The sequence below is a fragment of the Rhodoferax ferrireducens genome, assembly GCF_031458075.1.
Lineage (GTDB): Bacteria > Pseudomonadota > Gammaproteobacteria > Burkholderiales > Burkholderiaceae_C > Rhodoferax_B > Rhodoferax_B ferrireducens_A.
Window position 1 is genome coordinate 111,521 of record NZ_JAVDXT010000005.1, and the last position, 57,275, is coordinate 168,795.

Annotated in this window: 49 protein-coding genes (2 of these 49 running past the window's edge); 29 read left to right on the forward strand and 20 right to left on the reverse strand. The window is 63.3% G+C overall.

What is annotated here, in order from left to right:
* Positions 1–53, forward strand: the 3' end of a protein-coding gene (locus tag J2X19_RS21545) for a FadR/GntR family transcriptional regulator (protein ID WP_116606879.1). Its footprint begins 658 nt before the window's first position; 53 of the gene's 711 nt are visible here — the last part of the coding sequence; the start codon falls outside the window, past its left edge; its stop codon occupies positions 51–53.
* Between the two features lie 28 nt (positions 54–81).
* Here the strand turns inward: J2X19_RS21545 and argG are convergent, their stop codons facing one another.
* Both argG and J2X19_RS21555 read right to left on the reverse strand, forming a co-directional pair.
* The gene (argG, locus tag J2X19_RS21550; protein ID WP_116606878.1) at positions 82–1,428 is read right to left on the reverse strand and encodes an argininosuccinate synthase; all 1,347 of its coding nucleotides are present in this window, start codon (positions 1,426–1,428) and stop codon (positions 82–84) included.
* Between the two features lie 180 nt (positions 1,429–1,608).
* Positions 1,609–2,535 carry a LysR family transcriptional regulator gene (locus J2X19_RS21555; RefSeq protein WP_310376391.1) on the reverse strand — a complete coding sequence of 309 codons (927 nt, stop codon included), beginning with the start codon at positions 2,533–2,535 and terminating at the stop codon, positions 1,609–1,611.
* A 143-nt stretch (positions 2,536–2,678) separates the two neighbouring features.
* On the opposite strand from J2X19_RS21555, the gene J2X19_RS21560 reads away from it, so the two are divergent.
* From J2X19_RS21560 to iolG, 6 genes are all read left to right on the forward strand, one after another.
* Positions 2,679–3,083, forward strand: coding sequence for a RidA family protein (locus J2X19_RS21560; protein WP_310376393.1), 405 nt, complete (start codon positions 2,679–2,681; stop codon positions 3,081–3,083).
* 548 nt (positions 3,084–3,631) lie between these two features.
* Positions 3,632–4,564, forward strand: a complete 933-nt coding sequence (locus tag J2X19_RS21565) for a sugar ABC transporter substrate-binding protein (RefSeq protein WP_310376395.1) — start codon at positions 3,632–3,634, stop codon at positions 4,562–4,564.
* A gap of 80 nt (positions 4,565–4,644) precedes the next feature.
* Positions 4,645–5,751 carry an ABC transporter permease gene (locus J2X19_RS21570; RefSeq protein WP_310376397.1) on the forward strand — a complete coding sequence of 369 codons (1,107 nt, stop codon included), beginning with the start codon at positions 4,645–4,647 and terminating at the stop codon, positions 5,749–5,751.
* Position 5,752: 1 nt separating this feature from the next.
* Positions 5,753–6,541: an ATP-binding cassette domain-containing protein gene (locus J2X19_RS21575; RefSeq protein ID WP_310376399.1), complete on the forward strand. Its 789-nt coding sequence runs from the start codon at positions 5,753–5,755 to the stop codon at positions 6,539–6,541.
* Positions 6,542–6,610: 69 nt separating this feature from the next.
* A complete protein-coding gene (locus J2X19_RS21580; RefSeq protein WP_310376401.1) occupies positions 6,611–7,393 on the forward strand; it encodes a TIM barrel protein in 783 nt (260 codons plus the stop codon).
* Between the two features lie 56 nt (positions 7,394–7,449).
* On the forward strand, positions 7,450–8,460 hold the full coding sequence (gene iolG, locus J2X19_RS21585) for an inositol 2-dehydrogenase (protein WP_310376402.1): 1,011 nt from the start codon (positions 7,450–7,452) through the stop codon (positions 8,458–8,460).
* 33 nt (positions 8,461–8,493) lie between these two features.
* Here iolG and J2X19_RS21590 read toward each other — a convergent pair whose 3' ends face one another.
* Positions 8,494–9,546 (reverse strand): LacI family DNA-binding transcriptional regulator, encoded by a 1,053-nt coding sequence (locus tag J2X19_RS21590; protein WP_310376404.1) that lies wholly within the window; start codon positions 9,544–9,546, stop codon positions 8,494–8,496.
* Positions 9,547–9,575: 29 nt separating this feature from the next.
* Here J2X19_RS21590 and J2X19_RS21595 point away from each other — a divergent pair, with 29 nt between their 5' ends.
* Complete coding sequence (locus tag J2X19_RS21595; RefSeq protein ID WP_310376408.1) at positions 9,576–10,448, forward strand: MurR/RpiR family transcriptional regulator; 873 nt, start codon at positions 9,576–9,578, stop codon at positions 10,446–10,448.
* Positions 10,449–10,590: 142 nt separating this feature from the next.
* Here J2X19_RS21595 and J2X19_RS21600 read toward each other — a convergent pair whose 3' ends face one another.
* On the reverse strand, positions 10,591–11,184 hold the full coding sequence (locus tag J2X19_RS21600) for a CBS domain-containing protein (RefSeq protein WP_165830840.1): 594 nt from the start codon (positions 11,182–11,184) through the stop codon (positions 10,591–10,593).
* 253 nt (positions 11,185–11,437) lie between these two features.
* Here J2X19_RS21600 and J2X19_RS21605 point away from each other — a divergent pair, with 253 nt between their 5' ends.
* From J2X19_RS21605 to J2X19_RS21655, 11 genes are all read left to right on the forward strand, one after another.
* Positions 11,438–12,076 carry a LysE family translocator gene (locus J2X19_RS21605; RefSeq protein WP_116606862.1) on the forward strand — a complete coding sequence of 213 codons (639 nt, stop codon included), beginning with the start codon at positions 11,438–11,440 and terminating at the stop codon, positions 12,074–12,076.
* A 19-nt stretch (positions 12,077–12,095) separates the two neighbouring features.
* A complete protein-coding gene (locus J2X19_RS21610; protein WP_116606861.1) occupies positions 12,096–12,407 on the forward strand; it encodes a DUF167 domain-containing protein in 312 nt (103 codons plus the stop codon).
* 54 nt (positions 12,408–12,461) lie between these two features.
* Positions 12,462–14,606 (forward strand): protein-disulfide reductase DsbD family protein, encoded by a 2,145-nt coding sequence (locus J2X19_RS21615; RefSeq protein ID WP_310376413.1) that lies wholly within the window; start codon positions 12,462–12,464, stop codon positions 14,604–14,606.
* Positions 14,607–14,683: 77 nt separating this feature from the next.
* Complete coding sequence (acnA, locus tag J2X19_RS21620; protein WP_116606860.1) at positions 14,684–17,431, forward strand: aconitate hydratase AcnA; 2,748 nt, start codon at positions 14,684–14,686, stop codon at positions 17,429–17,431.
* A gap of 149 nt (positions 17,432–17,580) precedes the next feature.
* Positions 17,581–20,088 carry a PAS domain S-box protein gene (locus J2X19_RS21625; protein ID WP_310376416.1) on the forward strand — a complete coding sequence of 836 codons (2,508 nt, stop codon included), beginning with the start codon at positions 17,581–17,583 and terminating at the stop codon, positions 20,086–20,088.
* Positions 20,085–21,146, forward strand: a complete 1,062-nt coding sequence (locus tag J2X19_RS21630; protein ID WP_310376418.1) for an HD domain-containing phosphohydrolase — start codon at positions 20,085–20,087, stop codon at positions 21,144–21,146. The genes J2X19_RS21625 and J2X19_RS21630 overlap by 4 nt, the downstream gene beginning before the upstream one ends.
* 66 nt (positions 21,147–21,212) lie before the next feature.
* Positions 21,213–21,734 (forward strand): superoxide dismutase family protein, encoded by a 522-nt coding sequence (locus J2X19_RS21635; protein ID WP_310376420.1) that lies wholly within the window; start codon positions 21,213–21,215, stop codon positions 21,732–21,734.
* Positions 21,735–21,908: 174 nt separating this feature from the next.
* Complete coding sequence (locus tag J2X19_RS21640; protein ID WP_310376422.1) at positions 21,909–22,595, forward strand: response regulator; 687 nt, start codon at positions 21,909–21,911, stop codon at positions 22,593–22,595.
* Positions 22,576–24,123, forward strand: coding sequence for a sensor histidine kinase (locus J2X19_RS21645; RefSeq protein ID WP_310376423.1), 1,548 nt, complete (start codon positions 22,576–22,578; stop codon positions 24,121–24,123). Before J2X19_RS21640 ends, J2X19_RS21645 begins: the two co-directional genes overlap by 20 nt.
* 256 nt (positions 24,124–24,379) lie before the next feature.
* A complete protein-coding gene (locus tag J2X19_RS21650; protein ID WP_176955118.1) occupies positions 24,380–24,808 on the forward strand; it encodes a tripartite tricarboxylate transporter TctB family protein in 429 nt (142 codons plus the stop codon).
* Entirely contained in the window at positions 24,808–26,328 is a 1,521-nt protein-coding gene (locus J2X19_RS21655; RefSeq protein ID WP_310376426.1) for a tripartite tricarboxylate transporter permease, read from the forward strand. The genes J2X19_RS21650 and J2X19_RS21655 overlap by 1 nt, the downstream gene beginning before the upstream one ends.
* A 117-nt stretch (positions 26,329–26,445) precedes the next feature.
* Here J2X19_RS21655 and J2X19_RS21660 read toward each other — a convergent pair whose 3' ends face one another.
* A complete protein-coding gene (locus J2X19_RS21660; RefSeq protein WP_310376428.1) occupies positions 26,446–26,868 on the reverse strand; it encodes an Lrp/AsnC family transcriptional regulator in 423 nt (140 codons plus the stop codon).
* A 140-nt stretch (positions 26,869–27,008) separates the two neighbouring features.
* Between J2X19_RS21660 and ctlX the strand changes: the two genes are divergently transcribed.
* Entirely contained in the window at positions 27,009–27,950 is a 942-nt protein-coding gene (gene ctlX, locus J2X19_RS21665; RefSeq protein WP_310376430.1) for a citrulline utilization hydrolase CtlX, read from the forward strand.
* Between the two features lie 18 nt (positions 27,951–27,968).
* Here ctlX and J2X19_RS21670 read toward each other — a convergent pair whose 3' ends face one another.
* Positions 27,969–29,987 (reverse strand): sensor domain-containing diguanylate cyclase, encoded by a 2,019-nt coding sequence (locus tag J2X19_RS21670; RefSeq protein ID WP_310376432.1) that lies wholly within the window; start codon positions 29,985–29,987, stop codon positions 27,969–27,971.
* A 183-nt stretch (positions 29,988–30,170) separates the two neighbouring features.
* Here J2X19_RS21670 and gph point away from each other — a divergent pair, with 183 nt between their 5' ends.
* Positions 30,171–30,809, forward strand: coding sequence for a phosphoglycolate phosphatase (gene gph / locus J2X19_RS21675; RefSeq protein WP_405048729.1), 639 nt, complete (start codon positions 30,171–30,173; stop codon positions 30,807–30,809).
* 10 nt (positions 30,810–30,819) lie between these two features.
* Here the strand turns inward: gph and J2X19_RS21680 are convergent, their stop codons facing one another.
* The 9 genes from J2X19_RS21680 to J2X19_RS21720 all read right to left on the reverse strand — a co-directional run bounded on the left by J2X19_RS21680 (position 30,820) and on the right by J2X19_RS21720 (position 41,965).
* A complete protein-coding gene (locus J2X19_RS21680; protein WP_116606849.1) occupies positions 30,820–31,842 on the reverse strand; it encodes a Bug family tripartite tricarboxylate transporter substrate binding protein in 1,023 nt (340 codons plus the stop codon).
* 160 nt (positions 31,843–32,002) lie between these two features.
* Positions 32,003–32,767, reverse strand: a complete 765-nt coding sequence (locus J2X19_RS21685; protein WP_310376436.1) for an enoyl-CoA hydratase — start codon at positions 32,765–32,767, stop codon at positions 32,003–32,005.
* 14 nt (positions 32,768–32,781) lie between these two features.
* Positions 32,782–33,663, reverse strand: a complete 882-nt coding sequence (locus tag J2X19_RS21690) for an alpha/beta hydrolase family protein (protein ID WP_310376438.1) — start codon at positions 33,661–33,663, stop codon at positions 32,782–32,784.
* 3 nt (positions 33,664–33,666) lie between these two features.
* Positions 33,667–34,875 carry an acetyl-CoA C-acyltransferase gene (locus J2X19_RS21695; protein WP_310376440.1) on the reverse strand — a complete coding sequence of 403 codons (1,209 nt, stop codon included), beginning with the start codon at positions 34,873–34,875 and terminating at the stop codon, positions 33,667–33,669.
* A 9-nt stretch (positions 34,876–34,884) separates the two neighbouring features.
* Positions 34,885–37,299: a 3-hydroxyacyl-CoA dehydrogenase/enoyl-CoA hydratase family protein gene (locus tag J2X19_RS21700; RefSeq protein WP_310376442.1), complete on the reverse strand. Its 2,415-nt coding sequence runs from the start codon at positions 37,297–37,299 to the stop codon at positions 34,885–34,887.
* A gap of 14 nt (positions 37,300–37,313) precedes the next feature.
* Entirely contained in the window at positions 37,314–37,745 is a 432-nt protein-coding gene (locus tag J2X19_RS21705; RefSeq protein ID WP_310376444.1) for a DUF2147 domain-containing protein, read from the reverse strand.
* 167 nt (positions 37,746–37,912) lie between these two features.
* Complete coding sequence (locus tag J2X19_RS21710; RefSeq protein ID WP_116606843.1) at positions 37,913–39,709, reverse strand: acyl-CoA dehydrogenase C-terminal domain-containing protein; 1,797 nt, start codon at positions 39,707–39,709, stop codon at positions 37,913–37,915.
* A 2-nt stretch (positions 39,710–39,711) separates the two neighbouring features.
* On the reverse strand, positions 39,712–40,413 hold the full coding sequence (locus J2X19_RS21715; RefSeq protein WP_310376448.1) for a TetR/AcrR family transcriptional regulator: 702 nt from the start codon (positions 40,411–40,413) through the stop codon (positions 39,712–39,714).
* Positions 40,414–40,549: 136 nt separating this feature from the next.
* Positions 40,550–41,965, reverse strand: a complete 1,416-nt coding sequence (locus J2X19_RS21720) for an aminotransferase-like domain-containing protein (protein WP_116606841.1) — start codon at positions 41,963–41,965, stop codon at positions 40,550–40,552.
* 165 nt (positions 41,966–42,130) lie between these two features.
* Between J2X19_RS21720 and J2X19_RS21725 the strand changes: the two genes are divergently transcribed.
* The 4 genes from J2X19_RS21725 to J2X19_RS21740 all read left to right on the forward strand — a co-directional run bounded on the left by J2X19_RS21725 (position 42,131) and on the right by J2X19_RS21740 (position 46,469).
* On the forward strand, positions 42,131–43,237 hold the full coding sequence (locus tag J2X19_RS21725) for an ABC transporter ATP-binding protein (RefSeq protein WP_310376451.1): 1,107 nt from the start codon (positions 42,131–42,133) through the stop codon (positions 43,235–43,237).
* A 50-nt stretch (positions 43,238–43,287) separates the two neighbouring features.
* Positions 43,288–44,316: an ABC transporter substrate-binding protein gene (locus tag J2X19_RS21730; RefSeq protein WP_116606839.1), complete on the forward strand. Its 1,029-nt coding sequence runs from the start codon at positions 43,288–43,290 to the stop codon at positions 44,314–44,316.
* A gap of 64 nt (positions 44,317–44,380) precedes the next feature.
* Positions 44,381–45,646 (forward strand): ABC transporter permease, encoded by a 1,266-nt coding sequence (locus tag J2X19_RS21735; protein ID WP_405048718.1) that lies wholly within the window; start codon positions 44,381–44,383, stop codon positions 45,644–45,646.
* A 1-nt stretch (position 45,647) separates the two neighbouring features.
* Positions 45,648–46,469, forward strand: a complete 822-nt coding sequence (locus J2X19_RS21740; protein WP_310376453.1) for an ABC transporter permease — start codon at positions 45,648–45,650, stop codon at positions 46,467–46,469.
* 183 nt (positions 46,470–46,652) lie between these two features.
* On the opposite strand, the gene J2X19_RS21745 is transcribed toward J2X19_RS21740, so the two are convergent.
* A complete protein-coding gene (locus J2X19_RS21745) occupies positions 46,653–47,501 on the reverse strand; it encodes a fumarylacetoacetate hydrolase family protein (RefSeq protein WP_310376454.1) in 849 nt (282 codons plus the stop codon).
* Positions 47,502–47,530: 29 nt separating this feature from the next.
* Positions 47,531–48,265 carry an SDR family oxidoreductase gene (locus J2X19_RS21750; RefSeq protein WP_310376456.1) on the reverse strand — a complete coding sequence of 245 codons (735 nt, stop codon included), beginning with the start codon at positions 48,263–48,265 and terminating at the stop codon, positions 47,531–47,533.
* Positions 48,266–48,390: 125 nt separating this feature from the next.
* On the opposite strand from J2X19_RS21750, the gene J2X19_RS21755 reads away from it, so the two are divergent.
* Positions 48,391–49,128, forward strand: coding sequence for a FadR/GntR family transcriptional regulator (locus J2X19_RS21755; protein ID WP_310376458.1), 738 nt, complete (start codon positions 48,391–48,393; stop codon positions 49,126–49,128).
* Positions 49,125–50,672 carry a UxaA family hydrolase gene (locus J2X19_RS21760; protein WP_310376460.1) on the forward strand — a complete coding sequence of 516 codons (1,548 nt, stop codon included), beginning with the start codon at positions 49,125–49,127 and terminating at the stop codon, positions 50,670–50,672. Before J2X19_RS21755 ends, J2X19_RS21760 begins: the two co-directional genes overlap by 4 nt.
* Here the strand turns inward: J2X19_RS21760 and cfa are convergent, their stop codons facing one another.
* The gene (gene cfa, locus J2X19_RS21765; RefSeq protein WP_310376883.1) at positions 50,673–51,860 is read right to left on the reverse strand and encodes a cyclopropane fatty acyl phospholipid synthase; all 1,188 of its coding nucleotides are present in this window, start codon (positions 51,858–51,860) and stop codon (positions 50,673–50,675) included.
* Positions 51,861–52,146: 286 nt separating this feature from the next.
* Positions 52,147–54,570 carry a bifunctional diguanylate cyclase/phosphodiesterase gene (locus tag J2X19_RS21770; RefSeq protein ID WP_310376462.1) on the reverse strand — a complete coding sequence of 808 codons (2,424 nt, stop codon included), beginning with the start codon at positions 54,568–54,570 and terminating at the stop codon, positions 52,147–52,149.
* Positions 54,571–54,909: 339 nt separating this feature from the next.
* Between J2X19_RS21770 and J2X19_RS21775 the strand changes: the two genes are divergently transcribed.
* Positions 54,910–55,899, forward strand: a complete 990-nt coding sequence (locus J2X19_RS21775; protein ID WP_310376464.1) for a substrate-binding periplasmic protein — start codon at positions 54,910–54,912, stop codon at positions 55,897–55,899.
* Between the two features lie 265 nt (positions 55,900–56,164).
* Positions 56,165–56,944: a substrate-binding periplasmic protein gene (locus tag J2X19_RS21780; RefSeq protein ID WP_310376466.1), complete on the forward strand. Its 780-nt coding sequence runs from the start codon at positions 56,165–56,167 to the stop codon at positions 56,942–56,944.
* A 14-nt stretch (positions 56,945–56,958) separates the two neighbouring features.
* Here J2X19_RS21780 and slmA read toward each other — a convergent pair whose 3' ends face one another.
* On the reverse strand, positions 56,959–57,275 hold the 3' portion of the coding sequence (slmA, locus tag J2X19_RS21785) for a nucleoid occlusion factor SlmA (protein ID WP_116606831.1). The gene runs 310 nt beyond the window's last position; the window shows 317 of its 627 coding nt (coding positions 311–627); its start codon lies off the right edge, out of view; it ends in the stop codon at positions 56,959–56,961.

Here is a 57,275-nt window from a genome sequence, read left to right on the forward strand (position 1 = left end):
TCAAGGCATCGCAGCAGCGCTGGGTGGAAAACAGCCGGCGGGAATGGGCTTGAATACCCCTCAGCCCACCGGCACCGGGGCTTAGACGCCGCCGGGATTCGCGATCAACGCCACGCCAGCCGCGTCCTTGCCGCTGCCCAACAGGCCGGCACGGGTGTAGACGCCCAGCTTTTCGCGGGTGTCGGCGATGTCCAGATTGCGCATGGTCAGCTGGCCGATACGGTCGGCTGGCGTGAAGGCCGCGTCTTCCACCTTTTCCATCGACAGGCGCTCGGGCGCGTAGGTCAGGTTCGGGCTGCTGGTGTCCATGATGGAATAGTCGTTGCCGCGGCGCAGTTCCAAGGTCACTTCGCCGGTGATGGCGCGGGCGATCCAGCGCTGGGCGGTTTCGCGCAGCATCAGGGCTTGCGAGTCGAACCAGCGGCCTTGGTACAGCAGGCGGCCCAGGCGGCGGCCATTGCTGCGGTACTGCTCTATGGTGTCTTCGTTGTGGATGCCGGTGACCAGGCGCTCGTAGGCGATGTGCAGCAGCGCCATGCCGGGGGCTTCGTAGATGCCGCGGCTCTTGGCTTCGATGATGCGGTTCTCGATCTGGTCGCACATGCCCAGGCCGTGGCGGCCACCGATTTCATTGGCGGCATACATCAGGGCTACAGCGTCGGGGTAGGTCTGGCCGTTCAGGGCGACCGGCTGGCCTTCTTCAAAGCGCACGGTGACCGATTCGGCCTTGACCACGCAATCTTCGCGCCAGAACGGCACGCCCATGATGGGCTTGACGATGTGCATGCCGGCGTTCAGGAACTCCAGGTCCTTGGCTTCGTGGGTCGCGCCCAGGATGTTGGAGTCGGTCGAATAGGCCTTCTCGACGCTCATCTTGTAGTCGAAACCGTTGGCCACCAGGTACTCGCTCATCTCCTTGCGGCCGCCGAGTTCGTCGATGAACAGCTGGTCCAGCCAGGGCTTGTAGATGCGCAGCTCGGGGTTGCACAGCAGGCCGTAGCGGTAGAAGCGCTCGATGTCGTTGCCCTTGTAGGTGCTGCCGTCGCCCCAAATGTTCACGCCGTCGTCGCGCATCGCCACCACCAGCGCGGTGCCGGTGACAGCACGGCCCAGCGGCGTGGTGTTGAAGTAGGTGGCGCCACCGGTGCTGATGTGGAAGGCGCCGGACTGGATGGCGGCAATGCCCTCGGCCACCAGCTGCGGGCGGCAATCGACCAGGCGGGCCATTTCGGCGCCGTAGGCCAGGGCCTTGCGGGGAATTTCGTCGTAATCGGACTCGTCGGGCTGGCCCAGATTCGCGGTGTAGGCGCAGGGAATGGCGCCCTTGGCGCGCATCCAGTGCACGGCGGCGCTGGTGTCCAGCCCCCCCGAAAACGCGATGCCGACACGTTCGCCAGCGGGGAGTTTTTGCAAAATATTGGCAGCCATGGTGTTCTCTGTGTCAGTGCGAAACCTTCGATGTTAATTGACGCGGGGAAATCGCCTTGGGCGGGGCCCTCTTGCGGAATGGTCGCCGCGGGCATGAAGCACTACATAATTAATAGCTACCAGCGCTGATGCTTGTTGCACCAACTGCCAATTTAATGCCTAAACCATCGCGTGCTGGGGTTACGCACCCGGCCGCTCGGCAATGGGCGCATGCTGCTCCATCAGCCCCACGATCCAGTCGATGAACACCCGCAGCTTGCTGCTGACATGCCGATTCGGCGGAAACGCCAGGTACAGCGGCATAGGCTCCAGCTGCCAGCCCGCGAACAGCGGCAGCAGCTCGCCGCGCGCCAAATGCGGCTTGGCCATGTAGTCCGGCAGCCACAGCACGCCGACGCCGGCCAGTCCAGCCGCCAGGTAGGCATTGCCGTCGTCCACCGAGAACACGTAGCGGCCTTGCACCGTGAGGCTCTCGCCGTCGCGCTGCATGGCGTAGGGAAAGGTCTTGCCGCTGCGCACCCACAGGAAGCCGACCACACGGTGCTGCGTGTCCTCCAGCTCCCGCGGGTGCAGCGGTGTACCAGCCTGCGCCAGGTAGCTGGGTGCGGCGTACACGCCGAGCTGCAGGTCGCCAACGTGGCGGGCCACCAGCGACTGGTCGGTGAGTTCGCCGCCGCGCACCACGCAGTCCACGTTCTCGTCGATCATGTCCACCATGCGGTCGCTCACGCCCATGTCGATCTGGATGTCGGGGTACTGGGCGTGGAAGGCCGGCAATGCCGGCACCAACACCATGCGGGCCAGGGGGCTGGGCACATCCACCCGCAGCCGGCCCCGCGGCAAGGCGGTGGCGCTGGACAGGCTGGTCTCGGCATCGTCCACATCGGCCAGGATACGCAGCACACGCTCGTAATAAGCCGCACCATCGGCGGTGACGTTGACCTTGCGCGTGGTGCGGTTCAGCAGCCGCACGCGCAGCCGCGCCTCCAGCTGCTGCACCAGCTGCGTCACGCTGGTCTTGCCCATGTGCAGGGTCTCGGCCGCCTTGGTGAAGCTGCCGGTTTCCACCACCCGGGCGAAGGCCTGCATGGCATCGAAACGGTCCATCGCTGCTCCCCATACGTTGCCGATTGTTTGGATTTTACAAACAGTGATGGGTGGACTTGCCGGTTTATCCGCCAGCCGTGGCGCCCTAAAGTGGCTGCACCGTGAACCCCGGGGCGGCTGCGCCCCTTTGATGAAAGATATGTATGAGCCCACGTGACGTCGTTTTTCCCCCTGGCCGCCAGGCGCTGTATGAGCGCAACCGCTATTCGCCTGCGGTGCGCTCCAACGGCTTTTTGTTTGTCTCCGGCCAGGTCGGCAGCCGCGAAGACGGTTCGCCCGAGCCCGACCTGGAAGCACAGACCCGCCTAGCCTTCGACAACCTGAACGCCATCCTGCAAGCCGCCGGCTGCACTTTTGACGACGTGGTGGATGTCACCGTCTTCATCGTCGACCCGGCGTCGAAGTTCGAAACCATCTGGAAGGTGTTCCCCGACTACTGGGGCCAGGCGCCGCACCCGACACTGACCGGTGTCGGCGTGACCTGGCTGTATGGCTTCGACTTCGAGATCAAGGTGATTGCCAAGCTGCCGGAGAGCGACGAGGGCTGAATTAAGCGGCGGGACTGGAACGATGCGCGCCGATCAACTGCCACCGTTTTGGCCTGCCGTGACCAGACGATACCAAGAGTGGGTGGCAACGGAGTGCACTTCCGCCCGACATAAAAGCGCGTTCCCTTCAGCCCCAAGAGTTGAGCGTCCACCCTGGCGTGCAACCGGTTGCCGAAGCAATGGAAATAGTTTTCTGAAAAAGTCATTGATTCCTGCCCATTGCTGGGCGGTTAAAAACTGCTGAAGGAATCGCGATCTACGTCTTTTAAGCTGGACAGATCTCAGTGCATCAGAGGGAATGGGGCCCTTAATTTGCGATTGAGAATTGCGTAGGCATTTCCGAAATTTAGAAATTTCATTTCACTGGGGTATTCACCTAGAAAAAATAAGCAAAGCGTTCTTATCATTCTTGCACCCGGTTGCAAACACCCTAAAGTGCATCAATCGGTCTAGAAGAAGTGTCCTGCCTCCCATTCGGGGAGTGGTTCACACCGCAGTTGGTTTCGGCTAACAGTGGCTTCGTTCACTTAAAAACATTAGGAGCAAACATGAAACTCACACGCAAGATCGTTAAGTCCGCTGTTGCCGTTGCTGCATTGGCTTTTGGTGCTGCTTACGCGCAAAACATCGCTGTGGTTACCCATGGTCAAGCCAACGACGCCTTCTGGTCTGTCGTCAAGAACGGAGTCGAAGCCGCGGCCAAGGACGCTGGCGTCAAGGTTACCTACCGTGCGCCCGAGAGCTTTGACATGGTTGCCATGAGCCGGCTGATCGATGCAGCCGTGAACCAGAAACCCGATGGACTCGTGGTTTCCCTGCCTGACGCGTCCGCGCTTGGCCCAGCCATTCAACGCGCAGTGAAAGCCGGCATCCCCGTCATCACCATCAACTCGGGCCTGGAGTCTTCCAAGAAGCTGGGCGCTGTGCTGCACGTTGGGCAGTCGGAATACGACGCAGGCAAGTCAGCCGGTGAAAAACTCAAGGCCATGGGCGGCAAAAATGGCATCTGCGTGAACCAGGAAGTCGGCAATGTTTCGCTAGATCTCCGTTGCAAGGGCTTTGCGGACGGCTTTGGCGGCAAGTCCAAGGTGGTTCCTACCGGCAATGACCCGACCGAAGTGCGCTCAAAGGTCAAGGCAGCGTTGGATTCTGATACATCGATTGACACCATCATGGCCTTGGGCGCATCCACCGCGGGTGAGCCTGCGCTGGCAGCAGCCAAAGAATCAGGACGTCTGGCCAAAATCAATGTCGCAACCTTTGACTTGTCAGCGGGTTTCCTGAAGGCGATTGCGGCCAAGGAAGCTGCTTTCGCAATCGACCAACAACAGTTCCTGCAGGGCTATCTGCCGGTGAGCTTCCTGGCTCTGCACGCCAAATTTGGACTGATTCCCGGCGGCAACGTGCCGTCCGGCCCCAACCTGATTACGTCTGAAAAGGCGGCACAGGTGATTGATCTCTCCGCCAAAGGCATTCGCTAAGCCTTAGACCCCGTGAGACCCGGAGGCGCTGCAGCAGCAGTTCTCTGGGTCCCGAAGTCCATCTCTTCCCTGAAGGCTATATGAACTCCCCAGCTTTAAAGAAGACCGACGACCGCCTAAAGCACACGTCTATCTTTTCGCAACTTATGAGGCGCCCCGAACTGGGCGCCGTGGCCGGCCTGATTCTGGTAACAGTGTTCTTCATGGCCACCGCCGATGCGGTGATGTTTAACCTCGCTGGCCTGGTCAACTTCCTGACCCCAGCAGCCCAGCTCGGAATTCTGGCCCTGGGTGCCGCCTTGCTGATGATTGGCGGCGAATTTGACCTGTCCATCGGATCGATGATTGCCTTTGGCGGCTTGATCTTTTCGGCTGCTATCGTGGTCTTCCAGCTTCCGCTGATCGTGGCCGTTCTGCTGACTTTGCTGGTAGCCGGTTCAATCGGCGCCTTGAATGCATGGATTGTCCTGAGCACGGCCTTACCCAGCTTCATCGTGACACTGGCTTCGCTTTTCATCTTGCGGGGATTGAGCCTGGTGGGCCTGAAATGGGCAACCGGTGGTTCTACCCAACTGCGCGGCGTGACCGAAGCAGTTGAGGGCAGTGCCTTGCTGGGGTTCTTTAGCGGCAAGGCCTTTGAAGGTGTATTCACGACCATGGGTGAGCATGGCCTGATCCCCAAATTTCCGAATGGCGAAGCCATGATTACAGGCATCCCGGTGGAAATTGTTTGGTTCGTGGCGCTCACGGCACTGGCAACCTGGGTGCTGTTGCGCACACCTCTGGGTAATTGGATATTCGCTTCAGGTGGTGATCCCATCGCTGCCAAAAACTCCGGTGTGCCCGTGCGCAATGTCAAGATTGGATTGTTTGTACTGGCGGCACTATGTGCAGGTTTGGTAGCCATCATCACAGTGCTGGACAGCGGATCCACGGATGCCCGGCGTGGATTTCAGAAGGAGTTTGAAGCCATCATCGCAGCGGTAATTGGCGGCTGCTTGTTGACCGGCGGATACGGCTCTGCAGTGGGCGCCTTCCTGGGCTCCATCATCTTCGGCATGGTCATGATCGGCCTGACCTACACCCGCATTGACCAGGACTGGTACCTGGTGTTTCTTGGCGCGATGCTGCTGGTAGCGGTGCTATTCAACAACATCATCCGCAAGCGCGTGACCGGGGAGCGTTGAAATGACAAATACACAACATCCTTTGGTTGAAATGCGGGGCATAGAAAAGCATTTCGGCAACGTTATTGCGCTTTCAGGCGTTTCCTTCAGTGTCAACGCGGGGGAATGCCACTGTCTGCTGGGAGACAACGGTGCGGGCAAGTCCACTTTCATCAAGACCATGTCCGGCGTGCATGCGCCCTCGCGTGGAACCATGCTGGTCAATGGAAGCGAGGTCGTGCTGCGGAGTCCACGTGAAGCCATGAATGCAGGCATTGCCACTGTGTTCCAAGACTTGGCCATGATTCCGTTGATGTCCGTCACGCGCAACTTCTTCATGGGACGTGAGCCGACCAAAGGCTGGGGACCATTCAAGTGCTTCGACGTCAAGCGCGCCAACGAGGTCACCATGGCCGAAATGCAGCGTATGGGCATACGTCTGCGAGAACCCGACCAGGCGGTCGGCACCTTGTCCGGTGGCGAGCGTCAATGCGTGGCGATTGCCCGCGCGGTCTACTTTGGTGCCAAGGTTCTGATATTGGACGAGCCGACCTCTGCATTGGGGGTACGCCAGACCGCCAACGTGCTAGCCACGATTGATCGGGTGCGCAAGCTGGGTGTGGGCGTCATCTTCATCACCCATAACGTGCGTCACGCCATGGCCGTGGGCAACCGTTTCACTGTGCTGAATCGGGGTACGACCCTGGGCACGGCTGCACGCGGCGACATCACGGCCGAGCAGCTACAGGACCTGATGGCGGGCGGGCAGGAACTTGCCACGCTGGAAGGCTCACTGGGCGGCACCGTCTGATAGATCAACAAGAGAAATACAACCCAAGCCACCAGGGTCAACGATGGTCGCGTAGTGGAATCAAAACTTATGAATCAAGCTTTTCAACTTGCAGCCTGCGCCGAAATGCTCTGGCGCGACAAACCCATGGAGTGGCGTGTCAAACGCCTCACCGAGCTGGGCTTCCAGGTGGGCCTGTGGAACTGGCCCGACCATGATCTGGTCATGCTGGAGAAATCGGGCGCGACCTTCTCCATCATGAATGGCTATCTGCGCGGGCGTCTTACGGACGATGAGGGGGCGGCTGAACTGCTGCGCACGGCACGCGAAACTGCGCAGGTCGGCAAGCGCTTGGGCGTGGCACGGCTGAACCTGCACGGCACAGGCTTGGGCGAGGGCGGTTTGCCCGTCACTCCCTGCGAAGTCATCACTGGCTCCATGTGGCTGAAGGCCCGCGACACCCTGGCCCGCATTGCCGATATGGCGGATGAGGAAGGCGTTACCTTCACGCTGGAGAACCTCAATCTGCCAGTGGACCACCCCGGTGCTCCCTTCGGGCGGGCAGAGGACACACTGGCATTGGTCTCAGCCGTGAACCATCCACGCCTGCGCCTCAATCTGGATCTGTACCACGCGCAAATCGGCGAAGGCAACTTGATCGAACTGTGCCGCAGCTGCCTGCCCTGGATTGGCGAGGTGCAAGTGGCGGATGTACCTGGTCGCATGGAGCCCGGCACCGGCGAAATCAACTACGCCGGCGTTGCCCGCGCACTGTTCGCCATGGGCTACCGCGGCCCCGTCGGCATGGAGGCTTTTGCCTCCGGTGATCCGGAAGCGGCTCTGCAGGCATTCAAGTCGGCCTTCACGTTGTAGTCCACACCCTTAACGCTTCTATTTCCCTTCAACACAGTCATTTTCAGGAGTTACCCATGATTAAAGTTGGTCTGCTTGGCGCCGGTCGTATCGGCAAGGTTCACGCCAAGAGCATCGTTGCCGATTCGCGCAGCCAGTTGGTTGCCGTATCGGATGTCAATGAAGAAGCGGCACGCCAACTGGCTGCAACTTGCGGTGCCACTGCCAAGTCTTCGCAAGAAATTCTTGCGGACAGCAGCATCGATGCCGTTCTGATTGCAACGTCCACCGACACCCATTCCGGATTCATCGAAGCGGCTGTTGCGGCGGGCAAAGCCGTGCTGTGCGAAAAGCCGGTAGACCTGAATCTGGAGCGCGCGCTGGCCTGCCAGGCCATCGCTGCCAAGGCGGGCCGTCCGGTCATGGTTGGCTTTAACCGCCGCTTTGACCCTAACTTTGCGGCACTCAAACGCGCTTTTGATGCCGGTGAAATTGGCAAGGGCGAGTTGCTGTCGGTGACATCGTTTGACCCCTCCCCTCCGCCCGTAAGCTACATCAACGTTTCCGGCGGGCTGTTTCGGGATATGGCCATCCATGATTTCGATATGGCGTGCTGGATTTTTGGTGGTGCGCCCGCATCGGTGACCGCCATCGGATCCAGCATCGTGGATCCCGCCATTGGCGCCGCAGGGGACGTGGACACCGCTGTCATCACGCTGCATTTTGCAGATGGCCGTATTGCAGTCATCAAGAATAGCCGCCGAGCTGTGTATGGCTACGACCAACGGGTAGAGCTACTGGGTGCTACCGGGCTGCTGTCCGCTGGGAATGTGCTGGAAAACACAGTGGCCAAGATCACAACCGCAGGCGCACTCAGCGCCAAGCCTGAATACTTCTTCCTCGAACGCTACATGAAAGCCTATGAGGCAGAGTGGCGTGCCTTCGTCGACGCAGTGGAAGCGGGCTCCAACTATCCCGTTACTCTGCAAGACGGCGTAAATGCCCTGGCCGTGGCAGAGGCAGCAACGCTGTCCTGGAAAACGGGCCGGACAGTGCAGCTCAAGGACGGACGTCCTGTCGCAGCCTGAGCTTGCTGATTAACGCTGCATCTCTTTACAAATCTACCAAGGGGTGCGGCGATGCGATGCACGAATCACCAGCGTACCGGGGGCCATCAGAGACGGGCGGCCGACCATTTCCGGGTCGACGATGCGGAGGATAGCCTCCCCCACCAGATATTCGATGGGCTGGCGAAACGTCGTCAGTTGGTAGCTCGGCGCGTTGGCCAGTTCGATGTCATCAAAGCCAACGATGGCAATCTTATTTTGCGCGTTGCTAAGAACCAAAGCGTCCATCGCGCCAATTGCCAGGATGTCGTTTTCGCAGAAGATCGCTTCCAGGCGGCCGGCCCTGGGTGTGGCCTCCATGTAGCGAAGCAAGGCCTGCATTCCTTCTTCACGCCGGTAATGGGCGGCTTCCATCACGGTCGCCAGGTCAATTCCTCTTTCTTTCAATCGATCGCGAAATCCTTCCAAGCGCCGCAGTTCGGTCCGCTCCGACAGCGGACCGGCCATGTAGCCAATCCGGCTGTACCCCTGCGCAAGAAACAGATCCGCAATCTCGGCGCCAGCGGCATAACCGTCCGTACTTACGTAAGGAATGTCGGCCTCGCCACTGTTGCGAAGAATGACGACCAGTGGAATGTGCTTGACCTGCTGAGCGAACTGGATCAGCTCGTGTTTGAGCGTGGTGCCCAGAAAGATAATGCCGTCGACCTGAAATTGGTCGGCCAAGCGCAGCGCGGTGGCGGGACTGTATTCGGGACTGATATTGAGCAACAAGGTGCTGTAGCCCTTGGCCTGCAACTGGCGGGTGGTCACATCCAGGGTGCGCAACTGGTTCGGATTGCCGAGTTCATCCACCACCAGGGCAATCAGTTGCGTGCTTCGCGTCGAGAGGCTGCGGGCCAGCAGGTTGGGGGTGTACCCCATCTCTGCGGCGATTTCCCGGACCGTTTTTTTGACGTCCGGCGCTATCGAAGCGCCATCGGTAAAAGCCCGCGAAACCGTCCACTTGGAAACACCTGCTCGCTCAGCCACGTCCTTGGCAGTGACCTTTTTACCCTGCGGTTCGCGTACAGATTTAGAAGTTTCCAAAAGGATTTTTGATTTCATATGCATGCGCTAACAAGAGAGAACCAGCTATGCAACCGGTTGCACTTCACGAAGGATACAGCACAGGTGACGCTTGCACATCCAAATTGCGGGCAGGCGCAAAGCGGATGCAAGACGGAGCTTCGAAAGAACGCAAACAGGGTTCGGAGCTCCTCAGCGTAATCCATAGAGACAGAGAGCGATTGAGTCCGAAGATGCGAAGTCTGGCGGATTTCTGCTTAAAAAATGCGCATGCATTGCATCGCATGCGCATTCGGGAATTAGCCCACCAGACCGACAACATTGAGGCGTCGGTGGTGAGATTCGCAAAGCGGTATGGCTACGAAGGCTTCAAAGATTTCAAACTGGCGTTTTTGCAAGAACCCATGCCAAGCTCCCCATCTACGCACGATGTACATATGCAACGCAGACCGCAGGGAATGCATGCCGCACTGTGGGAGTTGGATGTCGCATCCTCCGGCGCGCTTGCCCTGAAAGACCTGGTGGCGACCCCCTCATTTCAGCAAGCTTTGCGCTGGACCAGGGCGGCCAGCCTCATTGGGCTACTCGCACGATCGGCTGATGACCACCCCATCGCCATGCATCTTGAGTCGCTTTTAAATCGCCTGAACAGACCCACCGTGGTTCTCAGTGAAAAGCAGTATTTGCAAGGTGAATTCACTGCAGCGGTGGACGTCCTGTTTGACATCGATATCGGGCTGGACGGCAGATCGGCGGATCACGACAAGGTGTTGCCCACTGCGATGACGAAATTTGTGCGCATCACGGCCTTGCCATCCTCCGCTTTTTCAAGCCATGTCATGTCACATTTGGGGCTTTTCTCCTATGCGACTTGTCCAGAGCACCTGGCGCTTGCAAGCATCGCATTGACAAATGCTCTGTGCGCATCCTTGCTTGAGTAGCAGGCGGGGAAGCTTTTGCGGGGGACAGCTGCCGCTGCATTGCATGCCATGGCCGACCGCGATAGCCCTAGCCGCCTGTGGTGGTGCGTGGCTGGTGCGCCAGGGCCAGCTCTGAACCGACCTATATGCCCTGGGTCCGTTGTCAATGCCCCGCCAGCACCTGCTCCAGCTCCGAAAACGTCTGCGCCATCGCTGTCAACGGTAACTGCTGGCCCAGCTGGCGCTCGACCTGGGTTTGCGACACCAGGCCGCGGATGCGCGGGGCGCGGTCAGCGGTGTCGGAGTCGATCACCAGCAGATGCGGACGGCCGCGCTGGGTCAGCGTGGCGACCACCTCGGCCACCGTGGCGCGCTGCAGCGCGGCGAAGGTGATGGCGTCGATGTCGGCCAGCGGGGTCATCACATCGGCGGCGGTCAGGTCCTGGTGCTTGACCTGGCGCTGGTGCACCAGGCGCATGGGCTTGTCGCCGGCGATGTCGGCAGCGGTCAGGATGCCGTCCACCGACGGCATGTCGGACACCACGAACAGCAGGCGCACGCCCTGGTAGATCATCTTCAGCTCGGCCTGGTCCAGCGAGGTTTGTGGCTGCACCGTGGCGGCGCGGATCTGTGCCAGGTCGGTAAACACCGCCATGGCCGGCGAATCCAGGGTCACCGGGCCATGCTGCGGCGGCTGGACCTGGACGATGTGCGTGCCTGCGGGGAAGCGGAAGGTGGGGAGGGAGCCGTCTGACATGGTTGCCTTTCAAAGCCGCACCCTGGACCCCGAACCGGGGCCAGTCGCAAGGGGTGCAAACCGGTGCTGCGACGGTTTCGGTTATAGGCCTGCCCCACCCGGGCCACAAGCGGCTTTACTAGGGTTAACCCTGACTTTACCGGCGCTTTGCAATCCACCCGAAAAACACTGGTTTTTGCCGCTCCGGCGCGTCGCATACGGCCGGATCGGGTAGATTCAATGCCCTACCCGACCACCCGCTCGACTCCGCACCATGACCACCTCCGCCTGGCTCCTGTTCATCACCATTTCCCTGGTGACCGCCTTCACCCCCGGCCCTGCCGTGCTGCTGGCGATGTCCAACACCATGGCCTGGGGCCTGCGCAAGACGCTGCTCGGCAGCTCGGTGGGCAGCGCGATCGGGGTGTTTGTGGTGTCCGGCATTGCCATGGCGGGGCTGGGCACCTTGCTGCATACCTCGGCCTGGTTGTTTGCGGGGCTGAAGACTGCGGGCGCGCTGTACCTGATGTACCTGGGCTACCGCCAGTGGACCAACCCCGGCTCGGTGTTCAGCAAGGCCGCCCAGGCTGAGGCGCAGCCAGACAAATCCCGCTTGGCGCTGGCCCGCCAGGGCCTGCTGGTGTCGCTGACCAACCCCAAGAGCATTTTGTTCTTCACCGCGCTGTTTCCGCAGTTCCTGCACCTGGACGCGCCCATGCTGCCGCAGTTCCTGGAACTGACCAGCGTGTTCACCGCCTGCGCCTTGACTTCGCACCTGGTGTATTCGCTGCTGGCCACGCGCTTGCAGGGCTGGTTCTCCACCCAAAGCCGGGCCCGGCTGTTCAACCGCGTGACTGGCGGTGCCTTCGGCCTGCTGGGTCTGGGCCTGCTGCGGCTCAAAAACCCGAACTGACCCGAACCCAACCAAACTGATGGCCGCACCGCGCAACGCCACCGGCGACTCGTTTTTTGCCTGGGATGGCGATGTGCTGATCGTCAACATCCTGGGCAAGCCCTCGGCCTGCTGCGATGCCATCGCCAAGCCCATGGGCACGCAGCTGAAGGTCAGCGTCACCGCCACGCCGAAGAATGGCAAGGCGACCGACCACATGGTGCGCTTCCTGGCGCCGCTGTTTGGCGTGGCGGTGGCCGATATCGAGGTGGTATTCGGCCAGGAAAGCATCCACAAGCAGCTGCGCATCAAGGCGCCGAAGAAGCTGCCGCCGGTGTTCACCAGCCCCTGAGCTGGAACTTTGCCACCTGCCAACCGCTCCCACCCGGCATACTCTGGCCCCACCATGCTGCACCGCTTTCTATACGCTCTGTTTTTAATAGCTGCCAGCGCAGCATCCATAAGCGCCAGCGCCCAAAACACCCCTAAATCGGTAGTCACCACGCCGCAGGTGCGCGCCGAGCTGCTGGCGCATGCGCCGCAGGGCGTGGTGCCCGGCCAGCCGGTGTGGGTAGGGCTGCAAATCACCCACCAGCCCGAATGGCATACCTACTGGAAGAACTCCGGCGACTCCGGCCTGCCGACCGTGCTGCAGTGGACTCTGCCAGCCGGCGTGACGGCGGGCGACATCGCCTGGCCGCTGCCGCGCAAGATCCCCATCGGCAACCTGGCCAACTACGGCTACGAGGGCACGGTGCTGCTGCCGGTGCCGCTGAGCATCTCGCCCGACTTCAAGCCCTCCCTGCTGGCCAGCGAGCTGGAGGTCAAGCTGCACGCAGTCTGGCTGGTCTGCCGCAAGGAATGCATTCCTGAAGAGGGCGACTTCACACTCAAAGTGCCGGTAAAGAGCACCACGGCCCTCAACGGCGCAGCCTTCGACGCCAGCCTGGCCGCGCAACCGCAGCCGCTGGCGGCGCGCAGCAAGATCGAGGTGCAGGGCGCTGAACTGCAGCTCACGGTGGCCGACCTGCCTGCGGCCTTGCGCGGCAAGACCCTGGAGCTGTTCCCGGAAACCCCGGAAATCACCGCCCCCGCGGTCGACATCCGCCAAAGCTGGACCGGCCCGACCTGGACCGCCACCGCCACGCTGACCGCCATGCGCAGCCAAAGCCCTGCACAGATGCCCCTGGTGCTGGTGGCCGAGCAGGACGGGCAACGCCAGGGCTACCGCACCGAAGCGGATGTGCGAGGCAGCTGGCCGCAGGCGGTGGCCGCGCCCACCATTACCCCGGCGCTGGAGGCGGCGCTGCGGGCCAACAGCTCAGCCGCCCAGATCCCCGCCGCGCCCAGCCTCAGCTGGGCCGCAGCCCTGCTCGGCGCGCTGCTGGGCGGGCTGATCCTGAACCTGATGCCCTGCGTGTTCCCGGTACTGGCCATCAAGCTGATGGGCTTTGCCCAGCATGCGGGTGACCGCCGCGCCCACCGCGTCGATGGCCTGGCCTATAGCGCGGGCGCCATCGCGTCCTTTCTGGCGCTGGGCGCGCTGATGCTGGGCCTGCGCGCCGCCGGAGAGCAACTGGGCTGGGGCTTCCAGCTGCAGTCGCCAGTGGTAGTGGCGGCGCTGGCCGTGCTGTTCACCGTGGTCGGGCTGAACCTGGCGGGGCTGTTCGAGTTCGGCCAGTTCCTGCCCAGCCGCCTGGCCACGCTGCAGGCGCGCAACCCGGCGCTGAACGCGTTCTTGTCCGGCGTGCTGGCGGTGGCCGTGGCCTCGCCGTGTACCGCGCCCTTCATGGGGGCTTCGCTGGGCCTGGCCGTCGGCCTGCCGGCCGCACAGGCGCTGCCGATCTTCGCGGTGATGGGCCTGGGCATGGCCCTGCCCTACCTGGCGGCCAGCCTGAGCCCCGGCCTGGCCCGGCTGCTGCCGCGGCCCGGCGCCTGGATGGCGACCTTCCGCCAGCTGATGGCGTTCCCGATGTTCGCCACGGTCGCCTGGCTGGTCTGGGTGCTGGGCCAGCAGAGCGGCATTGACGGGGCCGGCAGCCTGCTGGTGCTGCTGGTAGCGGTGGCAGCCGTGCTGTGGGCGCTGGGGCTGGCAGGGCGCACGCGGCTCGTGGCTGCTACACTTTCGATAGCTGCCATCGTAGGTGTTATCAGCGCTGCAGGCCCAAATATCATCAAAAATGCACCACCAGCCAACGCGGTGGCCGCTGGCGAACGCTGGCAGCCCTGGGAGCCGGGACGGGTCGAGCAGACCCTGGCCACCGGCCAGCCGGTGATGGTGGACTTCACAGCCGCCTGGTGCGTGACCTGCCAGTACAACAAGAAGACCACGCTGTCGAACACCGCCGTGCTGGCCGACCTGGATGCGAAAAACGTGCAGCTGCTGCGCGCCGACTGGACCCGGCGCGACCCGGCCATCACCGCCGCGCTGGGCCAGTTGGGCCGCAATGGCGTGCCGGTGTACGTGCTGTACAAGGCCGGCAGCGCGCCGCAGGTGCTGTCTGAAGTATTGAACGTGGACGACCTGCGGGCGGCTATCGCCAAGCTGTAGTAAATAGACGGCACCCCCACTGACAGCCAGGTTCATCGAAGCCTGCTATCTTTGCAGGCAACCAAAGGAGTATCGCCATGCCAGCCCCTACGCCCCATGCGTTTGCCAGCACCCTGCAAAGTTTCAGCACCCCCAGCGGTGCTTCCGGCCAGTACTGGTCCCTGCCCCTGCTGGCCCAGCAATACCCGACCATCCAGCGCCTGCCGGTATCGATACGCATCGTGCTCGAATCGGTGCTGCGCAATTGCGACGGCAAGAAGGTGGCGCCCCAGCATGTGGAGCAGCTCGCGCACTGGCTGCCGAATGCCGAGCGCACCGAAGAGATCCCCTTCGTCGTGACCCGCGTGGTGTTGCAGGACTTCACCGGCATCCCGCTGCTGGCCGACCTGGCCGCCATGCGCAGCGTGGCCGCTGCACTGGGCAAGAGCCCCAAAACCATCGAGCCGCTGGTGCCAGTGGACCTGGTGGTTGACCACTCGGTGATGGTCGACTACTACGGCACGCCCCAGGCGCTGGACCTGAACATGCGGCTGGAGTTCCAGCGCAACTACGAGCGCTACCAGTTCATGCAATGGGGCATGCAGGCCTTTGACACCTTCCGCGTGGTGCCGCCCGGCTTCGGCATCGTGCACCAGGTCAACTTGGAATACTTTGCGCGCGGCGTCTACAAGAGCCCGCAAGATCAGAGCGCCAGCCCGGTGTACTACCCGGATTCGCTGGTCGGCACCGACAGCCACACCACCATGATCAACGGCGTCGGCGTGGTCGGCTGGGGCGTGGGCGGCATCGAGGCCGAGGCGGCCATGCTGGGCCAGCCGGTCTACATGCTGACCCCCGACGTGGTGGGCTTCGAGCTGACCGGCACGCTGCGCGAGGGCGTGACCGCCACCGACCTGGTGCTGTTTGTGACCAACATCCTGCGCGCCGAAAAGGTGGTGGGCAAGTTCGTCGAATTCTTCGGCCCCGGCGCGGCGTCCATCCCGGTGCCGGACCGCGCCACCATCGGCAATATGGCGCCCGAGTACGGTGCCACCATGGGCTTCTTCCCGGTGGACGACAAGACCATTGCCTACTTCCGCAGTACCGGTCGCACCGCCGAGGAGATCGAGCGTTTCGAGGCCTATTACAAGGCCCAGGGCTTGTTCGGCATGCCCAACCCCGGCGACATCGACTACACCAAGACCGTGCGCCTCGACCTGGCTAGCGTCACGCCCAGCGTGGCCGGCCCCAAGCGTCCGCAGGACCGCATCGACCTGGGCAAGCTGGCCAGCACCTTTGCCGACCTGTACAGCAAGCCCAACGAGGCCAATGGCTTCAACCAGCCGGCCAGCACCCTGGCGGTGCGGCACCCGCTGCCGTCGGCCGGCGACACCACCATCGGCAACGGCGACGTACTGATTGCCGCCATCACCTCCTGCACCAATACCTCCAACCCCAGCGTGATGCTGGCCGCTGGCCTGCTGGCCAAGAAGGCGGTGGAGGCCGGCCTGGCGGTGCAGCCGCACATCAAGACATCGCTGGCGCCGGGCTCGCGCATCGTCACCGAATATTTGCAGAAAGCCGGCCTGCTGACCTATCTGGAGCAGTTGGGCTTTTACCTGGCCGGCTATGGCTGCACCACCTGCATCGGCAATGCGGGAGACCTGTCGCCCGAGATCAACGCCGCCATCAGCAGCAACCAGCTGGTCTGCGCGGCCGTGCTGTCGGGCAACCGCAACTTCGAGGCGCGCATCCATCCGAACCTGAAGGCCAACTTCCTGGCCTCACCGCCGCTGGTCGTGGCCTATGCGATTGCCGGCAATGTGATGAACGACCTCACCACCCAGCCGCTGGGCAAGGGCACGAACGGCAAGCCGGTGTTCCTGGCCGACATCTGGCCCAGCATGGCCGAGATCGACGAGAACCTGGCCTATGCGATGGACGCGCAGGCCTTCCGCAGCAACTACGACAAGGTGAAGACCGAGCCCGGCGAGCTGTGGAGCAATATCCACGGCACCACCGGCCAGGTCTACGACTGGCCTGCCTCCACCTACATCGCCGAGCCGCCGTTCTTCGGCAACTTCCATCTACAGCCGGCGGCAGCGAATCCGGGCTTTACTGGTGCGCGCACCATGGCGCTGTTCGGCGACTCCATCACCACAGACCACATTTCGCCGGCCGGCTCGATCGCCGAGAAATCGCCGGCCGGGCAATGGCTGCTGGCCAACGGCGTGCCCAAGGCCGACTTCAACAGCTATGGCTCGCGCCGCGGCAACCACGATGTAATGGTGCGCGGCACCTTTGCCAATGTGCGCATCAAGAACCTGATGCTGCCGCTGGACGCCAACGGCTCGCAGGAAGAAGGCGGCCTCACGCTATACCACCCGCGCCAGGGTGCAGCCGAGAAGATGCCCATCTATGACGCAGCGCAAAAATACATGGCCGATGGCGTGCCCACAGTGGTGTTCGGCGGCGAGGAATACGGCACCGGCTCGTCGCGCGACTGGGCGGCCAAGGGCACGCAGCTGCTGGGCATCAAGGCCGTGGTGGCGCGCAGCTTCGAGCGCATCCACCGCGCCAACCTGGTCGGCATGGGTGTGCTGCCGCTGCAGTTTCTGGGCACCGAAAGCTGGCAAAGCCTGGGCCTGCGCGGCGACGAAACCATAGACGTGGTGGTGGGTGGCGCCCTGCAGCCGCAGATGGACGTGGCCCTGGTAGTGCACCGGGTGGACGGCAGCTACCAGCAAATCACTGTACGCCTGCGCATCGACACGCCCATCGAGGTCGACTACTACCAGCATGGCGGCATCCTGCCGTTTGTGCTGCGCCAGCTGCTGGCGGAATAAGCCCGAGGCCTGCGGGGCAGGCCCTGCTTAAAAAATTGGCGCCCAGGCGAATCCGGGCGGCCAAAATCGGTTTATTCTGTGCAAACGCCCTCTTCCCGCCGAGACCGGAGCAGAGGAAGCCGCCCAGCAGACAACCGAAACAAGGCCGCATGCGCGATTCCCGCCTACATACGTCCAACCTCCACCCGCACGCCGAGCTGGATGTGGAAACCACCATGCTGTATGTGGCCTATGGCCGCCAGCCGTTCAATCTGCTGCTGACTCTGGCCTCGGTGGTCCTGATCCGGTGGCTGATGTGGGAGCATTTCCCTCATACCGTGGTGGCCAGCTGGCTGGCGGCACTGCTGGTCAGCGCTGGGCTGAGCTTCGCCATCTGCCAGGCCTTCCGCTACGCCGCCCCTACCCGCAGAGCCATCGGGCGCTGGCAAACCCTGCTGACCGCCCAAGGCCTGGCGAACGGCGCGTCGTGGGCGATTGGCCCCACGCTACTGGTGGCCCAGGCCCAGGGTGCGGAGTTGGCACTACTTGTCAGCATCCCCCTGGTTGCCTGCACCGTGGCGGCGGTATCGGTAGCCGAACACCGCGCCGCGATGTACGCATTTCTGGGCGCGGCGCTGGGGCCGCCCATCCTCGCGCTGATGGCCCAGGATGGGGCACTGGAGCACGTGGTGGCCGTGGTGCTGCTATTTGGCCTGACGGCCATGTTCATGGTGGGCCACAACATCCACCAGACGGTGCGCACCTCGCTGGGTGCGCAAGCCCAGATGCGTGCCATCCTGAATGCATCGCAAGATGCCATCATCGGTTTCGACAGCCGGGGCCGCATCACCGACTGGAATATGCGCGCCGAGTCCCTGTTCGGCCGCAGCCTGGACGAGGTGCGGGGGCTGGACTTCGAAGCCACGCTGGTCCCCACACGCCACCACAGCGACTTCCGGGAGACCAAGGCGGAATTTCTCGCCAGCGGCGACAGCCAACGCATGAACCAGCGGATTGCCACCACCGCGCTGAACCACAGCGGACAGGAGTTTCCGGTGGAAGTGGCGATTGCGCCGCTCAGGAATGCCAAGGGCTACCAGTACACCGCCTTCATTACCGACATCACCGCACGCAAGGAGTCCGAGGAGCGCTTGGCACTGTTTCGCCGGGTGTTCGACACCAGCAGCCAGCTGGTCAGCATTCTGGACAGTGAGGGCCGGGGCCTGTACCAGAACCGGGCCCATGCCCAGGAGCTGGGTTATTCGGACGCAGAAATCTTCGGCCAGCACTTCACCCTTACCGTGGCGCCAGACAGCCTGGATGTTTGCGCCACCGAAGTCCGGCCCGTACTTGCAGCCGGGGGCAACTGGAATGGCCATCTGCAGCTGCAGCGCAAGGACGGCAGCCGCTTCATCGCCAGCAACAACATAGGCTGCATCCAGGATGCCAGCGGCCGCATCCAGTACATCTTCAACATCTTCTTCGACTTCGGTCCCGAACTGGCGCGGCGCAACGAGCTGGCGCAAGCCAAGGAGACGGCCGAGCGTGCCAACCAGGCGAAATCGGATTTTCTGTCCAGCATGAGCCACGAGCTGCGCACGCCGATGAACGCCATCCTCGGCTTCTCGCAGATGCTCGAATACGACAGCACACTGAACGCCGACCAGCAGGACAATGTGCAGGAAATCCTCAAGGGCGGACGGCATCTGCTGACGCTGATCAACGAAGTGCTGGACCTGGCGCAGATCGAATCCGGCCGCACCAACCTGTCGCTCGAACCCGTGGATCTGACCCACCTGGTCGAGGACTGCCGGCAGCTGATACAGCCACTGGCCGATGCGCGCCACATCCGCCTGCAGCTAGACATACCGCCCCAGGCCACGGTGCGCGCCGACCGGGTGCGCTGCAAACAGGCCCTGCTGAACCTGCTATCAAATGCCGTCAAGTACAACAGCGAAGGCGGCGAGATCCGGGTGGCGATGTTCGCTGCCCAGAGCGGCCGGCTGCGGATGGGCGTCACCGACACCGGCGCGGGCATTGCGCCAGAGCGGCTGGCCGAGCTGTTCCAGCCGTTCAACCGCCTGGGCGCCGAACACGGCGAAATCGAAGGCACAGGCATCGGCCTGACCATCACCCGCCGGCTGGTGGACCTGATGGGCGGCGAAGTGGGCGTGGACAGCCAGCTCGGTGTGGGTACCACTTTCTGGATCGACCTGCCCGCCGATGCCGCAGCCACCGACCTGGCCACCACGCCCCGCAGCGCCGCCGCTTCGGCCACCGCCTCTGCGCAGCGCTACTGCGTGCTGTGTGTGGACGACAACCCGGTAAACCTGAAGCTGATCGCCCAGACCATGGCATTGCGGCCGCACGTCGACCTGCTGACGGCGCACTCCCCCGAGCTGGGCCTGGAACTGGCGCTGGCCCACCGGCCGGACCTGATCCTGCTCGACATCCACATGCCGGGCATGAGCGGCTACCAGCTGCTGCGGGTGTTGCAGGCCGATGCCCGGCTGCGGACCACGCCGGTGATCGCCATCACCGCCAACGCCATGCCCAGCGACATCGCCCGCGGCCGCGCGGCGGGCTTCAGCGACTACCTGACCAAGCCGCTGGATGTCGACCTCTTCCTGCTGACCGTGGACCGTTGCCTGGCAGGCAGCGCAAAGGACGCACCATGACCTCTGAATCGATGGAACTGGCCCGCATTCTGGTGGTGGACGACGAGCCCGCCAACCTCAAGCTGCTGGAAAAGCTGTTGACCAGCCAGGGCTACCCGGCCCCCGTGCTGGTGCAGGATTCGCGCGAAACGCTGCAGCGCTACCAGCAGCTACGCCCGGACCTGATCCTGCTCGACATCAACATGCCGCACCTGGATGGCTACCAGATCATGGAGCAGCTGAAAGCCCTGAACGACCCGCTGCTGCCGCCCATCGTGGTCCTCACCGCCCAACTGGGCCGCGAGCACATGGTGAAGGCGCTGGCCCTGGGGGCGCGCGACTTTGTCGGCAAGCCGTTTGACCGCGTGGAACTGCTGATGCGGGTGCGCAACCTGCTGGATGCCCAGCGCGCCCACCGCCTGCTACACGACCAAAAAGCCGCGCTGGAAGAGATGGTACGGGTGCGCACCGAGGACCTGAACCGCACCCGCCTGCAGGTGGTGCACCGCCTGGGCCGTGCCGCCGAGTACCGCGACAACGAAACCGGCCTGCACACTATCCGCATGAGCCATTACGCCGCCCGTCTGGCCCACAGCCTGGGCTGGAGTGCCGCCGACTGCGAACTGCTGTTGCATGCCAGCCCCATGCACGACGTGGGCAAGATCGGCATCCCCGACGCGGTGCTGCTCAAGCCCGGCAAGTTCGAGCCGCACGAGTGGGAGATCATGAAAACCCATGCCGAGATCGGCGCCCACATCCTGGGCGACAGCGACTCCGACCTGCTGCAGCTGGCCAGCACCATCGCCCGCAGCCACCACGAGAAATGGGACGGCAGCGGCTACCCCCAAGGCCTGGCCGGCGAGGCCATTCCCCTGGCCGGGCGCATCGTGGCGGTGGCCGATGTATTTGACGCCCTGACCTCCAGCCGACCGTATAAGAAAGCCTGGCCGGTGGAAGAGGCAGTGCAGCTGATCCGCGACGGCGCAGGCAGCCATTTCGACCCCACGGTGGCCGCGCATTTCCAGCAATGCCTGCCCGACATTTTGGCGATCCGCGAGCGCTTCAAAGAGCCCGATTGAACCGACCGGCTTTGGCGTAGCATGGGGTACATCCCTTACCACCCCCCTCCCATACCAAGGAAATCCATGACCATCCACCGCTACCTTGCCCCCGCCCTCTGCGCGGCCCTGCTGTCTGCTTGCGCAACTGCTCCGTCCGGCCCCTCGGCCACCGCCCGTCTGGCACCCACCACCGGCAACACGGTGAGTGGCAACATCCATTTCATCCAGCTACCGGGCAAAGTGCTGGTGCAAGGCGAAGTCCGCGGCCTGCTGCCCAATACCGTGCACGGCTTCCATATCCATGAAAAGGGCGACTGCAGCAGCGGCGACGGCATGGGCACGGGCGGCCATTTCAACCCTGACGGCCATGCGCACGGCGCCGCCACTGGTGCCATGCACCATGCAGGCGACTTACCCAGTCTGCAGGCCGATGCCAACGGCGTCGCCAAGATCCGCTATGAATCCACCACCCTGGCGGTGGGCAGCGGTGCGACCGACGTGGTCGGCCGCGGGCTGATCGTGCACAAAGACCCCGACGACTTCACCACCCAGCCCACCGGGAACTCGGGTGCTCGGATCGCCTGCGCGGCCATCCGCGCCAACTAGGGGCCTACAAAAGCACGGGCATGCCGGGAGCCTGCCGTGCCGAAACCTGTAAACCACTGTTTTTCTTCATCGACAGAGAACGCACCATGGCTATGCAGACCACTCCCATTGCCCCCACAGTATCTGTATCTGGAAGATGCTTCGGGCTGACTTTCTCCGTACACAGGCTCTGATATGCGCCTGCTGCTGGTGGAAGACGAGGCCGAGATGGCATCGTGGCTGGTGCGGGCATTCAAGCAAAGCGGCTTCGTACCGGACCACGCACAGAACGCCGCTGTCGCCGAAGCATTGCTGGCGGGCAACAGCTATGACGCGGTGGTACTCGACCTGCGGCTGCCCGACAAGCACGGCCTGGCCTTGCTGGCCGATATGCGCAAAGCCGGCAACCGCACACCCGTGCTGGTGCTGACCGCACAGGGTTCGCTGCAAGACCGGGTGAAGGGACTGAACGTTGGGGCCGACGACTTTCTGACCAAACCCTTCGCGATTGAAGAACTCGAAGCCCGCCTCACCGCGCTGGTGCGGCGCAGCCGGGGCAGTTCGCACACGCCGCTGCAGTGCGGTTCGCTGTCATGCGCCCACGACAGCCGGGTTTTCACACTGGCCGGCGTGCTGCTGCAGCTCACACGGCGCGAGAGCGCGGCCCTGTCGGTCTTGCTGGCGCGCAGCGGTTCGCCGGTAGAAAAGTCCCACCTCTCGGGCAAGGTCTTTCCGACCGACAGCAATGCCGGCCCGGATGCAATCGAACTGGTGCTGCACCGGCTGCGCCGCAAGCTGGCCGGTGGCGACGTGCGCATTGTGACCGTGCGCGGCCTGGGCTATATGCTGGAAAGCACGGTGCATGAAAACCTTCCGGGCTGACCCCGACACCTTCGGCATCCGCGCGCGCCTGCTGACCCTGCTGCTGCCGGGCATCCTGGGCCTGCTGATACTGGACAGCTGGAACGACTACCGCGCCTTGCGCACGCTGGTACAGGACGCCTACGACCAGTCCATGCTCGAATCGGTGAACGCGCTGCGCAACAGCCTGGCATTGGCGCAAGATGGCTCCTTCCAGCTGAATGCACCATCGTTTATGGCCCCAACAGCAGCCGACGCCAGCAGCCCGCAGCACAAGCACCTGTATGTAGGCCTGACACCGCACCAGACCGCAGGGGGCAGCACGGCTGTCCAACAAACCCTGCTGGGCGAGGCCGACCTTCCTGCACCACCGGAGCCGGCTGCACCGGCCGCCGCTGCCGGTTCAGCCTCCCAGGTCTGGTACGACAGCCGCTACCAGGGCCAGCCGGTGCGGGTGGTGGCTATCCAAAGCCAGGTGGTGGACGGACGCGGCCAGGCCTTTGACCTGCTGATCCAGGCAGCCGAAAGCAGCGGCCAGCGGGATATGGCGCAAGCAACTTCGTCGGAGCATGCGCTGCTGCGCGACGCACGCATGGTGCTGGTGGTGGTTCTGTTGGTCTGGCTGGGGGTGAACTGGTCGCTGCGGCCGCTGGAGCGGCTGCGCAAATCCGTGCTGCAAAGCAAGGGCCAGGATCTCAAACCGCTGGACACCATCGATGTTCCGCATGAAGTGGCGCCGCTGGTCGACGCCATCAACCAGTACGTGGCCAACTACCGGGACTTGCTGGACCAGCAGTCGCGGTTTCTGGCCGACGCATCGCACCAGTTGCGTACGCCGCTGGCCATCATGTTGACGCAGGCAGGCTTCGCGCTGCGCGAAAAAGACCCCGAGCAGCAGCGCGCGACCTTGCGCGCCATCGTCGCCCAAATCTCGCGCAGCCGGCGCCTGTGCGAGCAACTGCTGTCGCTCGCCCACGCTAGCGACCACAGCCCGCCCGTCGACGCACCGGAGCTCACCGACCTGAACGCCGTTGCCAAAGACGTCGTGCTCCAGTACCTCACGCTGGCCCACGAAAAAGACCAGGACCTGGGCTGGATCGATGCCCGGGATGGCAGTCCGTCCTGCTCCGAACTATCCACAGCACCTGTGGTTCCCGTGCTGGCCAGAGGCCCCGAGTTGCATGAAGCACTTGCCAATCTGGTGCACAACGCCATCGTCTACACGCCATCCGGCGGACACATCACCGTGATGGTCAGCACCCGGGATGGCATGGCACTGGCCGAAGTCCGCGACGACGGCCCGGGTATCGCCAAGGCGCAGCGGGCAGCCGTCTTCGAGCGATTCCACCATACGGGCAGCAGCCCGGGCAAAGGTACGCACGGGGCCGGGTTGGGCCTGGCGATTGCACGCGCCTACGCCCGGCGCAATGGCGGCGACATCGCGTTGGCCGATGCCGACCTCGCCGCAGATACCGCGGGCACCGCCCTCGGCACTACCGGCTTACGCGCCATCCTGCGCCTGCCTCTGGCGTCAGGGCAGCAGAGCTGAGCCCGCACGGCCTCAGCGCCGAAGCACAGCGTTTGCCGCGTGGCGCCACGTGTTAGTAATAACACGTATTTTGAGCCTGGGCGCGCAAAACGAAAGCTGATTGGAAGCCTCGCTTCCTACCATCCCCTCCAACCCGAACGCCTTGCCGTCTGCGTTTTGCACGGCCTGGCGCGGGGCATACCCATAAGGAGACCCGGATGACCCCCCCCCCAGTGAACCACAACGCCGCACCGGCCCAGCCCTGGAGTCGCTGCATATGAACCTGAAGAACCGAAATTTCGTCAGAGGCCTGTTCCTCATGGCGATTGCCCTGCTGTTTGGCGTGGTGGCGCGGAACTACTCGATAGGCGAACTGAGCCGGTCCGGGCCTGGGCTGTTTCCCCTGATGGTGAGTTCCTTTCTGTTTGTGATCGGCCTGCTTACGGTGGTGCGGTCGCACTTCGTCGCTCCTGTACCCCTGGACTACAACGTCAAAAACATCGCCCTGATCCTGCTGAGCCTGGCCGGGTTTGCGGTGATCTCCGAGCACCTCAACATGATTCTGGCCATCGTGTTTCTGGTGTTCTGCTCCACCTTCGCCGGCACTTCGTATTCGGTGGTGCGCAACATCAAGATTGCGCTGGGCCTGATCGCAGTGGCCTATGCCTTCAAAAACTTCCTCGGCCTTAGCCTGCCCTTATTCTGATGGACATCCTGCACAACCTATCGCTGGGGTTTGACCAAGCGCTGACGCTGCAAAACCTCTTGTACTGCGCTCTGGGCTGCACGGTGGGCACGCTCATCGGACTGCTGCCCGGACTTGGCCCCTTGTCCACCATCAGCCTGCTGCTGCCGCTGACCTATTCCATCCCCACCGGCGGCGCACTCATCATGCTGGCCGGCATCTACTATGGCGCCCAGTACGGCGACAGTGTGAGCGCCATCACCATGAAGATCCCGCATGCCAGCAGCATCGTGGCCTGTATCGATGGCTACCAGATGACACTCAAAGGCAAGACCGGCCTGGCCCTGTTTACCGCGGGTATTTCCAGCTTCATCGGCGGCACCGTGGCCATTGTGGTGCTGTCGACCATGGCACCTACGCTGGGCGAGGTCGGCTTCCTGTTCGGTCCGGCCGATTACTGCGCCCTGATGCTGCTTGGCTTCTTCTGCGTGAGTTTCGTCAGCGCGGGCAGCTTGCTCAACGGTCTGGCCATGGCCATGGTCGGCGTGCTGCTGGGCATGGTCGGCACCGACGTGAACAGCGGCGTGGCGCGCTACACCATGGACCTGCCTTTCCTGATGGACGGCATCGGCCTGATCAGTATTGCGCTGGGCTGCTTCGGCATTGCCGAAGTCGTGAAAAACCTCGACAACAAAAACGTGCTCACCCCGTTCAACGGCGAGATCAAGCTCATGCCGACCTGGCCCGAGTTCAAGCGCATCATTCCCAGCGCCCTGCGCGGCAGCGTGATCGGCTCGGTACTGGGCATACTGCCCGGCGGTGGCCCGACCATCGCCCAGTTCGCAGCCTATGCCGCCGACAAGAAGTTCAGCAAATACAAGCACGAAATCGGCACCGGCTGCATCGAAGGCGTGGCCGGCCAAGCTGCAGCCGACGAGGCGGCGGCGCGCACCAGCTTTATTCCGCTGATGGCCATCGGCATTCCTGAGAACGCCGTCATGGCGCTGATGATGGCCGCTTTCGTCGTCAAGGGCATCCAGCCCGGCCCCAACATGATTGCCAGCCACCCCGACCTGTTCTGGGGCCTGGTGGCCAGCATGTGGGTGGGCAATTGCTTCCTGGTGGTGCTCAACGTGCCCCTGGTGCGCTACTGGCTGTCGGTGTTCAAGATCCCCTACACCGTGCTGTTTCCGGCGATCCTGTTCTTCTGCTGCATCGGTACTTTCAGCATCAACAACAGCCTGGACGACATCTACACCACGTCCGTTTTTGGCCTGATCGGCTATCTGTTCCTGCGCCTGGACATGGAGGCCGCGCCGCTCATGCTGGGCTTTATTCTGGGCCCCATGCTGGAGGAGAATTTCCGCCGCACCATGCTGCTGAGCCGCGGCAGCTTCAGCACCTTCGTCACCCGCCCCATCAGCGGCACCTTGCTCAGCGTGATCGGCGCACTGATCGTGTGGCAGGTGGTGGTATTTGTGCGGGGTTTGCGCAAGACCCCGACGCCTATCCGCATGGAACCGGCAGCCGTCACCGAATAGTTACCGCTGAAGTAAAGCGGCCCCAGTTGCTGCCACCGATTCTGCAACCCATCGCCCCCTGCAGGGGGTTGGTGAAAAGTGCGCAGCACTGCAGCCTGGGGGTGAATCATCCGCCCGTCACACCTTATGCGTCGACAGCAAGATGCTGGTTTCGGTGGTGGCGATACCGCTGATGCGCCGGATCGCATTCAACACCTTGTCAAACGCCTCCAGCGTATCGGCTTGCAAGCCGACCACGATGTCCCAGCGGCCATTGGTGGTGTGCAGGGACGACACATTCGGATGCCCGCGCAGCGCCTGCAGCACCTCGGCCGCCCGCGTGCCTTCTACCGCCACCGTCATCAACGCATGGATGCGGTGGCCCTCCGCGGCTGGCATCAGGCGCAACGTATAGCCCTGGATGGTGCCGTCTTTCTCCAGCCGCAGCAGCCGGTTCTGCACCGTAGCACGCGCCACCCGCAGCTTCTTGGCCAGCGCCACCACCGGCATGCGGGCATCCTCACGCAGCAGGCTGATCAGTTCGCGGTCGGTATCGTCCATAGCTCAAGTTAGGCAAATTGCATAGATTAAATGGGCAATTTGTACATTGGCATGGCAATAAGTGTCAAGTTGTGCTCTTTTGCTTGGCGGCAGTCCTCGGGAAAATTCTGTAAACCCATCCACTGCCCAGGAGCTTCCCCATGCCATCCATCCGCCCTGCACGTTCCATCCAGGCCCCTGACGCCGTGGTCATGGTGCGTCCGCATACCTTCACCCCGAATCCGCAGACTGCCGCCGACAACCGCTTCCAGCGTGCTGGCGACGGCTACGCGCCAAGCGCCGTGGCCGCAGCCGCCCATGCCGAAGTCACGGCAGCGGCGGCTACGCTGGAAAGCCATGGCGTACGGGTCCATCTATTTGACGACACGGGCGAACGCAACACGCCGGACTCGGTGTTCCCCAACAACTGGTTCTCCACACACGCGGGCGGCCATATCGCGCTGTACCCGATGTACTCACCCAACCGCCGGCGCGAGCGACGGCAGGATGTGATCGAAATGCTGAGAACCCAGTACCGGGTGCAAGACGTGATCGACTATTCGGGCTTGGAACCTGATGGCCTGTTCCTCGAAGGCACGGGCGCCATGGTGCTCGACCATGTGGAGCGCGTGGCCTACACCGCCCGCTCGAACCGGGCCAACCCGGTGGCACTGGAGCGCTTTGCCACCCACTTCAACTACGAGCCCATGGTGTTCGACGCCGCCGATGCCGACGGCCAGGCGATCTACCACACCAATGTGCTGATGTGCGTGGCCACCGAGTTTGCCCTGGTAGGCTTTGACAGCCTGACCAATACCGCACGCTGCGCCGAAATCCGGGCCCGGCTGGCCGACTCGGGCCGCGAGCTGGTGGAACTGAGCCAGGCGCAAATCGGCGAATTCGCCGGCAACGCCATCGAGCTCACAGGCGCAAACGGCCGGCTGCTCGCCATGTCCGCACGGGCCGAAGCCTGCCTGAGCCCCGCGCAAAAGCAGTTGATCCAGCGCCACGCCAGCATCCTGCCTTTGTCCGTACCCACGATCGAACTGGCCGGTGGCTCGGTGCGCTGCATGCTGGCAGGCATCCACCTGAGCCGGCGCTGAGCATCCATCTGTGAATACCTAGAGTACGCCTAGAAGAGATTCCGGTGCCTGCGGATCAAACACCACCACCGCATTGCGCCCCTGCTCCTTGGCGGCATAGCAGGCGGCGTCGGCGGCCCGCATCACCTCGGTGGCAGATGCGTAGCTGGCGTCCACCGCCACCAGGCCGATGCTGGCGCTCACCCCGAAACTCTGCCCCTCCCACAGCAGACGGTAGGCCACCACGGCGCTACGCAGCTTCTCGCCAACCTCCAGGGCCTGCTCCAGTGGGCAGCCGCGCAGCAGGATGGCGAACTCGTCACCGCCCAGCCGGGCCACGGTGTCGGCCTGGCGCACCTGGGCGGCCAGGATATGGGCGACATCCCGCAGCAGCGCATCGCCGGCTGCGTGGCCACCGCTATCGTTGACCTGCTTGAAATGGTCCAGATCGACGAACATCGCGCAGAATGGCTCCGTGCCCGCGCGTTCTGTGCTGCGCGTCAGCAGCTCCTCGAACGCAGGCCGGTTGACCAGGCCGGTGAGCGAATCGTGGCTCGAAGTCCAGGCCAGCCGCTCCCGGTGTTCGCGCGATGCGGTGATGTCCTCCACCGTCCAGATGGTGCCTTGCGAGCGGTCTCCCGGCATCACCGCCCGGCCACGCATATGGGCCCAAAACAGCTCGCCCGTCACACGTGCCAATTGCACCTCTCCGTCGAAGGCGCCGTGCTGCATGAAGGCCGGATGCGCGCGCTCCGACAAAGCCTGGTAGGCCTCGACCGAGGGGTACATCAACCGCGTAGGCTTGCCGATGACACGCTGTTTGTTGAACTGGAAGATCTGGCAGAACTGGCGGCTCACCAGTTCGAAATGGCCGTTGCGGGTAAAGGCGATACCGACCTCCGCATGGTCCAGCACCGCTTCCAGTTGGACCAGCAGAGCCTGGGTTTCGCCCTGTTTTTGCTGGCGCTGTTCCACCACCTGCTGGAACGCCAGGGCCAACTGACCGATCTCACCACCATCCCGAGGCCAGCCTTCGGTGGACGAACCGTCCTCCAGCAGCATCTTCGTCGCCCGCGCCCGCAGCACAGAGATCGGCCGGGTCAGCCGCCAGGCAACCGCGCCGGCCAGCACGGCCACCAGCAGGCCCACACCACCCGCGGCTTTCCAGGCCGTGGCCTGGGCCGCGTCCACCGGTTGCAAAGCCGCGGCCAAGGGCGTGAGCCGCACCAGCGTCCAGTCCGAATCGGGTATGCCGGCCATGGCGACCAGATGGCCCTGGCTCAAGGTGGCGGCGCCGGTGGTGTCGATGGGACTGCCCACTGCATGCCAGCGGTTGAACACATCCATCAAGCCGGGTTCTTCCGCTGCCGGACCCAGCAGTTGGGCGGGATTGGTATGGGCCAGCAAGACTCCGGCCCGGTCCATGATCAGCACCCGCGAACCTTTGGTATGGACGGTGCGGGTGACCTCCGAAAACAGGTTGCTGGATTGCAGCCGCAACACCCCGGCCATCACACCGACAACCTGGCTGTCCGGCGCCTGCGAGGAAATGGCAATGATCACCACCGGCGTATTGGCCACCCTGGCAACCAACGGATCGGAGAGCACCGGCTGGTCGGTGCGCAGTGCCTGTTGGAAATACGCACGGTCGCCGATATTGGGCAGATCGGTGGATATCTGGTCTTTGGCCATGCGGGCCAGCATGGCACCGTCGGGGCGGGCGGCCAACACGCTTTCAAACAGTGCGTTCAGGCCCTGGTTGCTGGCGAGGTAATGCTGCATGGCAACGGGGTCGTCCCATAGCGGGGCTGGCGCTTGCCGGGCCACGGCCTTCAAGGCATCACGCAACATATCGATCTTGCTACCCAGCAGCGCCGCGGTGCGCTCTACGTCATCGCTTTCGCCCTGTATCAGCATGTGCTGGATATTCGCCTGCGTGGTGAACAACACCAATTGCGTGGTCACCAGGGCCGACAACACCCCGGTAACCACCGCCATCGCAACGATCTTGAACTTGAGCGTGCGAACCCAGCCAAGGCGCGCAAAAGTACGTGACACAGTCTCCATCGTGACATATTACCTTGACCTTTTTCTGGCTTGGTTGCTGTTGCGTCGATTGCACCGTACTGGTAGCCGCAAGCTAGGACAATGCAAGTCCCACTCCTCTTTAACCCGATTGCTTTGAACTCCATTCGCATCAACACCCCTATCCAAGCCGCCATCGTCGATCTGGACGGCACCATGGTCGACACCCTGGGCGACTTTGCGGCGGCGCTGAACGGCATGCTGGCCGACCTGGCGCTGCCGGCCATCACCACCGCCACGATCGAGCCCATGGTGGGCAAGGGCTCGGAGCATTTGCTGAATTTGGTGCTAAAACATGCTCTGGCGCAATCTGCACCTGCGCAAGCAGCTATCAATAGTGAAGCATTGTTTGAGCGCGCCTGGGACCGCTACCAGCACCACTACCTGGCCATCAACGGCCAGTTCTCGCAGCTCTACCCGGGCGTACTGGCCGGCCTGCAAGCCATGCAGCAGCGCGGCTGGAAGTTGGCCTGCCTGACCAACAAACCCACGGCGTTTGCGCTGCCGCTGCTGCAGGCCAAGGGGCTGGACAGCTTCTTCAGCCAGGTGTTTGGCGGCGATGCCTTCGAGCGCAAAAAGCCCGATCCGCTACCGCTGCTGAAGACCTGCGAGGCGCTAGGCACACTACCGCAGCACACGCTGATGCTCGGCGATTCGCGCAACGACGCCCAGGCCGCGCGCGCCGCTGGCTGCCCGGTGCTGCTGGTGCGCTATGGCTACAACCATGGCGAGCCGGTGGAGGCGGTGGACACCGACGGCCTGCTCGACTCCCTGGCCGACCTGGCCCAGCGCTAACGGTGCCTGCTCAGGCCTTGAGCTTGAGCATGTAGATGATGGCGGTAGCAGTGGTCTGGTCGATCTCCATGAAGCTGCGCAGATCGGTGCCGTCCAGCCAGCTCGACTCCCATCGGTTCTGCTTCAACGACTTTTGCCAGCTTGCATGGTTGGTGGCGTTTTTGACGCCCGCCAGCAGCTCGGACACCCGCGCCGGTGCCACGCCGCTGCCCACGAACAGGCCGCGCCAGTTGGACATTACCGCATCCACCTTCTGGTCGCGGATGGCCGGGATGCCGAACATCGGCTTGCGCGCCGACACGCCAATCGCCCGCAGCTTGCCGCTGGCCAGCAGGTCGGCGAACTCGCTGTAACCCGAGACGCCGGCCACGGCCTTGCCCGTCAGCACCGCCTCGGCCGACTGCACGCCGCTGGTGAACGGCAGGTACACCAGGTCCGCCACCGGCGCACCGGCAGCCCGCGCAAACAGGCCGGCAAAAATATGGTCGATACCGCCGGAAGATCCGCCGGTGAACGGCACCTGCTTGGGGTCGGCTTTCACCATGGCCACCAGGTCGGTAACAGAGCGGATCGGCGAATCGGCCTTGACCACCAGCACCAGGTAGTCGCCGGTCAGGCGGGCCAGCGGCTGCACCTGGGCCAGCGTCACCGCCGGCCGCTGCAAAGCCACGGCGCCGACCATCACGGTGCCGCCCATCATCATGGTGTTCGGATCCTGGCTGTAGCGCTGCACAAACGCGGCCAGCCCGATGGTGCCGCCCTTGCCGCCAATGTTTTCGTAGTCCACCTGCTCGCAGGCACCGGCCGCCACCAGGGATGCGCCTATGGCCCGGCCGGTCTGGTCCCAGCCGCCGCCTTCGTTGGCGGGGATGACGATGCGTAAGCGTGGCGCCAAGGGTTTGACGGCGTCCTTGTCACCCGCTTTGCGCACCGGCGCGGCGGTCTGCGCATACAGCGCGGGCGCCAGCCCGGCCAAAGCCAGACCCAGGGATTGAGACAAAACGCCTCGGCGATTCAGGCCAATATGTTTCATAAGTTACTTCCCGTCGCAAGTTGAAAACCGCTTGAATGGGCCGAAAAGAACATGACTGGCCCGGCAGCGGCAGCTTACTACGAAATGAGAACTATGAAATTGATAGCTTCCAGCGCTTATTGAATAAGCGCCAGAGGCATTATTTATACAAAATCTACCATTAGAAGTTACTGAAATCGGGACGCCGGTTTTCCATAAACGCCGTGAGCGCCTCTTTCGCGGCAGGCTCACGCAGCATGCGGCTGAACAGCACGGTTTCTTCGGCGATGCGCTCGGCCACGGGCGTGGCCTGCTCTTGTTTCATGAGCCGCTTGGTGGTGACCAGCGAGGCCAGCGGCTTGGCCGCCAGGCGCTTGGCCTGCAGCTGGGCCAGGGCATGCACCTCGGCCGGCGGCACGATGCGGTTGATCAGGCCCACTTCCAAAGCCGTCTCGGCGGTGAACGGATCGCCCAGCAGCAAGGCCTCGGCCGCGCGCTGGTGGCCCATGAGCCGCGGCACCAGGTAGCTGGAGCCGGCCTCGGGGCAGACGCCCAGGTTCACGAAAGGCATGGAGAAAGCCGCGTTGTCGCCAGCGTAAACCAGGTCGCAGTGCAGCAGCATGGTGGTACCTATGCCCACCGCCGCGCCGCAAACCGCGCCGACCAAGGGCTTGGGAAAGCTGCTGATGACGCGCAGAAAGCGGATCACCGGCGACTCGGCCGTGGGCACGGGCGCGTTCAGGAAATCGCCAATGTCGTTGCCAGCCGAGAAAATGGTTTCGTGGCCCTGGATGACGGCCACCCGCACGCTGGCGTCGGCCGCGGCGGCTTCCAGCGCATCGGCCATGGTGGTGTACATCGCCGAGGTGATGGAGTTCTTCTTGGCCACGCGGTTCAGCGTGATGGTTACAACGCCGGCGTCGGTATGGGTGAGGATGTCGCTCATGGCAATCTTTCTTTTTACAAAGGGGAGGCACTGCGCAGGGATAAACCCGGCAGCTGCTGCAAGGCCTGCAGCGCCAACGGCCAAAGTGTAGGTCCCGAGGCAGCGCGGAAAAAGCCGAAGTGCCCGATGCGCGGCATGCGCCAGTCGGCCGGGTCAAGGCGCTGCACAGCGCGCGGCGCATTGGCGTACCAGCCCACCAGGGATTCGGTGCCGCGCAGCGTCATCAGCTCGTCGTCCACCACCGACAGCGCCAGCACCGGGAAACGGGCCTGGGCGTAGCAGGCCTGGGCGTTCTCCACCGCCGCGCCGTAGCCGGGGTGCAGGCACCACTTGCGCCACTGCAGTATCACGCCGGCCGGCAGGTTGCCGACCTTCTTCAAACGCCGGCCCGGAAAGTAGCCGCACAGCCGCGTCAGCAAAGGCACCAGCACATACCAGAAGTACAGCACGGTGCGCTTCAACTGCGGCGCATTCTCGCGCCAGTAGCCGCTGCCGGCCGCCATGCTGACCAGACCGGCCACCAGGCTTTTGTCGCGGAAGAAGCCCGGCAGCTGCCCGCCCAGGCTGTGGCCCAACAGGTACAGCGGCTGCGCGGGCAGCGCGGCCTTGCTGGCCGCCACTACGGCTTCGTAGTCCGCCGCCCAGTCCAGCAGATTGGCCCGCACCTGGCGCAGGCTGAGCCCGGCCGGCAGCGAGTCGCCCATGCCCTGGTAGTCAAACGTGGTGACACGCAGGCCCTGGGCCGCCAGCCAGTGGGCGAAGGGCGCGTAATAGTCTTGCCGCACGCCCATGGCGCCGCCGATCACCACGCTGGCCGTGGCCGGCCCATCGGGCACGTAGACCCGCACGGCGATGCCGTGGCCACCGACGGCCAGGCTGCGCGACTCGACTTGCATGGCTTAGACGCGCTCGAAGATACCGGCGGCGCCCTGGCCCATGCCTACGCACATGGTCACCATGCCGTACTTCAGATTATTGCGGCGCAGCGCGTGAATCACGGTAGCCGCACGGATGGCACCGGTGGCGCCCAGCGGATGGCCGAGCGCAATCGCGCCGCCCATCGGGTTGACCTTGGACGGGTCCAGGCCCAGCGTGTTGATGACAGCCAGCGACTGTGCCGCGAAGGCTTCGTTCAGCTCGAACCAGTCGATGTCCTGGTGCTGCAGGCCGGCGTAGCGCAGCGCAGCGGGAATCGCCTCGATAGGGCCAATGCCCATGATGTGCGGCGGCACGCCCTTGCTGGCAAAACTGACGAAGCGCGCCAGCGGCGTCAGGCCGAAACGCTTGATGGCCGATTCGCTGGCCAGGATCAACGCGCCTGCACCGTCCGAGGTTTGCGAGCTGTTGCCCGCCGTGACCGAGCCGCGGGCCGAGAACACCGTCTTCAGCTTGCCGAGGCCTTCCACCGTGGTCTCAGGGCGCACGCCTTCGTCCAGATTGACGGTACGCTGGGTCACGGTGACCTTGGCGCTGTCCAGATCGACGCTGCGGTCGTCCACGGTGATCGGCGTGATCTCGTCGGTAAACGCACCGGCCTTCATCGCCGCCAGCGCCTTCATGTGGGATGCATAGGCGAACTCGTCTTGCGCGCTGCGGCTGATCTTCCACTGCTGCGCTACCTTCTCGGCCGTCAGGCCCATGCCGTAGGCGATGCCGTAGTTGTCCACGTCGTCGGTGTTGCTGAAGATGTTCGGCGACAGGCTGGGCCCGTTGCCCATCATCGGCACCATGCTCATGCTCTCGACGCCGGCCGCGAACATCACATCGGCCTCGCCAACGCGGATGCGGTCGGCGGCCATCTGCACCGCGCTGATGCCGGAGGCGCAGAAGCGATTGACGGTGATGCCGCCCACCGAGTTCGGCAGGCCGGCCAGCACCGCGCCAATGCGCGCCACGTTCAGGCCTTGCTGGGCTTCGGGAATCGCGCAGCCACAGATCACGTCTTCAATGGTGGCTGGGTCAAGCCCAGGTACCTGGGCCAGGGCCGCGCGCAGCGTGGTGGCCAGCAGCTCGTCGGGCCGGGTGTTGCGCAGATAGCCTTTGTGCGAACGGCCAATCGGCGTGCGGGTGGCGGCGACGATGTAGGCGTCTTGGATTTGCTTGCTCATATTCGTTCCTTAGTTGCGCACGGGCTTGCCCGTACTCAGCATTCCCATGATCCGCTCTTGGGTCTTGGCGTTCTCCAGCAGGCTGCAGAAGGCTTTGCGCTCCAGGCTCATCAGGTATTCCTCGGTCACCAGGGTGCCGTTGTCCACGTCACCGCCGGTCACCACACCGGCGATCAGGCTGGCAATGTGGAAGTCGTGCTGGCTGATGAAGCCGCCGTCGCGCATGTTCACCAACTGGCCCTGGATGGTGGCCTTGCCGTTGCGGCCCGCCACCAGGAACTGGCGTTTGTGCGGCGCGCGGTAGCCGCCGGCGGCCATGGCCTTGGCCTCGTTCAGCGCGACGAACAGCAGCTCGTCCTTGTTCGGCACGATGACGTCGCTGTCCAGCAGATAGCCGAGCTTGCGCGACTCCAGCGCGCTGGTGCCGACCTTGGCCATGGCCGCGGCGGTGAAGCCTTCGGTCAGGAAGGGCAGCAAGTCCTTGTGCGTGGACAGGGCAGCGTTCTCGGCAGCACGGCGGGCAATATAGGTCAAGCCGCCGGCACCCGGCACCAGGCCCACACCGACTTCGACCAGGCCGATATAGCTTTCCATCGCCACCACGCGGCGGGCAGAGTGCACAGCCAGCTCGCAGCCGCCGCCCAGCGCCAGGCCGCGCACGGCAGAGACGACGGGCACGTTGGCGTAGCGGATCTTCAGCATCACCTGCTGCAGCGCTTTTTCCATCTTGTTGATGGCACCGGCGCCGCCCATCATGAAGCCGGGCAGCATGGCCTGCAGATCGGCACCGGCGCTGAAGGGCTCGTCGCCCGACCAGATCACTACGCCGGCGTAGTCTTTCTCGGCCATATCGACCGCGCGGGCCAGGCCTTCTGAGACTTCGGGGCTGATGGCGTGCATCTTGGTCTTGATGCTGGCGATGATGATTTGGTCATCCAAGGTCCAGAGTCGGATCGCCTTGTCTTCATGCAAGGTCTTGCCAGCGGTCTCAAAACTGCCACCCAGGCCCAGGCCTTGGGTGTGGCCGGAGATTTTTTCAGGAAATAGCTGCCTGGCGTAGACGGGTAGTGCGTGGCGCGCTACAAATTTGGAAGTGGATGGGTTCCACGAACCTTCGGCCGTGTGCACGCCACCCGCTTCCGCCACCGGGCCCTTGAACACCCAGTCGGGCAGCGGCGCGTTGCTCAGCGCCTTGCCGGCGGCAATGTCTTCCTGGATCCAGTTGGCCACCGTGAGCCAGCCGGCCTCCTGCCAGAGTTCGAACGGGCCTTGCTGCATGCCGAAGCCCCAGCGCATCGCCAGGTCCACGTCGCGCGCGGTTTCGGCAATGGTTTGCAGATGCACGGCAGCGTAGTGGAAGCTGTTGCGCAACACCGCCCACAGGAACTGGCCTTGCGGGCCCTCGCTGTTGCGCAGCAGGGCCAGGCGCTCGGCGGCGGGGCGTTGAAGCATGCGGCCGTAGACCTCGTCGGCCTTCTCGCCACCGGCCACGTAGTTGCCCGAAGCCATGTCGAAGCGCAGGATGTCGCGGCCCACTTTCTTGAAGAAACCGGCCTTGGCCTTCTGGCCCAGGTTACCCATTTCCAGCAGCTTGGCCAGCACCGGCGGCGTGCCGTAGCTGCCGTAGAACGGGTCGGTTTCCAGGCTCAGGTTGTCTTGCAGCGTCTTGACCACATGGGCCATGGTGTCCAAACCCACCACGTCGGCGGTGCGGAAGGTGCCCGAACTGGCCCGGCCCAGGCGCTTGCCCGTCAGGTCGTCGACCACGTCATAGGTCAGGCCGAACTTGGCGGTCTCGCCGATGATGCCGAGCATGCCGGCAATGCCGACGCGGTTGGCGATGAAGTTCGGCGTGTCCTTGGCGCGCACCACGCCCTTGCCCAGGCTGGTGGTGACAAAGGCTTCGAGCTGGTCCAGCGCTTCGGGCCGGGTGGTGGGCGTGTTGATCAGCTCCACCAGGTACATGTAGCGCGGCGGGTTGAAGAAGTGGATGCCGCAGAAGCGCGGCTTGATTTCTTCAGGCAAGGCTTCGCTGAGCTTGGTGATCGACAGGCCGGAGGTGTTCGAAGCCACCAGCGCATGCGGGGCCACGAAGGGCGCGATCTTCTTGTACAGATCGAGCTTCCAGTCCATGCGCTCGGCGATGGCTTCAATGACCAGGTCGCAGTCTTTCAACTGCTCCAGGTGGTCGTCGTAGTTGGCTTGCTGGATCAGGTCCGCGTCTTCGGCTACGCCCAGCGGCGCGGGCTTGAGCTTCTTCAGGTTGGCGATGGCCTTGGCGGTGATGCCGTTGGCCGGGCCTTCTTTGGCTTTCAGGTCGAACAGCACGACCTGCACCTTGACGTTGACCAGGTGCGCAGCAATCTGCGCGCCCATCACGCCTGCGCCGAGCACGGCGACTTTCTTGATCGGGAATCGGGACATAAGTGTCTTTCGTTTTATTGGACTCGTAGCCAGATTTGGGTGCGGTAGAACGGGCCGATATAGCCGCGCACCTGGAGCTTCTTGCCGTCTTCCAGCGGCTCCATGCGCAGGGTGTAGTTCTTGCCGTTGTCGGGGTCGAGGATCTTGCCGTCTTCCCACACATCCTTGCCCTCGGCCTTCTTGGCGCCGCGGATGATTTCCAGGCCGACCTTGGGCTTGTCCTTGCGGTCGTCGGTGCACTGGCTGCAGTTGGGTTCACCGCCGGTGACCAGCGATTTCTCGACCACCCCCGAGAGCACACCGGCGCCGTTGGCGCTGATGCGGATCTCGGCCTTGGGCTGGCCGGTCTTGTCGTCGATATTGCGCCACAGCCCCTCGGGGGTCATTTGGGCAAATACGCCGCTAGCGCAGATTAGACCTGCGGTGAAGGCTATTATTTTTTTCATTATCAATCTCCAGTTAGAAGCATCAGGGCAACTACTCGGCTCCACGACAGCTGGCAAGCAAGCCTTCCAGAAACACCGCAGAACTGGCTTTGCCAGGCTGCTGGTGTTGCCCCCAGCAAGGGGGTTGGCGGAAAGCGCTTGCGCTGTAGCCTGGGGGTGTGCATGGTTCAGGCCAGGGCGGCGTCGGTGTCCATCAGCGCCTTGCTGCCGGTGCGCATGGTGCGCATCAGCGTTGCGGTTTCGGGGAACAGCTTGGCGAAGTAGAAGCGTGCGGTCTGCACCTTGGCCAGGTAGAACTGGTCGGTGTTGCCGGCGGCGATTTCACGCAATGCGACCTGCGCCATGCGGGCCCAGAAGTAGCCGAACACCAGGTGGCCGGCGACGCGCAGATAGTCGACTGCGGCCGCGCCCACTTCGTCGGCGTTCTGGAAGCCCTTGAAGCCCAGCTCGGTGGTCAGCTTGGTGACCTGGTCGCCGAGGATGGCGATGGGAGTGATGAACTCGGCCATCTTCTCGTTCACGCCTTCTTCTTCCACCAGCGCGGCCACCAGGCGGCCAAACTTCTTCAGCGTGGCGCCGTTGTTGCCCAGCACCTTGCGGCCCAGCAGGTCCAGAGACTGGATGGTGTTGGTGCCTTCGTAGATCATATTGATGCGGTTGTCGCGCACATACTGCTCCATGCCCCATTCCTTGATGAAGCCATGGCCGCCAAACACCTGCATGCAGGCATTGGTCGAGATGTGGCCGTTGTCAGTCAGGAAGGCTTTGACGATGGGGGTCAGCAGGGCCAGCAATTCGCCGGAGTCAGCACGCACCTTTTCGTCCGGGTGGCTGTGTTCCTTGTCCAGCAACACACCGCAGAAGATGCCCAGCGCGCGGCCGCCTTCGGCGTAGGCCTTGGCGGTGAGCAGCATCTTGCGCACATCGGGGTGCACGATGATCGGGTCGGCCGGCTTGTCCTTGGCCTTGGTGCCGGACAGCGAACGCATCTGGATGCGGTCCTTGGCATAGGCCAGCGCGTTCTGGTAGGCCACTTCGGTCAGGCCCAGCGACTGGTTTCCCACGCCCAGGCGGGCCGCGTTCATCATCACAAACATCGCTGCCAGACCCTTGTTGGGCTGGCCAACCAGGGTGCCGATGGCGCCTTCGAGCACCATCTGCGCGGTGGCGTTGCCGTGGATGCCCATCTTGTGTTCCAGGCCGCCGCAGTAAATGCCGTTGCGCTTGCCCAGCGTGCCATCGGCACTGACGTGGAATTTGGGCACGGCGAACAGGCTGATGCCCTTGCTGCCCACAGGCGCATCGGGCAGACGGGCCAGCACCAGATGGACGATGTTCTCGGCCATGTCGTGTTCGCCCGCGCTGATGAAGATCTTGTTGCCGGTAATGGCGTAGCTGCCATCGGCCAGCGGTTCGGCCTTGGTGCGCAGCAGGCCCAGGTCGGTGCCGCAATGCGGCTCGGTCAGGCACATGGTGCCGGTCCATTCGCCGCTGGTCAGCTTGGGCAGGTACAGGGCTTTTTGCGCGTCTGTGCCGTGGGCTTGCAGCGCCTCGTAGGCACCGTGCGACAGGCCGGGGTACATGGTCCAGGCCTGGTTGGCCGAATTCAGCATTTCATAGAAGCACTGGTTGACCACGAAGGGCAGGCCCTGGCCGCCGTAGGCCGGGTCGCAGCTCAGCGCTGCCCAGCCGCCTTGCACGTACTGTGCGTAGGCCTCTTTGAAGCCCTTGGGGGCGGTGACTTCGTGCGTGGTCTTGTCCAGCGTGCAGCCCTCTTCGTCGCCGCTGATGTTCAGCGGGAAAGCCACTTCGGAGGCGAACTTGCCGCCCTCTTCCAACACCGCATTGATGGTGTCGGCATCGGTGTCGGCATGCTGCGGGCAGAGCTTCAGGTCGTCGGTGACCTTCAGCACTTCGTGCATCACAAATTGCATGTCGCGCAGGGGCGGGGTGTAGCTGGGCATGGTTACTCCTTGGATTTTTTGGGGGTGGATGGCGGTGGGGCGACGGGCTGCCCGTAACGCTCCAGGATGTGCTCGAAACCGGTGTTGGCGCGCGCCACGGCACCGGGATTCTTCAAAAAACGGGCCTCATAATGCAACGACAGGATCAAGCCGTGTATCTCGAAGGCGACTTGCCGCTCGTCGGCGTCGGCGCGCAGATCGCCGACTTCCTTGGCCTGCTCTACCGCGCGGCAGAATGCCGACAGCCAGGCCTGCACCGAGCTGGCCAGCGCATCGCGCACCGGGCCGGGCCGGTCGTCGAACTCGACCGCACCGCTGATGAAGATGCAGCCCGATTGCAGCTCGATGGCCACGCGCTGCATCCAGTTGGCAAACAGCGCACGCAGCCGCGGCAAGCCGCGCTGGGCCTGCATGGCGGGGTAGAACACCTCGGCCTCAAACAGGCGGTGGTATTCGCGGATCACCGAGATCTGCAGCTCTTCGCGCGAGCCGAAGTGGGCGAACACGCCGGACTTGCTCATCTGCGTGACCTCGGCCAGCGCGCCTATGCTCAGGCCTTCGAGACCGATGTGGCTGGCAAGGCCCAACGCCGCCTCGACAATCGAGGCCTTGGTCTGCCGGCCCTTGAGCAAGGCGCGGCCTTCGCTGCTGGCATCGCGGCCGGCATCTCGGCTGGATTTGGCGGAAGGTTCTGACGAAGTCATGGGTTTAAATTCAAAAATACGAACGATCGTGCTATTTTTTGAATTTAACCAGACTTGTTTTCAAAAGTCTACCGATGGGACCGCATTTCTTGCGCCTGCGCGACAGGGTTTTCCCAGGCCGGCCCTCCGCTTTGCATCACCCCGCCAACGCCTGCTCCAGCCAGGTATAGACAAATGCATCCGCGTCGTTCTCACAATGCGCAACATTGAAGCGCATCCAGGAGCGCGTGGCGGCCACCGTGCTGAACAAATGCCCCGGCGCCAGCATCACGCCGCGCTCGCTGGCCCGCGCCGCCAGCTCCACCGCGTTGTGGATGCGCGGATGCCAGGCCCACAGGAACAAGCCACCGCCGGGTTCGCAAAACAACTCAAACCCCATATTGCGCAGGCGCTGGCCACAACGCTCGTGGGCCTGGGTCAGCCGGGTGCGCAGGCCACGCAAATAGCGCGGACGGTGCGAATCGCTCAAGGCGGTGTGCACGATGCGCTCCACCAGCTCGGAACTGGTCAGCCCGGAGAACATCTTCAGCCGTGAAAAATCGCCCATGATGTCGGTATGCGCCAGCAGATAGCCGCAACGCAAGCTCGGGGCAATCGACTTGGAAAAGCTGCCCACGTAGACCACCCGCGACAGGTTGTCCAGACTGGCCAGCGACGGGCGGGACTCGGTATCCAGCTCGCAGTAGATGTCGTTTTCCACCAGCAGCACGTCGTACTTCTCCGCCAGGCGCAGCACCTTGTGGAGTTGCTGCAGCGTGGCCACCGAGCCGGTCGGGCTATGGAAGCGCGGCTGGGTAAAAAACACCTTCGGCCGCAAGCGCACGATCAAATCCTCCAGCGCTGCCAAGTCCCAGCCGTCCGGCGTCCGAGGCACGCCGTGCAAGCGGACCCCGGCAAAGCGCAGCGCATTGGTGAGATTCGGGTAGCCCGGCTCATCCACCAGCACCACGTCGCCCTGCCCGACCAGCCAGCGCACGGCCAGATCCAGGGCCTGGCTGGCCCCGTGGGTCAACAGCACCTGCTGCGGCTGGATGTGGATGGCGTGCTGGCGCATGCTCTCGCAGACCCAGGCGCGCAAGGGCAGGTAGCCCAAAGGATCGCCGTAGTCGCCCAGCTGCATCGGGTCCACCGCGGCCAGGGACCGCATGGCCTTGCGCACACCTTCTTCAAACAGCCAGTTTTGCGGCAACCAGCCACAGCCGGGTTTGAACGGCAGGTGGTGGTTCTCGAAAATGCGCTGCAAATACCAGCTGTTGTCAAAGCTGCCTGCCGACAAGGCCGATGGCCGCTCGACGTCCAAGGAATGCACCGAGGCGGTGCGGGCGCAGACAAAAAACCCGGCGTTCAAACGCGAAACCACATAACCCGAAGCCACCAAACGGTCGTACGCCTCGACCACGGTAAAGATGCTGACCCCGTTTTGATGGGCGAATTGCCGTATCGAAGGCAGCTTGGCCCCCGTACGCAGCCGCCCCGTATCGACCATTTCCCCTATACGCGCAACGATCTGCGCCACCAACGGCGTACCGTGGCGAAATTCAAACTTAAACATGGGGGTATTGGAAACGCTGGCGTGCCCTCGTTTGCGTAGGGTTTGTGTGTACCGGTCTGTGGACCAGCACGTACCGTGCCACACACAGCGCGTGTGTATATGGCGACAGATCAAACGGGGCTCAAAAATACCGGCATTGCAACGACAAGCGGCGAACGACACCCCATGGCAACCCACGCGCACAACACCAGCAGCCAGCCTTTGGTCCGCTTTTCAGCCGTCCAGAAGACCTACGACGGCAGCCAGCTGGTGGTCCAGAACCTGGACCTGCAGATCCAGAGCGGCGAGTTTCTGACACTGCTGGGCCCCTCCGGCTCGGGCAAGACCACCACGCTGATGATGCTGGCCGGATTCGAATCGCCCACCTCGGGCGAGATCTTCCTGAACGGCAAATCCATCACCCGCACGCCGCCGCACAAGCGCAACTTCGGCATGGTGTTCCAGAACTACGCGCTGTTCCCGCACATGACCGTGGGCGACAACGTGGCCTACCCCTTGAGCGTGCGCAACGTGCCCAAGGACCAGCGTGCCGAGCGCGTGGCCCGGGCCCTCGACATGGTGCAGCTGCGCGGCAAGCAGGACCGCTATCCGGCCCAGCTCTCCGGCGGCCAGCAGCAGCGCGTGGCCCTGGCCCGGGCCATGGTGTTCGAACCTCAGCTGGTGCTGATGGACGAGCCGCTGGGCGCGCTCGACAAGCAGCTGCGCGAACACATGCAGATCGAGCTGAAAGACCTGCACAAGAAGCTGGGCGTGACCTTCGTCTACGTGACCCACGACCAGAGCGAAGCCCTGACCATGAGCGACCGTGTCGCCGTGTTCAACGACGGCGTGGTGCAGCAGCTGGCACCGGTGCTGTCGCTGTACGAAACCCCGGCGAACCGCTTTGTCGCCGGCTTCGTGGGTGACAACACACCGCTCAAAGGCAAGTGCGGCAGCAGCGAAGGCGGCCTATGCGAGCTGAACATCCCGGGCGCCGTGACCCGCTGCCTGGGCGTGAACGTGAACACCGCCCATGTCGGCGCCGACATCATTGCCAGCGTGCGCCCCGAGCGCATCGCCGTGTATGCCGAGAACAGCCTGCCCGAGTTGAACGTGTTCAAGGCGGTGCTGGTCGACACCATGTATTTCGGCGACCACTTGCGCCTGCGCTGCGCCATCGACGGCCAGGGCCTGGCCACCGTCAAGCTGCCCTTGTCCGTCACGCAGCCGCCGGCGCCGGGCGACATCCTGTGGCTGCACGTGCCCCCCGAACACCTGCGTGTGTACCTGTAAGTCTGTCTCCCTTCCGTTGTTCTGTTCCTTTTTAACTGGAGTTTTCTGTGATGAAGCTGAAGTACCTGTCCCTGCTGGCGGCCGTGGCCACCCTGCCCGCCCTGGCCCAGACGCAACTCAATGTGATCAACTTTGGCGGTGCCAACGCCAATGCACAGAAGAAGGCGTTCTACGAGCCCTATGACAAAACCGGCGCCGCCAAGATCGTGGCCGTCGAATACAACGGCGAGCAAGCCAAGATCAAGGCCATGGTCGAAGCCGGCAAGGTCACCTGGGATGTGGTCGAGGTCGAGTCTCCCGACGTCAGCCGCGGCTGCGACGAAGGCCTATTCGAGAAAATCGACTGGGCCAAGGTCGGCAACAAGGCCGACTTCGTGCCCGCCGCCGTGCACGAATGCGGCGTCGGCGTGTTCGTCTGGTCCACCGTCATGGCCTACAACGCCGACAAACTCAAGACGCCGCCCAAAACCTGGGCCGATTTCTGGGACACCAAGAAGATTGCCGGCAAGCGCGGCATGCGCAAAGGCGCGCGCTACAACCTGGAATTCGCGCTGATGGCCGACGGCGTTGCTACCGCCGACGTCTACAAGGTGCTGGCCACCAAGGCCGGCGCCGACCGCGCCTTCGCCAAGCTGACCCAGCTCAAGCCCAACATCCAATGGTGGGAAGCCGGTGCCCAGCCGCCGCAGTTCCTGGTCGCGGGTGACGTGGTGATGAGCACGGTCTACAACGGCCGCATCGACGCCGCCAACCGCGAAGGCAAGAACCTCGGCATAGGCTGGACCGGCGGCATCTACGACCTGGACTACTGGGTCATCCCCAAGGGCACGCCCAACAAGGACGCGGCCATCAAGTTCATCGCCTACGCCACGGCACCCGCCGCGCAGGCCGAATACGCCCGCAACATCGCTTACGGCCCGGTGAACAACAAGGCCCTGCCGCAGCTGAGCAAGGAAGTGCTGGCGAATCTGCCGACCTCGCCGGCCAACGCCAAGGACTCGCTGCAGTTCAACGTGAAGTTCTGGGCCGACCAGGGCGAAGAGCTGGAAAAGCGCTTCGCCGCCTGGGCCACCCAGTAAACACCGGCTGAGGTCCGGCTTGCATGCGCCCGCGGGCCATGCAAGCCGCCTCACACCAACGACCATGGGAGACACTACCTTGACCACTGCTGACGCCATCGGCCTGGATGACCGCGACCTGCTCATGCGCCAGCTGGGCCGCGCCAAACGCCGGGCCCGGCTCTGGGCCTTTGCCCTGGCCGTACCGATGCTGGCCTATTTGCTGGTCATCCTGCTGGCACCGATTGCGGTGCTGCTGGTACGCGGGGTAGAGAATCCCGAGGTGGTTGCCGCGCTGCCGCTGACGGCCCGCTCGCTCGACGGCTGGGACCCGGCCATGACCGCGCCGCCACGGGCTTTTGCGGCACTCGCCATCGACCTGTCCAAGCTGCCCGGTGGCGGCGGCCAGGCGGGTGGCCTGGCCCGGCGCCTGAATACCGAAACCCCGGGCGCGCGCTCGCTGGTGATGAACACCTTCCGCGCCATGCCGCTGCCACCCGGCTTGTCCGACGAGGAATACCGCAGCCGCATTCTGGAAATCGACCCGCGCTGGAACGAGAGCAAATACTGGATGGCGATTGCCAAGAACGGCTCGCGCTGGACCCCCGACTACCTGCTCACCGCCATGGACCTGCAGCGCGAGGGCGGCCAGATCACGGCGGTAGACCCGTCGCGCGCGGTGTTCACCAAGATCCTGTGGCGCACCTGCTCGACCAGTTTCATCGTGACCCTGTGGTGCCTGCTGCTGGCCTACCCGCTGGCCTACTGGCTGTCCAGCCTGCCCGCGCGCAAGGCCAATCTGCTGATGATCCTGGTGCTGGTGCCGTTCTGGACCTCGATCCTGGTGCGCATCGCCGCCTGGATCGTGCTGCTGCAGCGCGAAGGTCTGATCAACCACGGCCTGCAGGACCTGGGCCTCATTAACGAGCCACTGGCCCTGCTGTTCAACCGCACCGGCGTGGTGATCGCCATGGTGCATGTCTTGTTGCCCTTCATGATCCTGCCGCTGTACAGCGTGATGAAGTCCGTGCCCTCGACCTACCAGCGCGCCGCCGTGTCGCTGGGCAGCACGCCGCTGGCCGCTTTCTGGCGCGTCTACGTGCCGCAAACCTATGCCGGCATAGGCGCCGGCGCGCTGATGGTGTTCATCCTGGCTATCGGCTACTACGTGACCCCGGCGCTGCTAGGCGGTGCCGACGACCAGATGCTGTCGTATTACGTGGCCCAGTACATCAATGTGAATGTCAACTGGGGCGTGGCCGCCGCGCTGTCCACGGTACTGCTGGCGACCACGCTGGTGCTGTATGCGCTGTACCGCCGTTTGTTGAAAACCGAACTGAGCATGACCTGATATGAGCAAGTTCCTCCCTGTGTTCCCCGCGTACAGCACCTGGCTCGACAAGCTCGGCTGGTGGGCGCTGCGCGCCTTCGGCGTCGGCATGCTGGTGTTTTTGCTGCTGCCCATCGTGGTGATCATTCCGCTGTCGTTCTCGTCCAGCTCCTTCCTGTCGTATCCGATCCCCGGCTGGTCGATGCAGTGGTACCAGAACCTGTTTGGCTCGGACGAATGGAAACGGGCCGCCCAAAACAGCTTCATCGTGGCACCCGCTGCCACCGTGCTGGCGACCATACTCGGCACCCTGGCAGCGGTCGGCCTGGCGCGCGAAAACTTCCCCGGTAAAGGCCTGCTGATGGGCGTGCTGATTTCGCCCATGGTGGTACCGATTGTGGTGGTCGGCGTAGCCGCCTACCTGAGCTTTGCCAAGGTCGGCCTGACCGATTCGTATGCGGGTTTGATCATGGTACACGCCGCACTCGGCGCGCCGTTTGTGCTGACCACGGTGCTCGCCACGCTGCAGGGCTTCAACCAGAACCTGGTGCGCGCCAGCCAGTCACTGGGCGCCTCGCCCTGGACCACCTTCTGGCGCGTGACGCTGCCGATCATCGCGCCTGGCGTGTTCTCGGGTGCGCTGTTCGCCTTTGCAACATCCTTCGACGAAGTGGTGGTGACCCTGTTCCTGGCCGGCCCTTCGCAGTCCACGCTGCCGCGCCAGATGTTCAACGGCATCCGCGAGAACATCAGCCCCACCATTGCGGCCGTGGCCACCCTGCTGATCATCTTCACCACCAGCCTGCTGCTGGCGCTGGAGTGGCTGCGCGGCCGGCGCCAATAAACAGGTGCTACAGATTCAGTAGCTACTTGCGCTTATTCCATCAGCGCTGCAGCCCTAAAAGTCTTGCAAACTGCGTGCAGACACCCCTTCCAAAGATTCCGCGGAACTGGCTTCGCCAGGCCGCTGGAATCGCCCCCTGCAAGGGGGTTGGCGAAGACACGAAGTGCGCAGCCTGGGAGTGTTCTAAAGTTTGAACGGCACCACTACTTGGTGCTGTTCGCCCAGGCCTTCAATGCCCAGGGCCATGGTGTCGCCCTTCTTCAGGAACACCGGCGGCTTCATGCCCAGGCCCACGCCGGGCGGGGTGCCGGTGGTGATCACGTCACCCGGCATCAAGGTCATGAACTGGCTGACGTAGCTGACGATCTTGGCCACACTGAAGATCATGGTCTTGGTGTTGCCGGTCTGCACGCGCTTGCCGTTCACATCCAGCCACATGCTGAGCTTTTGCGGGTTCGGCACTTCGTCGCGCGTCACCAGCCAGGGGCCGAGCGGGCCGAAGGTGTCGCAACCTTTGCCCTTGTCCCAGGTACCGCCGCGCTCGATCTGGAATTCGCGCTCGCTCACATCGTTGATGGTGCAGTAGCCGGCGACGAAATTCAGCGCGTCCTTTTGCGACACGTAGCGGGCCTGCGTGCCGATCACCACGCCCAGTTCGACTTCCCAGTCGGTCTTCTTCGAGCCCTTGGGCAGCATCACCGGGTCGTTCGGGCCCTGGATGCAGGAAGTGGCCTTCATGAACACCACGGGTTCGGCCGGAATCGGCAGACCGGACTCGGCCGCGTGGTCGGCGTAGTTCAGGCCGATGGCGATGAACTTGCCCACATTCGCCACCGGGCTGCCCATGCGCGGCTTGCCCTTGACCAGCGGCAGCTTGGCCGGATTCAGCTTGGCGATCTTGGCCAGCGCGGCGTCGCCGAGCTGTGCCGGGCCGATGTCCTTGACTACCGCACTGAGGTCGCGCAGCTTGCCTTCGGCATCGACCAGGCCGGGCTTTTCCTTGCCTGGATTGCCATAACGAACGAGTTTCATGAATTTCCTTTGGGTGTGAAAAGAGCGAATTAAATCGTCATGCCGCCATCGACCGAGTACGTCTGGCCGGTCGCAAATATCGACTCGTCGCTGGCCAAAAATACCACAATGGGCACGATCTCATGGGCTTGCGCCAGCCGGCCCATGGGCTGGCGGGCTACAAAGGCCTTGCGCGCAGCGACCGGATCGGCGTTCGCGTTGATGCGCTCGTGCAGCGAGGGCGTATCCACCGTGCCCGGGGCGATGGCGTTGCAACGTATGCCCTGGGCCACATAGTCGGCAGCCACGCTTTTCGTCAGGCCAATCACCGCCGCCTTGGTGGTGCCGTAGACGCAGCGGTTCGGCAGGCCCTTGATGCTGCTGCAGACGCTGGCCATGTTGATGATGCTGCCGCCCCCCTGGGCCAGCATTTTGGGCAGCGCTGCCTGGATGGCCCAGAACTGGGCTTGCACGTTCAGCATGAAGGCGAATTCCAGGTCGCGGTTGCTGGCCTCCAGCACGGTGCCGTTGTGCACCACGCCCGCGCAGTTGAACAGCACGTCGATCTTGGGCATGCGCTCCACCACCGCCTGGATCGCCGACTGGTCCAGCACATCCAGCGGCAGCGCAGTGATATTGGCCACGCCCTCGTAGGACGCCAGCAGCGCCGGGTTCACATCGGTGGCCCAGACCTGGGCACCGGCCGCCGCCATGGCCAAGGCGGCCGCCTGGCCTATGCCCTGGCCCGCCGCGGTGACCAAGGCCGTTTTTCCGTGTAATCGCATGTATTGCTCCAGTGGTTTCAGGGTTTTGCCCGATGTAGGCGCGGATAATCTGTGGAATTATGAATTGGCCTTACCACTTGGCCAATTAAGGCTAACCCTTAATCCCTCCGTCTTTACCCCATCCCATGCCGCTGCAACCCCTGGAACCCCAACGCCTGTACCGCCAGATTGCCGAGCAACTGCGCGCCGGCATGCTGTCGGGCGAGTTTGCCGTGGGCACACGCCTGCCGGCCGAGCGCGAGCTGGCGGTGCAGCTGGGCGTGAGCCGCCCATCGGTGCGCGAGGCGCTGATTGCGCTGGAAGTCGAAGGCTGGGTCGAGGTGCGCACCGGCTCGGGCGTCTATGTGCTGGAGCGCAATGCACGCAGCCAGAGCTCCGCGGTAGCGTCCACAGAATCCGTATCGGCGGTCTCGCCCACCGAGTGGGGCCCGCTGGAGCTGATCCGCGCGCGCCGGGTGATCGAAGGCGAAACCGCCGCGCTGGCCGCCAGCCTGGCCCAGCCCGAACACATCCACGCCATGGAGCAGGCCCTGCTGACCATGCAGGCCGAAGCCGCCCAGGGCAGTGCGCCGCTGGACGGCGACCGTGCCTTCCACTCGGCCATCGTCCAGGCCAGCGGCAACGCAGTGCTGGTGGAGACCGTGCACAGCTTCTGGGACGCACGCCGCGGCCCGCTGTTCACCCGCCTCGGCGGCTACTTTGAAACCCCGCGCTCCTGGCGCACCGCGCTGAAGGAGCACCAGACCATCCTGGCCGCCATCCGCGCCCAGGACCCGGCCGCCGCCCGCGCCGCCATGCACGCCCATATGGACAAATCCCACAGCCGCCTCAGCGCCAGCTGGCAGCACGCCACCCCCGCATGAAAGAAACCACCATGGCCACGCCTCCCTTCATCCGCCTCCACCCCGCCGACGATGTGCTCATCGCCCGCGCCCAGCTGCTCAGCGGCACCAGCGTCGACGGCATCCCCATCAAAGGCCTGGTGCCACCCGGCCACAAGATCGCCACCCGGGCGATTGCCGCCGGCGAGCCGGTACGGCGCTATAACCAAATCATCGGCTTTGCCTCGCGTGCCATCACCCCGGGGGAGCATGTGCACACCCACAATCTGAACATGGGCACGGACAAAGGCGACTTCAGCCGCGACTACGCGTTTGGCGCCGATGTCAAAGCCGCGGCGCCGCGCCAGGAGGCCACGTTCATGGGCATCAAGCGCGCCGATGGCCGGGTCGCCACACGCAACTACATCGGCATCCTCAGCAGCGTCAACTGCTCGGCCACCGTGGCCCGGGCCATCGCCGCCCACTTCTCGCGCCAGACCAACCCGGCCGCGCTGGCCGACTATCCGAACATCGATGGCGTGGTGGCACTGACCCACGGCACCGGCTGCGGCATGGACGGCGAAGGCCTGGGCCTGCAGTTGCTGGAGCGCACCCTGGCCGGCTACGCCACCCACGCCAACTTCGGCGCGGTGCTGGTGATCGGCCTGGGCTGCGAGGTCAACCAGACCAGCGCCTGGCTGGCCCGCAGCAGCCTGCGCGAAGGCGACACCCTGCGCAGCTACAACATCCAGGACGCCGGCGGCACCCGCCAGTCGGTAGAGAAGGGCATTGCGCTGATCACCGATATGCTGGCCAGCGCCAACCATGTGCGGCGCGAACCCTGCAGCGCATCGCACATCACCATCGGTCTGCAATGCGGCGGTTCGGACGGCTATTCGGGCATCAGCGCCAATCCGGCACTCGGTGCGGCGGTCGATTTGCTGGTGGCCCATGGCGGCACCGCCATCCTGAGCGAAACCCCCGAGGTCTATGGTGCCGAGCATCTGCTGACCCGCCGCGCGGTGCAGCCGGCCATCGCCGAGAAGCTGATCGCCCGCATCAAATGGTGGGAGCACTACACCGAGATCAACGGCGGCGAGATGAACAACAACCCATCCCCCGGCAACAAGGCCGGCGGGCTGACCACCATCCTGGAAAAGTCACTCGGCGCGGTGGCCAAGGGCGGCACCACCAACCTGGAGGGCGTGTATGAATACGCCGAGCCGGTCACGGCACACGGCTTCGTCTTCATGGACACGCCGGGCTACGACCCGGTCAGCGCCACCGGCCAGGTGGCTGGCGGCGCCAACGTGATCTGCTTCACCACCGGCCGCGGCAGCGCCTACGGCTGCGCGCCCTCGCCTTCGCTCAAGCTGGCGACCAACTCGGCGCTCTGGCAGCGGCAGGAAGAAGACATGGACATCAACTGCGGCGAAATCATCGACGGCAGCAGCTCGGTGCAGGAGATGGGCCAGCGCATCTTCGAGCTGGTGCTGGCCACCGCCTCCGGCAGCCAGAGCAAGAGCGAGCGCCACGGCTACGGCCAGAACGAGTTCGTGCCCTGGCAGGTCGGCGCGGTCATGTAGTCAGGACGGGCTGGCGGGCCGCACCGAGCGGTAGACCTCGGTGCGGTGGCGGTGCGTCAGCACCAGCTGCCACAGCTGGCCTTGGCGGGCCCGGAAGAAGCCCGCGCAGCACAGCAGGTAGTACTGCCACATGCGGTAGAAGCGCGGGCTGTAGTGCGGGCTCAGCGCCGGCCAGGCCTGCTGGAATTTCTGGTACCAGGCCATCAGCGTGCGGTCGTAGTCGGAGCCGAAGTTATGCCAGTCCTCGATCAGGAAATGGCTCTCCACGGCCGCTGATATCTCCGCTGGCGACGGCAGCTTGCCGTTGGAGAACACGTATTTGTCGATCCAGCGGTCGGTGCTGCGCGAAGCCTCGTTCAGGCCAATGGTGTGCAGCAGGAACAGGCCCTCGGGCGCCAGCAGGCGCTCGGCGGTGGCGAAATAGGTGGCGTAGTTCTTGGCCCCCACATGCTCGAACATGCCGACCGAGACGATCTTGTCGAACTGGCCCTGCAGCTCCCGGTAGTCCATCAGCTTCAGCGCCACCGGCAGGCCGTGGCAGCGCTGCTGGGCCAGCGCCAGCTGCTCCTTGGACACCGTAACGCCGGTGACCGCCACGCCGTAGTACTGGGCCGCGAACTGGGCCAGCCCGCCCCAGCCGCAGCCTATGTCCAGCAGCGACTCGCCGCGGCGCAGCTGCAGCTTGCGGCAAATCATGTCCAGCTTGTCGAACTGCGCCTGCTCCAGATCCTGGGCGTTCTGCCAGTAGCCGCAGGAATAGACCATCCGGCTGTCGAGCATGGCTTCGAACAAATCATTGCCGGCGTCATAGTGCTGCTCGCCGACCTGGAACGCGCGCCGCCGCGACTGCAGGTTGAAGAAGCGGTGCCGCAGGTTCTCGGCCAGCAGCCGGACCCGGCCCCAGCCAACTGCGCGCGACTCGATATCGGTGCGCAGCAGGCGGGTGAACAGCGCGTCCAGCTGCTCGCAGTCCCAGTCGCCATCCACATAGGATTCGCCAAAGCCCAGCGACCAGTCGCGCAGCACCCGGTCAAACAGCCGCGGGTTGCGCACCTGGATGTCCCAGGGCCGGTCGCCGTTGATGCGCACATCGGCCGCGGCCAGCAGCTCGGCCACCACCGCGGGCACCGCCACCAGCGGCCGGGCGGTTTCGGCATGCGGAGCCCGCCGGGGCAGGCGTTCGTGCATGTCGCCCGCCGGCATGCCGGAAGCCGTGCTCCATTGCACCTTGCGATCGCTCATGCTGCATCCTTTCAGTCCAGCCCGGGGTGTTCCAAGCGTACGCGGAGAGCCCCGCAGCTGTAAGGAAATTACGTCAATTCAATCGATAGTTTTTGTAAATTTACACGCAAAAAAACCGCAGTTCGCAGACATTGAAACGCCTGGAAACAAATTAAAATTTAAACAAAAACCGACTCTGGCGCAAGCAGCAGCTGTGCAAGTAGCTATCTTTTAGATAGCATACAACCCACACTCAGATCACCGGCCCTAGCTCAGGTGTCTTCGCCTGCCGCAGGAAGCTGGCCACTGCATCGGCCGACATCGGCCGCGCAAAGTAATAGCCCTGCGCCTCGTCACAACCGAAGGCGCACAGCTGGTGCAGCATGTCGGCGGTTTCAACGCCCTCGGCGATGGTGCGCAGATTCAGGCTGCGGGCCATCTGGATGATGGCGCGCACGATGGCGGCATCGTCGGGGTCGGAGCCCAGATCGCGCACGAAGGACTGGTCGATCTTGAGCTTGTCGATGTCAAAACGCTTCAGATACGACAGGCTGGAATAACCGGTACCGAAATCGTCGATCGACAGCTTCACGCCCAGCAGCTTCAAGCGCTTGACGCAGTCCAGTACCCCTTCCACGTTCTGGATCAGGATCGACTCGGTCAGCTCCAGCTCCAGCAGCGCCGGGTGCAGGCGGGTTTCTTCCAGTGCATGGACCACCGACTGCTCCACGCTGCCGCGCTTGAACTGCACGGCCGAGAGGTTCACCGCCATGCACAGCGCAGGCAGTCCCTCGCGCTGCCAGGCCACAGCCTGGCGGCAGGCTTCACGCAGCACCCAGTCGCCAATCGGAATGATCAAGCCGCACTCTTCGGACACCGGTATGAAGCGCGCGGGCGACACCATGCCAAGCTGGGGGTGGTTCCACCGGATCAGGGCCTCCACGCCGATGATGGCGCCGCTGGCCAGATCGATCTGGGGCTGGTAATGCAGCACGAATTCGTTACGTTCCAGCGCGCGGCGCAGGCCATTGCGGATGAACTGGTGCTCGACCGCCTCCACGTCCATCGCCTCGTCGAAGAATCGGTAGGTATTGCGCCCGTCGCCCTTGGCTTTGTACATGGCCATATCGGCCTTTTTGAGCAGGCTCTCGAAGCTTGTGCCGTCTTCCGGGAAGATGGTCACGCCCATGGACACCGAGGTCGAAATTTCCTGGCCTGCGGCATCAAAGGGCAACTGCATCTGCTCCATAAGCTTGGCCAGCACCGGGATCGCATCGTCCACCTGGGCCAGGTCCGGCAGCAGGATCAGGAACTCGTCGCCGCCCAGCCGGCTGACGGTGTCGGTTTCGCGCAGACAGGCACTCAGGCGGAGGGCGATCTGCTGGAGGAAAGTGTCGCCGCTGTCGTGGCCCAGCGTGTCGTTGATGCTCTTGAAGTTGTCCAGATCCAGAAACAGCAACATCAGCCGCGCGTTGGCCCGGCTCGCATGGGCCTTGGCCTGCTCGAAACGGTCCTGCAGCAACAGACGGTTGGGCAGACCGGTGAGCGCGTCATGGAAGGCCTGGAACTGGATTTGCTGCTCGGCCAGCTTGCGCTGGGTAATGTCTGCCACGAGGAATATGTGGGCATCGGGTTGCCCGTCCGCAGTGAACAAGGGCGCGGTGGACAAGCTGATGTGGATGACGGAGCCGTCGCGGCGTTGCCGTACCAGCTCGACCTGGTTGAGCGACTCCCCATTCCGCAACCTGGTGGCAATGTCTTCGTACTCCTCTGCCTTGTCCTTTGGGATGAAGCGCACCCTGTGGCCGATGGCCTCTTCGGCGCTCCAGCCAAACATCCTCTGTGCAGCCGGGTTCCAGCTGCTCACAAGGTTGTTGAGGTCGCTGGTGTAGATGGCCAGTGGCGAGTTCTTGACCATCGACTCCAGCCGCGCATTGCTGGCTGTGAGCTCGGCGCCGGAGCGCATGATCTCTTCGCGCATCCGATTGACGGCATTCGCCACGTGATCCAGCGCGTCGGGGCGCCAGCGGCCACCGTCCTGGCGGTTGAGTTGCAGCGGCAGCTCACTCGACACATTCTTTGAAAACTGCAGCAGATAGCCGGCAATATGTTCCAAGTGTTGGCCCACCAAAGCCTGGAAGATCAGCAAAACAAAGGCGGTGACCAAAAAGGTCTTGATGGCGTTGCTCACCAACATGGCGATGAATTTGGACCACAGCCGCGACACCACGTTGTCCACGCTGGCCACCACCTGCAGCTCGCCAATCATTACGCTCTCACCAGCATTACCGCGGTTCAGGGGGAAGACGGTTTCGATCTGGCGCTTGGAGGACCGCGCGCCCGCGGACCACTGGGTCTTGCCATCAGAAACGATACCCACGTACTCGATATCGCCCAGGTTCATCAGGCCGTTGAGGTGGTTCTGGATCTGGGTGGGCTCCAGCACCCAGACGCTTTCCACCAGGGTGGGCAGATACACCTTGCGGATCGATTCCACCCGCTCATGGATACCGCGTATGTCCCCCTGGTAGTCCAGGTAGAGCTCCACCGCGGTAATGACGGTGGTGACGGCAGAGCTGAACAAAACCACAGCCAGCATGATCTTGCGCGCAATGCCGTTGTTGCGAACCAGTGCCTTGCTGAAAAAATTCACTTTAAGAACGTCGGCAAGTTTCATCAGCTCTCCAGCTGCTGGGTTTGCATCCAAGATGATGGGGGCGTTCCCGCCCGCTTTGGGAGCCCTCAGAACGTGTCCACGATCTTAAAACCTGGGCGATCTTGAAACCATGCGGATATACGCGCGTGCCATAGCCACTCGGCCACAGTGTACGTGTCGCAGTCAGAGCGGAGACCGACATTTAAACCCTGTCCCAGCTACAAAGCCGGGGTATAGATACCCAGGTAGCGAGAGCGGCCTGCTTCCCGGAATCCATTCACCCCTGTTAGGGATGGCCGCCTTGACTCACGTTCAGGTGCGCTGCAACAATTCAGGTCTTCATTGGCCGGGCGAAACACCATGTACAACCGATGCCGGATCGCTTCCTTCACCCAGGTATCGGCCGTCGCCAGCGGTTTGGGGAGGAAAGCCGCGACAACCGCGGTCGCGCAAGAAGGAGGTGCTGTCGTCAGCGGCGCCAGTCCCAAATCTAAATGGCTGCGCTCGTGGCTCAGCTTGTTTTCGGCCCTTTTGCTCTTTGCCCATGGCAGCGCCATCGGCGTGGAAATCGTGCGCTATCCGATCCCTGAGAGCGCTGCCGACCAGCGCTACGACTATCCACGAAAACTACTGGAACTGGTGCTGTCCAAGACCCGCACCGCATACCGGGTGGAATACCCCACGGTTTCGATGAGCCAAAACCGACAGATCGTCGAGTTGGAGGCCGGACGAATGATCGACGTTGCTCCGCTTCCATCTTCCGCCGAACGGGAAGCCAGGCTACTGCCGATACGCGTTCCTCTCAACAAGGGCTTGCTGGGTTGGCGGCTGGGCCTGGTTCGCAAGGGTGATACCGACCGTGTTGCGCAAGTAAAAACACTGGCCGACTTGATGGGCGTGCGCCTTGCCCAGGGGCAAGATTGGCCAGACACGCAGATACTGAGTGGCAACGGCCTTGAGGTAATCAACGGCTCCAACTACGAAGGCCTTTTCAAGATGCTGGAGAGCCAGCGCTTCGACTACTTTCCCCGCAGTGTGATGGAAATCTGGGACGAACAAGAAGCCCACGCCAGTACGCTCGAAATCGAACCGCATCTGGCCCTGCACTATTTCTACGACAGTTATTTCTTCGTCAACAAGCGCAACACCAAACTCGCCGCAGACATCACCGAAGGCATGGAGAAGGCCGTCGCCGACGGGTCGTTCGACAAGCTCTTCAATAAACATTGGGGCGAGCGTGTGCGCAAGGCTAGGCTGAATGAGCGCACGGTTATCGAGTTGCGCAATCCCTTGCTGACGCCGGAAACGCCCTCGCACCGGAGCGAGCTGTGGTACGGCGTGCGGCGCTGACCCGTGCGGCTGTTGCGGGTATGAGCAAAGCAGCCGCCTCTGGCCAAATAACGCAGCGGCGCTGATTTCTTTGCTTCCGCTTTTTCCCATGCCGCGTTAACCGCACTACGTGCCCTTGGCGATGACAGGCTTTTGTTAGCCGCTCTAAGAGGGGAGGCCGAAATTTAAACCCTTTTCCAGGTACGAAGTCGGGGTATAAATATCCTAGCATTCAGCTGTCGCTGCCGTGGCGATCTCCACAACGCATACCACCGAGGAACTCAAAATGGCAAAAGGCAAAAGAGTTCCGCTCTCTCATTCATTGAGACTTTGGTTATCGGCCATGCTCGCCATAACCGTGGTGTCCCATGTTGCTTATGCCGAAGACCTGGTTCTGGTCGCAGCCGACAGCCGTCCCACGGCATACATTGCGAACGGTAAACCGACAGGCATTCTGGTGGACGTGGTGACCGAGGCCTTCCGACGATCTGGCCAATCCATCAAGATCCAGTTAATGCCCTGGGCGCGCTGCCTGGCGGAAGTGCGCGATGGCAATGTCGATGGAATATTCTCGGTTTTTAAACTACCCGAGCGAGAAGCGTTTCTGGCGTACACCGACATTCCGGTGATTACCCAGGTCGAGGTATTTTTTGTCCACACAGATTCCAAGATCCAGTTCAACGGCAATCTGACCGCTTTATCGAATCACAAGGTTGGCGTGATCCGGGACACGAGTTACGGCCCGGAAATCGATAAATTAGTCAAGAACGGCACCTGGCCAAAGGTCACCTATACCAGCAGCGTGGACAGCCTGGTGGCCATGCTTGCAGCCAAGCGCATCGATATTTCGCCAAGCTACCGCGCGGTATTTCTGGATGCCGCCAAACAGGCGGGCTCCATAGGCAAGATCAGGGAACTGACTCCCGCCGTGGAATCCATCCCCAGCTATCTGGCGTTCAACAAAAAGCGCGATTACACCCAAACCATCGTCAAATTCAACAAGGCGCTGGCGTCCATGAAGACAGACAAATCCTTCGATGCCATCTACGCCAAGTACTTGAACTAGCGGCGGACAGCGGGCTACGGTGCCGCTGCCAGCAAACTCCGCAAACTGGCTTCCAGATGCTCGGTAGGCAGCCGCGTAAACCCAGACCGCGCAAAGCGCTGTAGCCGCCCGGCGACAAAAGAGGCCAGCACCGAGGCCCGCACCTGGGCATCCACCGTGGGGGTGTCGCTACCGGCGCTGGCGGTGCGCAGGCATTGGCGCAGCGTGGCCTCGATCTTGTCGAAGAACAGGTTCATGCGCTGCTGCAGGCGCTCGTTTTCAAACACCAGGGCATCGCCGACCATCACCCGGGTCATGCCGGGGTTCTTCTCGCCGAACTGCAGCAGCACCG

Excerpts from the sequence above, each read along its gene's own strand:
- argG (WP_116606878.1), bottom strand. The coding sequence starts at position 1,428 with ATGGCTGCCAATATTTTGCAAAAACTCCCCGCTGGCGAACGTGTCGGC.
- J2X19_RS21555 (WP_310376391.1), bottom strand. The coding sequence starts at position 2,535 with ATGGACCGTTTCGATGCCATGCAGGCCTTCGCCCGGGTGGTGGAAACC.
- J2X19_RS21560 (WP_310376393.1), top strand. The coding sequence starts at position 2,679 with ATGAGCCCACGTGACGTCGTTTTTCCCCCTGGCCGCCAGGCGCTGTAT.
- J2X19_RS21565 (WP_310376395.1), top strand. The coding sequence starts at position 3,632 with ATGAAACTCACACGCAAGATCGTTAAGTCCGCTGTTGCCGTTGCTGCA.
- J2X19_RS21570 (WP_310376397.1), top strand. The coding sequence starts at position 4,645 with ATGAACTCCCCAGCTTTAAAGAAGACCGACGACCGCCTAAAGCACACG.
- J2X19_RS21575 (WP_310376399.1), top strand. The coding sequence starts at position 5,753 with ATGACAAATACACAACATCCTTTGGTTGAAATGCGGGGCATAGAAAAG.
- J2X19_RS21580 (WP_310376401.1), top strand. The coding sequence starts at position 6,611 with ATGAATCAAGCTTTTCAACTTGCAGCCTGCGCCGAAATGCTCTGGCGC.
- iolG (WP_310376402.1), top strand. The coding sequence starts at position 7,450 with ATGATTAAAGTTGGTCTGCTTGGCGCCGGTCGTATCGGCAAGGTTCAC.
- J2X19_RS21590 (WP_310376404.1), bottom strand. The coding sequence starts at position 9,546 with ATGAAATCAAAAATCCTTTTGGAAACTTCTAAATCTGTACGCGAACCG.
- J2X19_RS21595 (WP_310376408.1), top strand. The coding sequence starts at position 9,576 with ATGCAACCGGTTGCACTTCACGAAGGATACAGCACAGGTGACGCTTGC.
- J2X19_RS21600 (WP_165830840.1), bottom strand. The coding sequence starts at position 11,184 with ATGTCAGACGGCTCCCTCCCCACCTTCCGCTTCCCCGCAGGCACGCAC.
- J2X19_RS21605 (WP_116606862.1), top strand. The coding sequence starts at position 11,438 with ATGACCACCTCCGCCTGGCTCCTGTTCATCACCATTTCCCTGGTGACC.
- J2X19_RS21610 (WP_116606861.1), top strand. The coding sequence starts at position 12,096 with ATGGCCGCACCGCGCAACGCCACCGGCGACTCGTTTTTTGCCTGGGAT.
- J2X19_RS21615 (WP_310376413.1), top strand. The coding sequence starts at position 12,462 with ATGCTGCACCGCTTTCTATACGCTCTGTTTTTAATAGCTGCCAGCGCA.
- acnA (WP_116606860.1), top strand. The coding sequence starts at position 14,684 with ATGCCAGCCCCTACGCCCCATGCGTTTGCCAGCACCCTGCAAAGTTTC.
- J2X19_RS21625 (WP_310376416.1), top strand. The coding sequence starts at position 17,581 with ATGCGCGATTCCCGCCTACATACGTCCAACCTCCACCCGCACGCCGAG.
- J2X19_RS21630 (WP_310376418.1), top strand. The coding sequence starts at position 20,085 with ATGACCTCTGAATCGATGGAACTGGCCCGCATTCTGGTGGTGGACGAC.
- J2X19_RS21635 (WP_310376420.1), top strand. The coding sequence starts at position 21,213 with ATGACCATCCACCGCTACCTTGCCCCCGCCCTCTGCGCGGCCCTGCTG.
- J2X19_RS21640 (WP_310376422.1), top strand. The coding sequence starts at position 21,909 with ATGCGCCTGCTGCTGGTGGAAGACGAGGCCGAGATGGCATCGTGGCTG.
- J2X19_RS21645 (WP_310376423.1), top strand. The coding sequence starts at position 22,576 with ATGAAAACCTTCCGGGCTGACCCCGACACCTTCGGCATCCGCGCGCGC.
- J2X19_RS21650 (WP_176955118.1), top strand. The coding sequence starts at position 24,380 with ATGAACCTGAAGAACCGAAATTTCGTCAGAGGCCTGTTCCTCATGGCG.
- J2X19_RS21655 (WP_310376426.1), top strand. The coding sequence starts at position 24,808 with ATGGACATCCTGCACAACCTATCGCTGGGGTTTGACCAAGCGCTGACG.
- J2X19_RS21660 (WP_310376428.1), bottom strand. The coding sequence starts at position 26,868 with ATGGACGATACCGACCGCGAACTGATCAGCCTGCTGCGTGAGGATGCC.
- ctlX (WP_310376430.1), top strand. The coding sequence starts at position 27,009 with ATGCCATCCATCCGCCCTGCACGTTCCATCCAGGCCCCTGACGCCGTG.
- gph (WP_405048729.1), top strand. The coding sequence starts at position 30,171 with ATGGTCGACACCCTGGGCGACTTTGCGGCGGCGCTGAACGGCATGCTG.
- J2X19_RS21680 (WP_116606849.1), bottom strand. The coding sequence starts at position 31,842 with ATGAAACATATTGGCCTGAATCGCCGAGGCGTTTTGTCTCAATCCCTG.
- J2X19_RS21685 (WP_310376436.1), bottom strand. The coding sequence starts at position 32,767 with ATGAGCGACATCCTCACCCATACCGACGCCGGCGTTGTAACCATCACG.
- J2X19_RS21690 (WP_310376438.1), bottom strand. The coding sequence starts at position 33,663 with ATGCAAGTCGAGTCGCGCAGCCTGGCCGTCGGTGGCCACGGCATCGCC.
- J2X19_RS21695 (WP_310376440.1), bottom strand. The coding sequence starts at position 34,875 with ATGAGCAAGCAAATCCAAGACGCCTACATCGTCGCCGCCACCCGCACG.
- J2X19_RS21700 (WP_310376442.1), bottom strand. The coding sequence starts at position 37,299 with ATGTCCCGATTCCCGATCAAGAAAGTCGCCGTGCTCGGCGCAGGCGTG.
- J2X19_RS21705 (WP_310376444.1), bottom strand. The coding sequence starts at position 37,745 with ATGAAAAAAATAATAGCCTTCACCGCAGGTCTAATCTGCGCTAGCGGC.
- J2X19_RS21710 (WP_116606843.1), bottom strand. The coding sequence starts at position 39,709 with ATGCCCAGCTACACCCCGCCCCTGCGCGACATGCAATTTGTGATGCAC.
- J2X19_RS21715 (WP_310376448.1), bottom strand. The coding sequence starts at position 40,413 with ATGACTTCGTCAGAACCTTCCGCCAAATCCAGCCGAGATGCCGGCCGC.
- J2X19_RS21720 (WP_116606841.1), bottom strand. The coding sequence starts at position 41,965 with ATGTTTAAGTTTGAATTTCGCCACGGTACGCCGTTGGTGGCGCAGATC.
- J2X19_RS21725 (WP_310376451.1), top strand. The coding sequence starts at position 42,131 with ATGGCAACCCACGCGCACAACACCAGCAGCCAGCCTTTGGTCCGCTTT.
- J2X19_RS21730 (WP_116606839.1), top strand. The coding sequence starts at position 43,288 with ATGAAGCTGAAGTACCTGTCCCTGCTGGCGGCCGTGGCCACCCTGCCC.
- J2X19_RS21735 (WP_405048718.1), top strand. The coding sequence starts at position 44,381 with ATGGGAGACACTACCTTGACCACTGCTGACGCCATCGGCCTGGATGAC.
- J2X19_RS21740 (WP_310376453.1), top strand. The coding sequence starts at position 45,648 with ATGAGCAAGTTCCTCCCTGTGTTCCCCGCGTACAGCACCTGGCTCGAC.
- J2X19_RS21745 (WP_310376454.1), bottom strand. The coding sequence starts at position 47,501 with ATGAAACTCGTTCGTTATGGCAATCCAGGCAAGGAAAAGCCCGGCCTG.
- J2X19_RS21750 (WP_310376456.1), bottom strand. The coding sequence starts at position 48,265 with ATGCGATTACACGGAAAAACGGCCTTGGTCACCGCGGCGGGCCAGGGC.
- J2X19_RS21755 (WP_310376458.1), top strand. The coding sequence starts at position 48,391 with ATGCCGCTGCAACCCCTGGAACCCCAACGCCTGTACCGCCAGATTGCC.
- J2X19_RS21760 (WP_310376460.1), top strand. The coding sequence starts at position 49,125 with ATGAAAGAAACCACCATGGCCACGCCTCCCTTCATCCGCCTCCACCCC.
- cfa (WP_310376883.1), bottom strand. The coding sequence starts at position 51,860 with ATGCACGAACGCCTGCCCCGGCGGGCTCCGCATGCCGAAACCGCCCGG.
- J2X19_RS21770 (WP_310376462.1), bottom strand. The coding sequence starts at position 54,570 with ATGAAACTTGCCGACGTTCTTAAAGTGAATTTTTTCAGCAAGGCACTG.
- J2X19_RS21775 (WP_310376464.1), top strand. The coding sequence starts at position 54,910 with ATGTACAACCGATGCCGGATCGCTTCCTTCACCCAGGTATCGGCCGTC.
- J2X19_RS21780 (WP_310376466.1), top strand. The coding sequence starts at position 56,165 with ATGGCAAAAGGCAAAAGAGTTCCGCTCTCTCATTCATTGAGACTTTGG.